Raw genomic sequence first — 56,700 nt, forward strand, 5'->3', positions numbered from 1 at the left:
CTGTTGCTGGTGGTCATATTTCTTCGGTACTTGGAACGATCATCGCGTATGCGCCGCTGGTGATGTTGGCGGCCTTGTTTCGTGCCGGAGTGCGTGAATGAGTGTGATCCATTTCGCGACCGAGCGATCTCCACGATGTCTATTAGGATTTCTCCTTCCATCGTTTTCTTGGCGAGCAACCGTTGCAGTTCTAACATCTGCTAGAGCGTCTTGTTCAGTTCGGAGGCCGGCATCACAGTCGTACCAGCATTTTCGCCAGGCCGCTTATCCCAAATCAGCTTGCGCCACAGAAGAGTTGGTTGGCATTGAAGCCGTCGCGCCGAGCGGCTACCAACACAATATGTCTTTGCTTAAGACTCTTGGGAGCCATGACCAGTTTTACTCCAGGAACCAGCGGTGCCGCGTTTAAAGCAAAAGCACCCACTCTTGCATTGAGTCATAAGCATAACCGTCTTCCTGTCCCGCAACGTAGTCGGATACGGTGCTCTGTCTTTGATGAGGCTCGTTCATTAAACTTCAACCGAGGACGCCAGTGGCTGGCTCCTATGCGCGGGGCAGGCGCATAGGGTGTTTGACGGTTGGGTCTAGCTTTCACGACCAAGCTGTAAGGTTTAGGAAAATCATACGCTCTGCGGCGTTGTTGCCGATCGGCAGGCACCTTTCTCGACGTAGGATCAGGTTCGTGCAGAAACTCTCAAGATAGCTGATGGCTTACCCCAGGGCCTGAAGCAGGAACTGAGGTCTTGCCAATCCAATTAGTGACTGCGCAGCACTGGCAGTGCTTTGCTCCAGACGACCTATTTTCCGTTGTCCGTCGCAAACCACCTTAAGGCCCGACACCCTATGACGTATTGATTATGTTTGACTTAAAATTAACTATGAGGGTTATGGCATGTAAAGAAGGTCTCTTCCAATTTTGACGTATGGTTGGCGAAAAACAACGTCAAGGAGCGCAATTTTATGCCCATCGTGCTATTTTTTGCCTTGAGTGAGCCTTTGATAACAAAAGTATTACAATAACAAAGCTAATGCGGAGCTAGAATGGATAATAGATCAGAAATTTTAGAAGCTGAGTATCAGGCACGATTTGAAGTAAATGAAAAGTACAGAGATTCAGTCTGGAAACTTATTTGCTCTGAAATTTTATCTAAATATATTAAACCAAATCACACAGTACTCGATCTTGGTGCTGGGTGGGGCGAATTCACCAGAAACATAAAAGCCCATAAAAAATATTCGATGGATCTTAACCCAGAGTGTGGTAAGCGAGTTGAGGGTGTCTCGCAGTTTCTTCAACAGGACTGTTCTGCCCCTTGGCCCATTGATGCAGATTCTTTAGATATTGTATTTACAAGCAATTTTTTAGAGCATTTACCCGACAAAAACTTAATAGATAAAACTTTAAGTGAAGCTTATCGATCATTGAAAAAAGGCGGACTCATAATCTGCATAGGGCCGAACATTCAATACCTTCCTGGTCTTTACTGGGATTATTGGGATCATTACACACCCATAACGGGCGCTTCTATGGCAGAAGCCCTAAGTTTACAGAAGTTTATCGTAACTCGAAGAACCGATCGATTCCTTCCATATACGATGTCTGGTGGCGGAAATCCGCCGCTTTTATTTGTTTCTGCATATCTAAGGATGCCGTTCTTTTGGCGATTTTTTGGAAAACAATTTTTTGTAATTGGAAAGAAGCAGTAAATGAGCGAAGTGATAAAGTTCCTTCTTGTTGGCGGCATCTCAGCTTTCTTGAACTGGTCATCCCGTTTTATATTTTCAATATGGGCTAGTTATGAAATCGCTGTGGTATTAGCATTTTTTGTTGGGCTCTTGGCTGGCTTTGTTTTAATGCGAGCATTTGTATTCCAAACAAGTCAGAAGTCAGTTTTTCGTCAAACCGCATACTATATTGTTGTTAATATGTTCGCGCTTGCTATTACTTGGGCGGTTAGCGTGTATTTGGCGAAAGTTATATTTCCAGCGATAGGCTTTTATAACGGAGCAGAGGGAACTGCTCATCTTATTGGTATTTCTGCTCCAATGGTGACGAGCTATTTTGGGCACAAGTATCTGACATTTAAGTAGCTGGCAGCCAGGATGAATGTACTGCTTTTGTGAGGGGTATCTAAGAAAAGGACGGGAAGATGCTTTCTCTATGATCAAGCAATTGACTTTCGTTCCTTTGTAGAAAAAAAGCCCGACTTTTGACGGGCTTTTTTAAATTTCTATTTTGATAGATTCGTATTTGATGCAGCCAAAATTCTAGGTGTTTTTATGTGTATTATTTAAATGACCATCTGCTGTGTCCAATATAGCTGGCAAAAACCGGAAATATTACCCCGGTAGCGTGTGATATTTCTTTAACATAAAAAGTTATCCCGAGTGTTGGCAGGGCGTAGTAAGCCAGTCCCATGGTAACTAACCACGTTTGCAAAGCTGCAGCTAAATTTACAACAATAAAATAACCGATTGAATGATGTATCGGTTGTTCTGATTCCGTAAATACAAATAATTTAGCCAGAATGAAGGCAGTTATCATTCCTGTAATATAAGCAAGAATTACCGCAAGCGAAAAATCGGTCCACTGATTATAAAAAATCCGTGAGCCAAAATTTACGGTTGCAGCCACACCCCCAGTTATGAGAAAGATGAAAAACTGTTTAGTTAGAAAACGGTGCATCAACGAGTCGCATCCTTGGCCAGCTTTCTTCCAAAATCAATACTTTCGGAAATACCTCTATCCTCAGGATAATAATAAGATGTATCTGCCGCCCAAAGCCCTTCTATTGGAAGTTTTGCGGGAGGGAGATCGTCTAGATATCCTGGTTGACAAATTGGTTGAGCATAGCGATAGCGGCTCGCGCGTATGTCGATAAAGTCTTCTTCAGACAATTGAGGATTTATTTTCTGCAAATACGAACGGACTTTATTAATAAAATTTTCGTCTGGTTCTGAGAATTTAGGGTGCTCACCTGGTATGTAAAACGGCACGTAGACAATATGATGGTCAAGTGGCCGGAGATTAGTGTATTCAACCAGGCCGGGAATATCCATTTCGGGGTCGTTAGTGTTTAACCAAAAATTCTCAGTGACGGCTTTCCTAAGTTTGACTATGACACATACAACTGCAATATTTTTTACGGATCTAAATTTTTCCAGTATGTGCACGGGAAGATCAGGCATAATCGATGCGACGTACGGCAACGGTATGGTGCTAATGATTTTATTGAAGTGCACAGTGGCACCATCGACTTCTAACCCGCGGACTTCCCCGTTTTCGATAATAACTTTTTTGACAGGCGATTTGAGTTGGATTTCACCGCCGTTAGCTAAAATGTGATCGCGCATGGCATTTAGAAGGGTATCCGAACCACCTTCCAGATAACCCAATTTTTCTCTGAATAAGCTATAGCGAGATCGGCCAATACGTCTGATACGACTCCAGATCCATGCAGCGGAAAGGTTATCTGTATAGTCATAAAATTTGTAATCGAAAAGCCTGCGCCATAGCACTTCATAGGCCTCGCTACCAACCCAGCGTCGAATCCAACCAGTTGCCTCTACGTGGTCTAAGGGTTTCCAGTTGTTTCGTTTTGTTGATAAAAATGCGTGTAATCCATACCGAAACTTCGCTACGAGGCTCAGTCCGCGAAATTTGAGCAATGCGAAAGGGTTTCCCCATGGTTGTAACTCATTTTGGTACCAGTAACCCATTTTGGTTTCGACCCAACGCATCTGGTCTGCCAAATCTAGCTCGTCTAATACATTCAGAAACGCATGATCAGAAATACAGTGAAAATGATAGTAGCGCTCGATACTTAATCCCGAGAAATCGAATGCTGCGGTCATACCGCCAACTCGATCGTCAGCCTCAAATACAATAGGGTTATATCCATCCCGTGATAGTTGATAAGCTACAGCCAAACCCATTGGCCCCGCACCTAATATAGCTATGCGCTTGTCCATGCTTAGAACTCCAATACTATCTTGCTGTACGTCGGATCATTAAATGTTTCGTTAATGGCGTCTGAAAATTTAGTGTAATTAACGCCAAATATTTTTGGCCAGTCAATCACCTCAAATTCGTCTTTAGCACTTAGTGCAGCAAGCTGCTGTGTTGTAAAAGGAGGGTTTTTATCGAATAACGACCACGCCCAAATTAATAAATAAAACAAGCTATATGGGATTTTAGCGATAAATGTCTTGGATTTCGTTGCTCGTTTTATTTCTCGAATAATATCTATGTAGTCAATTTTTTCGTGCCCGGAAATGTTGTAAATTCCGCCTTGTACTCTATTTTGTATGCAGCTAATAATCACGTTGCAAAAGTCGCCAACGTACAAGGGTTGACGCATGTATCGACCGTTCCCTGGTATGGGAAAAACTGGAACTCTTTTCATGAAACGAGAAAGCCAACCCAAATGCTTTCGGTCAAACCAACCGAACATTAAAGTCGGGCGCAGGATAGGGCACATGATTCCACTATCAACTACCATTTTTTCCTGTATTTTTTTTGTATCAGTATAATAGTCTTCGGCAACCGATTCGACGACTGAAGAGCTAATATGCACCAAATAAGGATTGTTAGATGATTTGATTGTTTCGAGAATATGACGCGTTGAGTCGACGTTGTTTTGTACAAACTCTTGATAATCGTTACCACCAATTTGCGCCTGTAACATTACGACGATATCGGCGTCCGAAAAATGCCTTTGCCATTCGCCAGTGTTAGCGAGGTCTGCAAATTCGACTGTGATGTCTGGGTGAACGGTTTTAAGGATTTTTATGTTGGCTTTGTGTTTGTCGAGTACAACAATATTCTTATAACCTTTGCCCTTGAGCCTTGCGACTAAGTTCTGACCCACCAAGCCAGCGCCACCTGGAAGAATAATTTTATGTTTCATAATGCAATCCGCTGTTTCTTTTGTTGAGGTCATCAGGCAGTACTCGAAAATACTTAATGGACTGATCTGATATCAATCGTTAATCAGAGAGAAAGGCGTTTGAAAATTAAACTAGGTATCATTTTTATGATAAACATTACGATCGCCCAAGCTCCGGGAGTGTAAAGGGTATCAACATTCTTCTGAATACCTCTAGTGATTTGCAATGCTACCTTGTCTGGGCTCGCTACTAGGCGAGGGGGCAATGATAGTTCTCTGGTCATCGGGGTATCGACGAAGCCTGGCTTAATCGTCATCACATGCACCCCCACCTTAAAGAGACGTGCCCTTAACCCTTCGCAAAATGTAGAGACAGCCGCCTTAGCCGTGCCGTACAGGTAATTTGACTGTCTGCCTCGGTCTCCCGCGACGGAGGAGATTACAGCCAAGGCGCCACAACGTTGTATCTCAAAATGATTTGCCAATACAGTCAGAAGTGCGATGACGGACGTACCGTTATTAGTAAACTCCTGTAAGGCGACGTCTACCCTCTGCTCACACGTTTTTTGATCAGGAAGGGTCCCGTGTGCTATTAACGCAATATCAATCTGTCGAAAAGATAACAAACAAGTTTCAAGCATTTTACTGTGTGCCGAAAAATCAGCAGCATCCATAATGTATGTAACTACGTTTTTAGCTCCGCGTGTTTCCAAATCGGCAGCTGTCTGCTTCAGTTTCTCATTATTGCGGCCTACCAAAAAAAAATTTGCACCTTGCTCGGCCCATAAACGCGAACAAGCAATCGCAATTGTTGAATTAGCGCCTATGATAAGAACATTTTTCATTTTGTAACTCTCTGCCAGAAACGGGAAACTAGTGTGGGGTCGCGCATTGATTCAAGGCGTTCCCACTCAGGGTATGCTTTTCGGAAATCAGCGCCTTTCATATGTGCGTCTTTTGCCGGGTATAGACGTCCACCCGACAAACGCACTATTTCATCTAGTTGATTGAATAATTTATTTAGTTTTAGGTTCTGCGGAAAGTCTAATGCTAGTGAGGTTCCGGGTAATGGGAAAGACATTAGGCCAGGAGATTGAATATCACCACAGCGTTTTAGCACTGCCAGAAAAGATCCTTGCCCGTGATTGGCAATAGATCTAAGTAAATCTGCAATAGCCATTTCTGAGTTTTCATCAGGAATCACACATTGGTACTGCTGAAAACCTCTTCGGCCGTATATTCGATTCCAATTATTAATACGATCGAGGGGGTAGAAGAAAGACTCGTAGCTATTACGTTGTTGTTTAGTGTTTCGTGGGTGTGCGCGCCAATATAATTCGTTAAAAGCACGCAGGGAGTAGTTATTTACCACAGAAATAGGCGGTGTGAGTGGGATGTTCACTTTGTTCGAGGGATTTACTGATAGTGAGCCGTACTGGGCATGATCACCTACTATATAAACTCCCCGCCCCATATTGCTTCCGGATGCAAGACAGTCGATCCAAGCAACACTATACTCGTGCTTATGATCAAGCCCCGCAGATAAATCAAAAAACTCCTTAAGTTTACCAAAACGCACAACGTGGCTATCGATAAAGCTTGAGTTAATTGGCGTTAGCTGAATTTCCGCAACAGTGATAAGTCCGGTAAGCCCAAGTCCACCAATGGTTGCTGAAAACATCTCGACGTTTTCGGAGGGGGAACAATGCATATAGCCATTGTCGCTTCGTATGAGGTCGAAACTAAGGAGGTGATTACCAAATGTTCCTTTTTTATGGTGGTTTTTTCCATGCACATCGTTAGCTATCGCGCCTCCAACTGTTGCAAATTGGGTTCCAGGAGTCACAGAAAGAAACCATCCCTTCGGTATTGCAACGCAGAGTATCTCCGCCAAGGTAACCCCCGCCTCAGCTACAATAACTCCTGTTACCCAATCGAACCGTAAAAACTTGTTCATACTACGTGTAGCTATTACTTGGTCAGTTAACGCCATGCAACTGTCGCCGTAGCTACGACCGTTTCCATACGGTAATGTTGTTTGATACTGAGCGACCACGTTTGCTAATAAACCAGGTGCATCATTACGCCAGTAACATGGATTAGACGCCTGGGGGAAATTTGGATAGCGCCCCCATGATTTTAGTAAGTCCGTCATGCTGCTATCCAAAAAACCAAGCAAAATAAAGTGCCTACAGCAACACTTACCCGATCACGCACTGCGAAAACCACAGGATCATCATGCATTTCGCCCCTATGGGTCAGCATCCAGATGCGTGTTGTCCAGAAAAGCAGCAACGGACATGCAAGCCAAATGATCTGTGGGTGGGCATACAATTCACCCGTTGCTTGGTCATGAATATAAAGAGCTAATACCATAACGGCCAGGTAGCCTGATGATGCACCCAAAGATGAGATCATCTCTAAATCGCTGGGATAGTAACCCCTGCCACGAGTCTTTTCACTATTTCCTTTTTTTCTTGCTTCTTTTAACTCGGCATAGCGTTTTACTAATGCCAAGCTTAAAAACATAAACATTGAAAATGCAAGCATCCAGAATGTCAGGGCGATGCTAAATGCCGCAGCGCCGGCAATAATCCTGATGGTATAAAGTAAAGCAAGGACAATTACATCTATTGCTAATTGTCTTTTTAGAACCAGTGAGTATGCGAGAGTTAATATATAGTAGGCCCCAAGCACTAATACAAACTCTTTAGGTAATAGTAACAAGGAGCCCGCGAAAGAAATGAGTAAGAGCGAGGGGAAGGCAATGAGGCCGGAAGTTATGGACAATCGTCCAGAGGCAAATGGACGCTTACGTTTGCTTGTGTGGTGCCTGTCGTCTGAGAGGTCCAGTAAGTCGTTCAGAAGATATACACTTGATGCGCAAAGTCCAAATAGAACGAAAGCGATCATTCCCTCTAATAATAAATGGAGATCAGACAATCGATGTGCCGCGATCAGCGGCACGAATATTAATATATTTTTCAACCATTGATGGACGCGTAACGCTTTCACCCAGTCTTTCGGGGAAGAAGTATTAGACTTTATTATTCGTTTGACGTTCCCAGCCGCTCGGGCTTTGCGCTCAACGCCGCGCTCGGGATTCACGACATAGGCGTCTCTAGCAGCAGCCCAAACGACTATATCGTCCTTTGAGTTACCGGCATAATCGAAACCTTTATTCCCATAGTTTTTAACCAACAAGTCGCGCTTTCGATGAGCTGATAAATTGCAGTCTGCGTCGCTAGCTAACACATGGTCAAACAACTCGAGATGGGCAGCTATTTTCTCGGCAAGTGATCGGTGGCTGGCCGTCGCCAATACGACCGTCCGACCTTTTCGTTTTTCTTCTTCGATAAATTCTATAACTATCGGATCATAGGGTAAGACGGCAACGTCAATGTCTGTAGAGGTAGCAAGATTTTCTTTTAGAGTTGCCTTGCCGGTGATTAGCCAAGAAAAAGGTTTCAACATCCCAAGTGGTTTGTGCCTGACAAAGGATAGAGCGGTCTCCAGAAGCAAATCGGATCGTAGCAGCGTTCCATCGAGATCAATAACGAGAGGGATTGTAGTTGTGCTCAAAATAACGTCCCTAAAAACTTGCCAGGTGAAAGCAAACCGGCGACATGAATGCAGAAAATTAGGGGATATTTTATACGGGTTTGCGGTTACGAAGCCATAGCCAACGGGCTTGGTTTTCGAATTCAATGCTGGATAGGGAAAGGTCATGCTGCGTTAGAAAAGCGTTACTTTCTAGATCTACTAGGATCCAGCTAGCGGGACTGCAAAATATCCTTTGCAGGGAGGGCTTATAAACCTAGCTAAGGTCGCCCCCCCCGTGTTGAAGAAGATTCTTATTGTCGGGGTATTCAATCGGATATTAGAAATCGGCGATAGAAATACATTACCGTCATAGTTATATTTATTAATACCTGCAACCAGCAAAGGGCGAGAGCGATTTTTGAATTGTTCGCCCAATAAACTCCCAATAGTAGGACTAAAGCGGCAAGAGGTTGCCAGCCATGAACAACGGCGACTGCTGGATAGCTAAAGACACATGCAAGCAGCAGGCTGGCAAGGCCGAAGATCCATACACATTGTTTGATATCAGTCGGGGGGGGAAGACTAAGATTTTTTGACTGTATTGTATTTCCAAAAAACATTGTGAAGCCTGTCATGCTCACAAAAATTACAAACAACAAAAGTCCAACCGCCCCAGCAAGATTTAAAGAACTGCTCGTATAAATCGACGTCAAATGCGCATCGAACGATAGCAAGTGAGTTGGAAAAGTTGCATTCATAAGGTTGACTGCGCGAGGCCAAAAAAACTGAAAGGCCGATACCTCGGAAGAACTAAAGTTTTGTGCTATTAGGTCGGATGAACCACCAACAAAAAATCTTATCCAAATAAACCAAGGAGACACAAATAACACAAATGAAAGAGCTATTACAGCAACGGTAGAAAGCCGGTTGTAGAGACTTTCAGTATTGCCCCATATGAAAAAAATACATGACGCTACGATAAAGTAACCAATGGCGTAGGGATGAGAGAGGTATGCAAGCGCTAATAACATTCCGGTCAAAAAAGGATTTTTATATTTTTGAAAGATGAATATGGAAGTGATGATGAAAAAGCCAGCTAAGGATTTTGGCCAAGTGAACATTGTTTGGAAAATGAAGTAAGGGCTTGTTGCAAAAAGAGAAAATAGTAACGCACCGCTACGCCAACTAAAACGTTCGATTCTGGTGGCCATTAGCCCCGCGCCCAAGAACAGGCAGGCGTTGAGGAAGACACCTACACCCAAAAATACTGAGAAAGCAGCCTCATCGCGCATGAGCACGCGAAAGTCTGGCCACTGAGTTGAAACGTATTCATATGTTGGAAGATTCCCCATTTCTTTTGGGGACCGTAAAGCCACTCGTATTGGGAGGGTTACTAAACTAACAAGTATCGGTCGATTTGCGACGTGCTGCCCTGGCAAGATAGGGCTGTTCTCTTTGAAAGAAATACCTTTTGCTAAGTATTCTTCGACGACAAATGGCACCGCGTTATCTGCAGGAAAGTTACCGGTTATCGCCTGTATCTTTACAGAGGATACATGCTCTTTATTTACATAAGCACCATCTGGCAGATTATCTTTTAATGGGTATTTTATGCTGGTTAGGATCAAAACAAAAACACCGAATAAAAGGAATCCTCCGATTGTTATGAGTTCTAGCGGTTTGGCTTTTACCTGATCCTTATTTTTCGATGATAGGATGGTCTTGAAGCCTCCAAGTAATAAAGTCAAAATTATAAAAATAAGTGATACTGTATGCTTTAGTTGTGAGGGGACAAGCGAAACAATGAAACCCGTAACGGCTAAAAAAATCACAGTGGCAACAACAGAAAAGCAACTTTCTTCGATTAAGTTGAAAGGAGCGTCTGATGTTTTTCTCCATGCCCTAATCCAAGGCAGGAAACCAATAAAAACCATCAGTGACATGATGGTGAATGCGCTAAGTGCGCATTTTAGTTGGTAAAGCTCAATCATCATTTGTCAGCCGTATGGTTATTTTATATTTAAAAGTATAGCTTTTGCCCGATTGGCGTATGTGTGGTCTTTTAAAGTTCTTGCTTGGGATTTTTCAGCAATCATTTTTCTTTTAGCCGGATCGTCGAGCAACTCTTCAACAATTCTTTTGAGCTCATTTGGAGAGTCGAATAACAAAATTTCATCGCCGGGTTTATAGTATTCGGTAATTTCTAAGCCTTCAACAAAATAACATTGAACCGTACCTGCCATGGCTGCTTCAAACGTCCGTGGTCCCGGTGTTGATGCGTCTAGATTATATTTTTCGTTCGCTAAATTATGACGACGGCCGAGATTGAGCGTTACAAGCGAGGTGTTGTATAAACCAGACATTTTTTCATTAGGGACACGCCTGTTTGTAGCGAATCGGAGCGTGGCAGGCCATTCTGCACCTAGTACTTCAGTATTAAGAGATGAGAGTTGATCCTGACTGTCGATTAATAATTGCACGCGATTTGGGAACCCCACACCGCAGAAAAAAACATCACGAACCATCATTTCACTTACATTCAGGAAGTGTGATTTCTGGTCTGCTGCTAACGGCAAGTGATGCACATTTTTGTGGTTGATATGTTCAACAGCCCATCTGTCGTTGGAAAATATATAGTCTGCGTATTTATATATCTTGAAGTTTAGGTCGAATTCATATGGGTCATCATGTAGCCAGAATGCTAAGGCAGCGCCAGTACTCGAGCAGTAGTTCCTAACTCCGGTATAGTCACAGCTTTCTGGCATGCACGAACCAAAAACCAGCACCAGATCTGGTCGCGTTAACTTTGCTACTTCGTTAGCGATATCCAGTGAGCAACAAGCGACCAGATCGTCACCGAGCACTTGGCGGAACCCTTGTGCGACATAGTTTCGCAATATCGCGTTATTATTTATTCGGTCTGGAGATGCACCGCAAATTAATACTTTCAATTTATAAACGCCTGGCTATATATCTAATGCTAACACGTACCGCGGATTTGAAACCGTGACGCTTCCAGTAGTCAAGGAAGTGTACACTTAAACCAACAGCTTTATGGCGAACTCTTCTAAAAAGACTTAACCGTCCGGGAGCACTGTTAGTCTCAGAAATAGCCCAATTTACTGCCACAGGGCGCGATAAGTGAGCAATATTGAAAGGCTCTACCTGTCGCGATTGTGAACTTGTGTGCAGATTCAAGTTTTCTAGGCTTTTATAAAGAGCCTCTAGATCCGTGATGTGTTGTTCCGGTCTGGAAATCGGGAAAGTGTTTTCACTTTTCCGCATAGAGTGCAATATTTCAGGTGCATCTAAAATTCGGTGCAGTACGGAGAATAGTTGTCCCTCCGAGTTTGCAGCTATTTTGAAACCATTAACCCCGTCTGTTACGCGTTCCCCTAATGCGCCGATGTCGCTGACGATTGGGACCAGTCCGCAATCCCATGCTTCTGATAGCGTGAGGCAGTAGGTTTCTGGCCATATAGATACATGCAAGGATACGTTGCAGGTGTATACCGTCTCGGGTATTTCACCCGGCACGAATTCGCCATGAATGAATACCTGCGGATAGGCCTTATGGTCGTTCAGTCCAAAGTAATCTCCGTCGACTCTGCCGAAGATATGAAACTCAATAGGAGAGTTCTCAAACAAGGGGATTACCCTGCTGATGACATCCCCCCCTTTGTGCCGGGAAAAATTACCTAAAATAGCTACTCTTAAAGTCGATTTTTGCTGACTAAACGTTGTTGTGATTTCCCTTGTTGGAGCAGTAGGGACCGGAATAACTTTAATATCTTTATGTGATGCAACTGCAGGGTAAATTTTGGCGGTTAGCTCGTGACTACCGTTCGTGTTGAAAATTAAAGAATCTGTGGACGCAATTAATTGATCCCACGCAGCTCTACGCGTTGATTGACTACCAGGCACAATCTGATGCGTGGACCACAGACATACGTCACACTGGGCGTGAGATATTTTATCTGGTTCGCAATAACTACCTTTGAATGATAGAAGTGTGAACCTATGGCACACAGCGTAATAGTCATGAAAGGTCATCACAGATGGGACACCTAAAGCTTTGCAGGCTTTGACTAAGCTAGGGGAGTGACCAATCAAATGGTGAAAATGAACAGTGGATACGTTGTATTGCTCTAAGATGGAAATGAAGGCTTTGTCTCTTTCAGGACAGCTTATTTGCCACGGGGAAAGTGCTTCTGAAAAATTATAACGTTCAACAACTTCGCCGGCGACGTTGGTTAATATCGTATCCGGTACGCGTCTCAAGCAAGGGGAATAGAAAAGTATTTCGTACTGCTCTTGCAATACTTTACTGATATTTTGTAAATAGACTTCTACGCCGCCGAAGTTTCCATTGGCTACAACGTTGTGTACCACAAAAAGTAAACAAGGTTTTATATTTTCTTGTGCTATTTCTGCTGATGATTTTTTGTCAATTAAGTACAGTTCCGATAGCACATATGCAGCCCTGTGCTCGTAACAATGATTGAGTAGCGCTTTCTTTTGCGCCGCAGCGGCAATACTGTTTCGGAGATCGGGGTCTGCCCGTAGAGATTTTATAGATTCAATGAGGCCATCGGCATCGTCGAAGTATATAAATTCCTTTCCGGGTTCGAAGTAAACAGATGCCTCTTCTATTTTTCGCTGAACCAGTTGCACTGTCCCCGCCAAGGCTGCTTCAAAAAGACGCGGTGGAGGTGTTTCAGCAAATTCATTATCACCTGAGGCTGAAAATACCCTGGGAAGCACTAGGGTGGCGACGCTTGCATTTGCGAAGCGCGCAAAGTCAGCAGGAGATGTGCGCCAGTTTAGCTGGCTTGGCGGTAAAGTAAGCGAAACTTTGGGTAGATGCTCGTTCGTGGGTAAAGCAATTTTCGCCTTGATTCCATTGCTAGACCAATTGGAGCCTAGCATCTCTTTTATCAACTCGACTCTATTTGGCCATGCCGTGCCCGCAAAAAAAACGTCATATAGAAGCGCGGTTGGGTCTGTCTGCACTGGTATATAATGAAAAGGAACCGCGCCCGCCAAAGGCAAATGCCGTCCTTTTACGCCATATGCCGAAACAGACGCTGAATCATTTGTGAAGACAATATCAAACAAGTCCGCATTTGCGACGTTAATAGTTAGTTCATAAGGATCTTCCGTGACCCACAAGACTGACTTGCCACATATACGGGCCAATTTTGAACAAATTGATCGATTAAGTTCTTCGCCGTCAAACGCGAAAAATAAATCACACTTGTTTTCTGCCGCCAAGGATACGGCTTCGTGAAGTTCGGCCTTTATTACCAACTCTACGTTCGTGCATTTTATTAACGCACGGTGCAGAGCAAGGCAAATATAATGATTAGGGTTGCTACTTTTGGTATCAACCAAAATTATTCTGTACTTTGTCACTGAGCAATTCCTTGGCTTGCCGGGGATGTCAACGTTTCAACAAATCTATAAGTTTTCGAAGTGGAGCGGTTAGTTTCCACGACGTCGAATTTCTTATTGATTGAATCCGCGTATCTTCTTCGTGCCTGATGCGATTGACTTCGTTCATGGTCACCTCCTTGAGGTGAACAGTTTCGGCTGTCAATTGGCTTATTTGGGACTCCAGGTGGTAGATCCGTTCTGCGGCCTGCGACAACTGGTAGCGTAATGAGGGTACTTCGCCAAGTTTTGAATACAGACTTCTGATGAAATGGCTCTGATCTTCTGAGCTGTTGCAAAGAGCTTGCATAGCCTCATTTTGTTTTGGGCCCACAAGTAAAACGCCGAGGCCATGATAATGGTCAAACTGAAAGTTTGGGTACTGTTGAGTTATCTCATCCCAGAAGCGCCAAACGCCAAACCCTGCATCCCTTACATTAATATCATGAAAAATAACGACTGCTCGATCCGATAACTTGTGCTTCCAAGTATTAAAATCATGACTTACCGCTTCATATGTATGAAACCCATCAATATGAAGCAGGTCAATCGTACCGTCAGAAAATTCATTTGCTGCGTCATCGAACCGTTGGCGTATTAATCTCGAAAAACCAGCGAAGTGCTGTTCGTTGTAAGAAGAGATATCAAGGAAGACTCTATCGTTATAGAAGCCGGCGTGGTCATCACCTTCCCACGTGTCTACTGCGTAGCATCGGGTATTTATTTTCCCCTCAACTGCAGACTGGCAAAAGGCAAAATAGGACATCCCCAGATGTGTACCTAGCTCGACGAAGATGCGAGGCTTTTGCATTTGCATTAGCCATGCTGCAAATGGTACATGCCCTGTCCATGCGCTGAGCACATTATGGTTCGGAGCAATGAGCATTGAGTTGTTGATTAGCATAGCGTTTTCGGACGGTTTCATTGGGGGGACCAGTATTTTAGATACGTATTCGTAAAATTCACAGTGCGGAATGGTTGAGTTCGACGGCTCGCATTGGCAAACCTATAAGCCCCCCAACATCGGATATACCCTGTGCTTTGATGATTAGAGCGTCGTGTATCCACTGCAGTTGGGTGTGCTCCTGCTGGGTTCCGTCGGCGATTGCTATCGAGACTGTATAATCTCCATCCGGCAAGGCAGGGAATACAAATTCGAAAGTTGCATCCAGTTGTCCGCCAGCTTGGCAGGCTTTGGCTACAGATTCCGAGGCGACGAAAGTATTAGTGCCGAACAACGTCTGGCCGAGACGATCTCTGATGAAGAAACCTACTATAGGAGATAGCACATCGATTTCTGCATTCGCGCTAATTTTCAGTATTACAACCGAATGATGTTTGGCTCGGGTTATAATTTTTCCTTCTTCATTCAGAAAAATTGCTTCGGTTACCTTCGCCCCTCCTGTTCCAAAACCTTGTTCCGTGTTTCTGAATGGCAAGAACCATAGGGTATCACCGTCTGCATCATCGCTATAATCGTACGACTCTTCCTCAACCTCTTTTAACATTTCGTCAGTCGGCAGTGCTTGGCCACCGCCTTGACCGGATTCTATTATTTCCGCCAGATAGGCGTCGCAAATATTTTTCGCTGGGCCAGTGGCAACATGTTTGCCGTTTCTAAGCCAAATAGCTCGTGTACATAGCGCCTTCACCGCTGCGGTATCATGGCTTACGAATAGTACGGTCCCGTTAACCATGAAATCTCGGAGAAATCTCATGCATTTTTGAGTAAAGAAAGCGTCTCCAACCGCTAGTGCCTCGTCGATAATAAGTATCTCCGCATCGACGTGGGCGATCACCGCAAAGGCGAGCCTGACAAACATGCCGCTGGAATAGGATTTCACTGGTTGTTCAATGAAATTGCCGATATCTGCAAATGCTGTTATTGCGTCAAATCGCTCGTCAATCTGGGTCGGAGTAAGTCCGTATAACGAGGCTGCTAAATAAACGTTTTCTCGACCGGAGAATTCGGGGTTAAAGCCTGCGCCTAGTTCTAATAACGCAGCTATTTTTGCGTGCGTTTGTACCGCCCCAGCAGATGGATTCAACGTCCCACAGATTATTTGCAGTAATGTCGATTTCCCGCTTCCATTGCGTCCAACGATGCCAACGGTTTCACCTCTTTTAATTTCAAAGGAAATGTCTCTAAGTGCCCAGAAGTCGGTAGAGTACTTTTTCCTTCCAAAAGAGAGCATCTGGAGGAGCCGATCACGAGGCTTCTCATAAATTTGATAGCATTTATCAACGTTCTCGAGTTTTATCACTACTTCAGAGCACATCTGCAAAACCTTTCCTGGTTTTCTGGAACCACATGAAGCCTAGGCAAGCGAAGACTCCGGATATCAGAAGATTGATGAGGAACCAGCCGATATTTGGCACAGTTTCGGATATCAATATTTCGCGGACTTGTTCAATCACGGAGGTCAGCGGATTAAGATGCATAACGAGCTGAAATTTTTCTGGTAAAGCGCTGACAGGGTAGAAGATGGGGGAGAGGAACATCAGCATAGTAATGAACACACCGATCACCTGCCCAACGTCTCTTAAATAGACACCCAAGGAAGCTAGAAACCATGAAATGCCGAGAGACATTAGTACCAAGGGAAGAATGATAACCGGGAAAAGCAGTAGGGTGAAATGCGGCTCGCCCAGAAATAATAGATAAAATATGAGCCACACTAAGAAGCTAACAAAGGTGTGAAATAGGGCTGCACCTATGCTGACAAAAGGTAATATCTCCAGCGGAAATATAACTTTTTTAACGTAGTTTCCGTTGGCAATAATGAGGTTTGGTGCTCGACCAATACACTCTGAAAAAAAGTTGAATACTAGCAAGCCTGCAAATAAAATAAGGGCGAATTCTGCTTTCGAGCCAGTCCCGCCCCCCCATTTGGTTTTAAATACCACGCTAAATATAAACGTATAAACGATTAGCATCATTACTGGTGTCAGAAAGGACCAAAGTAAACCCAGTGCGGAGCCTCGATATCTACCTATAACCTCTCGCTTGATTAGAGCCAATCCTAAGTTGCGATTTCGCCATAGACTGGAAATCATTTCTACGGGTGAGATACTAAACTCTTTCATTTCTAATTCAGTTCCACGCTTGTATTGCGTTGAGCATATAGTTTTTTCGGGTACATGCTTTGCGATCAATATCAGAGTGAATCAATTCACGACTCTTTTCGTTTCGTGAGTTGACCCATTCATGAACTAATGCAAGATGCTCAAGAGCTTTGATCATGGGATTCATCAAATTTGAAGTACAAAGGCTTCCCGAAAAACGTTCTGCAGGAGTCATACCTACAAAGGTGTGAGCCGTGATTTTCGCCTTGGTTCGGTCAATTTGAGCAGGGCTCGGATGAGATTCGTTCTCATGTGGGTATTTTGAACGACTCCTGTCGTAGCTTTTAGGTTCGGCTACTGGCGTGCCATCTGGACGTCGCAGTGGCACTAATCTGCCAATGCCAGGCATTTTCGGTTCGAACGGGATAAGGCCAACGGTCCCCAGACGTGCCGTTTTCATTTTTTTGGTAGTCTCCGTCTACGTTTCTTGAGATGCCAGATGCTTATTGTAGGGATTTTGGCGCTGAAGCCGTTGCTGTGCTGGCCCCGCGATGCAGCACGGATCGCTTAAATATACACAGCGCTTGGGCTGGTTGCCCAGGAGTCGAATGATGCACTTTCGCATCTCCAGTCCCTACCAGCACACCTTATTTTCGGGATCGCGGAGGATTTTTAGCGGCGGATATTCTGTCGCTAATTGCGCCAGCTTACAAGCCATTGGTGGGAATCTGTTGGCGGATGATGGCTAGGTAAAGGCGCATCATGAGCGCTGAAATTTCGCTGATGCTAACTGTTGTAGGATTACTATCTGATGTCACCTGTCCAATCAGCGTAGCAAGGTGGCTGGCGTAACGATCATTGTTTGTACCTTTTTTGATCTGACGTCTCATACCCTGCTTACTTTTCTAATTGAGCTTCACTGTTCAAATTTTTCCGAAAAGTATTGCGAGGTACAACGCGATATTGCCAGTAAATGTCTGCCTATGAATGCCAAGTCTAAATAGTCGGGATATCCTTTTCATAAATTTATCCTTTCTGGCGGTTTTGAAAATATCCAAAATGGTTTTGTTTTCGTTGCTCAGACAATCACGCGTTAGTTCTAGTGCATGAATATTTTTGTCGTTCCATTCCAAATGAAGGCCTTCGAAGACCTTGGTTATGTGGCGCGCCTTGTTGAGCCAGTTTCTTTTATCTCCAATAATGTTTTTTGAGTGTTGCCGATAGAGGACTCTTGCGATGTTGTCGTAAAGAACTTTTCCTCCTGCCCCAGATATAAGTTGATACGCCCACCAGTCATGGGAAACGACGTCCAGGCCATTGCTTGCTCGATTAAGCAATTCTAAAGATGAGCGATTGAAAACCATTGTGTTTCCGCCGCCTATGCTTTGAACTAACGCATTAAGAAATTGTGGTTCTCGGCTGAATTTAATTGAATGGCCAATGGATGTTCCTGACTCATTTATGAGTTGAGTGCGACCGCAATAAAGCGCTGGTACTTTGCTCTCGTAGCACTTCAACATACCCAGTGCGGCTTCGACTTTGTTCTCGATCCATATATCATCCTGGTCGGCCCATGCGTAAAAATCCGCTGTCGATTCTACGCGTCGCGTAATATCTAAGAAGTTTTTTACATAACCTTTCTTGGGTCCGTATATAACGCGAAGTTGTCCGGGATTCAAGCGCTTAGAAAATTCATCCAATATTTCTATTGTACTGTCTGTTGATCCATCATCTGATACTATAAGTACCCAGTTTTTATGCGTTTGATTATAAAATGAATCCAGCTGTTGTCTTAGAAATTGCTCTCCGTTATAAGTGCACATCAGTATTGCTACGCTGGCATGGTTGCAGCTTGGTTCTGCAGAGCAGGATATTTTTGATTTTTTATCTGTAGGCAATCCGATGATTTCCATATTGTTTCATCTATGTGTGAATCTAAAGATAGGTCCGACATTCAATATTGCATGTGTTAGAACGCATAAAATATCACAAACTGTTCATGAAACCATTCTGCTGACCTGTATGGAGGAACCTAGGCAGCCGACAGCCGTATGTCCGGGAGCAACGTGTTCGATCCTAGGTCGTTCGGCCCCAAGCTGGCCCGGGAGTATCGGTTGAGAGAGTTTGGGCGTGCGGCGCCCTCGGGGGGGAGGTTCGGTGGTACGTGCAGCGAAGCCAGCAGGATTTGTAGCTTGCGACAACTCTGTAGCCGCTATTTTTTCCATTGCGTACAATAACTGAGCATAAATGAAAGCGTGTGCAAACCTAGTGACGGAGCGGAATTCAGTGGCTGACGATGTTATGGATAAAATCAGGTCTTCTCTGCTCGACCTCCCGCGTCGAAAAAAGCGCCTCTTGCAGGTCGCCACTGACGTTATTCTCGTATGGGTTGCGCTCTGGCTAGCGTTTATCGTGCGACTTGGGATTGACGATATGTACAATCCCATCAGGGTCCATTTTTGGCTCTTTGTGTGTGCTCCCGTTGTTGCGATCCCTTTGTTCATTCGTTTTGGTATGTATCGCGCCGTCTTGCGTTATTTCGGTAACGACGCGCTGATCGCGATTATCAAGGCAGTTAGCCTTTCGTCTCTTATTTTGGCTTTAGTGGTTTACTGGTATAGCAACCACCAAGCGATCGTCCCGCGCTCCATCATCTTCAACTACTGGTGGCTGAGCCTCGTCATCATCGGTGGCCTGCGCCTGTGCATGCGCCAATATTTCATGGGCGACTGGTTCAATGGCGGGCAACATTTGCCATTTACAAGCCGTGACGACGGACTGACCAAAGTCGCTATCTACGGCGCCGGTGTCGCGGGTAACCAGCTGGTAGCCGCGTTGCGGATGGGCCGGGTGATGCGCCCGGTAGCGTTTATGGATGATGATCCAGGTATTGCGGACCGATCGATTGCCGGCCTGCAGGTCTATAAACCCAAGCACATCCAACAAATGATCGACGAAACCGGCGCCCAGGAAATCCTCCTGGCCCTCCCGTCATCGACCCGCTCCCGCCGCAGGGAAATTCTCACGATGCTGGAGCGTTTTCCGCTTCACATCCGCAGCGTTCCGAACTTTACCGACCTGGCCAGCGGCCGGGTGAAGGTCGAAGACATTCAGGAAGTGGACATTGCCGACTTGCTGGGGCGCGATTCGGTGCCCGCGCAGCCGGACCTGCTTGAGCACTGCATCAAAGGCAAGACCGTGATGGTCACCGGTGCAGGCGGTTCGATCGGCTCGGAGCTATGCCGACAGATCTTTGCACTTGGCCCAACCACGCTGTTGCTGTTCGACCACAGTGAATTCAACCTCTACAGCATTTTGTCGGAACTGGAGCAGCGCGCCAGTCGGAAGTCGACGCCTGTGCGATTGCTGCCGATCCTCGGGTCCGTTCGTCACCAGGGCAAGCTTCTGGATGTCATGAAGACCTGGGGCGTCGAAACTGTCTACCACGCCGCCGCGTATAAACACGTCCCCATGGTTGAGCACAACATTGCCGAAGGCGTGCTGAACAACGTCATTGGTACGCTCAACACCGCTCAGGCAGCGTTGCAGTCGGGTGTTGCCAACTTTGTGCTGATTTCCACCGATAAGGCCGTACGGCCGACCAATGTCATGGGCAGCACCAAGCGTTTGGCCGAGTTGACCCTTCAGGCCCTCAGTCGTGAAATCGCTCCGGTGTTGTTTGGCGACAAGGGCAATGTCTCCCGGGTCAACAAGACCCGTTTCACCATGGTTCGCTTTGGCAATGTGTTGGGGTCCTCTGGTTCAGTGATTCCACTTTTCCACAGCCAGATCAAATCGGGTGGACCGTTGACGGTCACTCACCCGAAAATCACCCGTTATTTCATGACCATCCCTGAAGCCGCGCAATTGGTGATCCAGGCCGGTTCCATGGGGCAGGGCGGTGATGTGTTTGTGCTGGACATGGGCGAACCGGTAAAAATTGTCGAGCTGGCCGAGAAGATGATTCACCTGTCCGGATTGAGCGTTCGCTCGGACAAGAATCTGCAAGGCGACATTTCTATCGAATTTACCGGTTTGCGTCCCGGCGAAAAGCTTTACGAAGAGTTGCTGATTGGCGATAACGTGTCGGCGACCCCGCACCCGATGATCATGAGCGCCAACGAGGATCACCTGCCTTGGGATGTGCTCAAGGTCCGTCTGACGGAGTTGCTGAAGGCCGTCGACGAGGATGATTACGCTCGCGTTCGGCAGATCCTGCGCGAAACCGTCAGCGGATATACCCCCGACGGCGATATCGTCGACTGGATCTACCAGCAGCGCCGCCTCGAACCCTGATTGTTTCACATCCGGTAACGGACACATTTTTGACAGGCTCCAGACATCGCCTAAGTTTGGAAGGCAGCTTCGGAAAAGCTGCTTTCTCAATCGATTTCATGGAGCTTCATTTATGCGTACTGGCTTTTTCAACTCTCTGGTTTTTGCCCTGCTCACCAGCGTATCAATAGGTGCTGTTGCTGCGCCGACGGTCAAGCCTGAGGCGGGCAATCCCCCCATCGTCCTGGAAACATCCGCCAAGGCACAACCCGGCAAGGTCGACCTGAACGGGGCCGATGCGCCGACCCTGCAGCGCGAGTTGTCGGGTGTGGGTGAGGCCAAGGCGAAGGCGATTGTTGCGTATCGTGACAGTAATGGGCCGTTTGCGTCGGTGGACGAATTGCTGGAAGTGAAAGGGATCGGCAAAGCGATTCTGGATAAAAATCGCGAGATAATCGAGGTGAACTAAGCTGTAGGTTCAGCGCCAGGGGCCGGTCATTGACCGGCCTTTCTGCATTCTGGCGATTGCTGTGAAGTTGCGCCTTCTGTCGGCGGAAGAAAAATTACGGCTATCATATAGCGTCCAGATTATGCCTATAATAATTTCAGTTTCCGCCGAAGCGTTCTGAAGTCCCAGGCGCTTGTTCTCTCCCAAGTCTCTCTCAGGAGCACAGTCATGACTTCCACCCAGTCCCAAGGTACGGCCCTCGTCACCGGTGCCTCTTCCGGTATCGGCGCGGTTTACGCTGAGCGGTTGGCGGCGCGTGGTTTTGATTTGTTGTTGGTCGCTCGCGACGAACAGCGGTTGCAAGCGGCGGCGAGCACGTTGCGCGCCGAGCACGGGGTTCAGGTCGAGGTGATCAAGGCCGACCTCACGCAGAAGGACGATGTGCTAAAGCTGGAGCAGCGTCTGCGCAGTGATTCGAGTATCAGCCTGTTGCTGAACAATGCCGGGGTGGCCGCTGATGGTTTGCTGGCCAATTCCGACATGGATCAACTGGAGCGCATGATTCAGTTGAATGTAACGACAGTGACGCGATTGGCATCGGCAGCGGCGGCCAGTTTCGCCAGGGCCGGTCGCGGTACGATCATCAACATCGCTTCGGTGGTGGCACTGTTTCCGGAACGTTTCAACGCCACCTACAGCGCAAGCAAGGCGTATGTGCTAAGTCTTACCCAGTCGTTGAATGCCGAACTGGATGGCACGGGGGTCAAGGTCCAGGCGGTGTTGCCAGGCGTAACACGCACTGAAATCTGGGAACGCTCCGGTATCGATGCTTCCCAGATTCCGGCCGACATGGTCATGGAAGCGGGGGAGATGGTCGACGCGGCGTTGTCGGGTCTGGACCAGGGTGAGTTGGTCACCATTCCTTCGTTGCCGAATGCGGCCGATTGGGATGCCTTTGTTGCGGCGCGTCATGTGATGGCGCCGAATCTGTCTAAAAGTACAGCCGCCGCGCGATACAAGTGAGGCGCCATGAATCGACCCGAGGTGTTTGCGGTATGAGTGCTCGTCGAATAGTTGTCACAGGCATGGGCCTGGTGTCGCCGCTGGGTAGTGGTGTCGAAGCGGTTTGGGCGCGTCTGTTGGCGGGGCGTTCCGGTTTGCGCAATTTGCCGGACGAGGTAGTTGCCGATCTGCCGGCCAAGGTCGGTGGCGCAGTGCCGACGCTGGCGGAGGATGCGCAAGCCGGTTTTGATCCGGACCGGGCCATTCCGCCCAAAGAGCAGAAGAAGATGGACCGCTTCATCATGTTCGCCATGGAAGCGGCGCGTCAGGCATTGGAGCAAGCCGGATGGCAGGCGCTGGACGCCAATGCCCAGGAGCGCACCGCGACCATTATCGGTTCCGGCGTGGGTGGTTTCGGCGCGATTGCCGATGCGGTGCGCACCACGGACAGTCGTGGCCCGCGACGTTTATCGCCGTTTACCATTCCGTCGTTCTTGGTCAATCTCGCGGCGGGTCATGTCTCGATCCAGCATGGTTTCAAGGGGCCGTTGGGTGCGCCGGTGACGGCATGCGCTGCCGGGGTTCAGGCGATTGGTGATGCCGCGCGATTGATTCGCAGTGGCGAGGCGGACATTGCGGTGTGCGGTGGCGCGGAGGCGGCAATCGATCGCGTCAGCCTTGCGGGGTTTGCGGCGGCTCGTGCCTTGTCCAACGGTTTCAACGAAACGCCTGAGCGCGCCTCGCGTCCATTCGACAGTGATCGCGACGGTTTTGTCATGGGCGAGGGCGCCGGCGTTCTGGTGATCGAATCCCTGGAGCATGCCTTGGCTCGCGGCGCGCAACCGCTGGCTGAGCTGGTCGGTTACGGCACCAGCGCCGATGCCTATCACCTGACGGCTGGGCCGGAGGATGGCAGCGGTGCGCGTCGGGCGATGTCACTCGCGCTGGCTCAGGCCGGCGTTTCTGCGGCGCAGGTGCAGCACCTGAATGCTCACGCGACCTCGACGCCGGTCGGCGATCTGGGGGAGCTGGCGGCGATCAAGGCGTTGTTCGGTGCCGATAACAAGATTGCGGTCACGTCGACCAAGTCAGCGACGGGGCATTTGCTGGGCGCCGCCGGCGGGATAGAGGCGATCTTCACGCTGTTGGCGATTCGCGATCAGATTGTGCCGGCCACCCTCAACTTCGAGAAACCTGACCCTGCGGCTCAAGGCGTGGACATCGTCCATGGCAAGGCGCGGCCGATGGCCATCGAGTACGCGCTGTCCAACGGCTTCGGATTCGGCGGGGTGAATGCCAGCGTGCTGTTCAAGCGCTGGGAGGGTTAATCCTGCGTTTGTTTGAGGTGCTCGCGAGTGACGTCGAGAATCCGCTGGGCCAGCTCTGGATTCTCGACGCTGCGCGATAGCAGCAGCGCGCCGATCAGCGTGGACATAATGACGATGCTGCGATCAGCGGCGTCATCGCCCTCGAGCGTATTTTCAATTTGTTCAAGCCGGGCGTTGAGCACCACGTCGGTGGTCGGGCTCGGCTGTCCGCGCATCCCCAGTTCCGATGACATGGTCAGCAACGGGCAGCCTTCGTGAGGCGAAGTCTGGTGCCATTCGGACAGATAGGTGTCGATGAACACGTCCAGCGGACGTTCCTGCGCGAAAATTTCGGCGCACAGGCCATCGACCTGATCGCCAGCGGCTTGCAGGGCCTTTTCCACCAGTTCGTCCTTGGATTTGAAGTGCGAATAAAACCCGCCATGCGTCAGCCCCAGCGCTTTCATCAGCGGTTGCAGACCCGTCGCGCCAATGCCATCGCGCCGAAAGCGTTCTGAGGCCTCCTTGATAATGCGTTGATGTGTCTGGGCTTTGTGGTCCTGCGAGTAACGCATGTCGAATCTCCGCAACAATGCGCCATATTAACCAATGGAAATGGGATGGTGATTGTACTTCTACTTCTAAAAAGCATGCAGATGCGTCGATCTTGATCGAAGACGGTCGTAATCAGTGGCACGAATCGTGGTTACTCCTTACTCAGTGATTGTTGAACAATCTTGAGGCAATGAGTATGAACAGCGGACTGTCACTGGCCGATCACATCACATTGGAGCTGCGCGCCGACATCATCGGTGGTCGTTTGCTGCCCGGCATGGCGCTGGTGGAAAATGATCTGGTGTCGGCCTACAACGCCTCTCGCAACACCATTCGTGAAGCGTTGCATCGCCTTGGGCAGGAAGGCCTGACCCGTTATGTGCGCAATAAAGGCGTGATGGTGCGCCGACTGGGTGTCGAGGACGTGCGGGATCTGTTTAACGTCCGTAGGACCCTGGAGTTGCAAGCCATCAGTACCAGTCGTCCGCTGCGCGACTATCAATCCGACCGAATGCTCGAAGCACTGGAGGCCACCGAGCTGGCCCGCGAGCGCGAGGATTGGCGCGCCGTCGGTACTCACAGTCTGGCCTTTCATCAGCACATCGTCGGCTTGCTGCGCAGCCCGCTGTTCGATGAGTTCTTCACCAATGTCGTCGCACAGCTGCGCCTGGTGTTTTGCACTGCGCCTGATGAATCGCGTTTTCAGGCGCCCTGGCTGGCGCGCGACCGACAGATCCATGAATTGCTGGCCGAGGGCGAGAAGCGCGCGGCCGAAGATGCCATGAGCCTTTATCTCGACGATTCAGAACACCTCCTGGTGCAGATGCTTGCACCTTCGTCCCCTCACTGATCGAGGAAGCGTGCCATGTACAAAGACTATCCGGCGGCCTATCAAGTCAGCAAAGGCTCGGCCTTGCAGGTGGATAAACCCTTTTATGAGCGAGTTCGAGACGCGAAGGAGGGGCGCACGCTGATCGAGTCGTTCGAAGTGCCGATCCGCACCGGCCGTGCCTGGAAAGTGCCGGCCGGGCATGTGTTTCGCGTGACCACACCGGTCGGGCCGCAAGTCGGAGACTTCAACGTCTGGAACGCCAACGACCCGCGTGAACGCCTATGGGCGGCGCGGACCCGGCAGTTGCAGGGCGCTCACGTCAGCACCCACGACCGGCTCTGGTCGAACCTGCCCTTTCTGCGGCCGCTGGTAACCATCACCGATGACAGCCTGGCCGGTTACGGCATCGACGAACATGGCGGGCGTCTGCATGATTTGCTCGGCACCCGTTGCGACCCTTATGTGAACAAAATGCTCACCGGTGAGGATTTCCATCATCACTGCCACTCGAACCTGACCCGCGCCGTTCTGCCTCACGGGCTGACCGAGTTCGATGTGCATGACGTGCTCAACATTTTCCAGTGCACCGGTCTGAATCACGATGACATGTACTTCATGAAGGCCTGCCCGGCGCAGAAGGGCGACTACCTGGAGTTCTTTGCCGAGATTGATCTGCTGTGTGCACTGTCGACCTGTCCCGGCGGCGATCTGTCGTTGGCCATGTGGGGGCCGGATGCGCAGGACCCGCTGAGCGTCTGCCGTCCGTTGGGTGTGGAGATTTATCGTTTGGACGATTCGTTGTTGCAAGGCTGGAGCCAACCGGAGCGCGCCGCGTACAAGGGCCTGCACGGTTTGCACATCGCCAAGGCGGACTGGGAAAAGTAAACGCAATAAAGTGACGGCCCTTTCAAGGCAGGGTTTCCAGCGCGGCCGCTCAAGGTCCGGCGCTTTTAAAGCGCTGACGCATGTCCTTGAAGCGGCTCATATTTTTTAATCCGTCCGAACGGTTGTAACTTCGTCTCAGATAGGTACAATGGCGCGGCTCGCCGTCAGGTGAGCGTCGTTATGGTGACCCCATCGGTCCCCCCGCAACGATTACCCGTGAACCTGGTCAGATCCGGAAGGAAGCAGCCACAGCGGGAACATTGTGTGCCGGGGTGTGGCTGGTGGGGTTGCCTCCATAACGCACCGCGAGTCTCTCTCGCGTTATCTGATTTCAAACTCTTGATTTTGCACTGCCATGGACCTCGTCCAAGGGCGGTTTTTTGTCGTCCCCGATTCCTCAAACACAACACATTTTGTAGCAGCTGGCGAAGCCTGCGTTCGGCTGCGCAGCAGTCGTAAAACCTGAGCGCGAGATATTACTGAAACACCGCGTCGCCTGATTTTGCGACTGCTGCGCAGCCGAACGCAGGCTTCGCCAGCTGCTACAGGATGTTCGTTCGTGAGCGATATTGTGCTTCGTTCGTGAGCGGTGGGATGTTCGTTCGTGAGCGATATTGTGTTTCGTTCGTGAGCGGTGGGATGTTCGTTCGTGAGCGATATTGTGTTTCATTCGTGAGCGGTGGGGTGTTCGTTCGTGAGCGGTATTGTGGTCGTCAACGAGCGGTGTTAATCGCCCCCGATATACAACCGGATAATGTCATCGATCTCCCCCGACATTTTCATCCGCAACAAGGTGCGCAGAATCCGCTGCACCGGCACTTTCGGGTCGTTGCGTACGTAGCAACCGACATGCTGTTCCTGCAGCACCGTCACCGCTTGCAGCTGGCGACCGGGCAACAGGCGCTGATTGAACCAGTCCAGCGTCCATTGGTTGCTCACGGCGTAGCGATAGCGACCGGCCTGGAGTTTTTCCAGTACCTGCTCCTGATTGCGCGCGTCATCGCGGTGCAAGCGGTCGCTGTCGAACAAGGGTTGCAGGGTGGGGTAGCTGTAGCCGAGCACCGTGCCGATCGGTTGTCGCGACAGGCTGGCCGGTATTATCGAGTTGAGCGGGTCTTGCCGGCTGATCAGCAGATCATTTTGCGTCCACAGTGGAACGCTCCAGATATAGTCCCCCGACTGATTCGGCAGCCAGGACTGCGCGGCGTAGCAGCGGACATCGACCTCGCCATGTTCCATGGCGTTCTGTACCCGCGCCCGGGGCAGTACATGAAATTCGGCCGGCACGCCGACCTGGGTCGCGAGACTGAGCATCACGTCATACAGGATGCCCTGAGTCGGACGGCCGCGCTCCAGTTGCACCATCGGCATGGCCCAACTGTCTGGCACCACAAAGCGCAACGGCACGTCAGCCGCTGCAACATTCAGGCTTATTAACAGCAACGCCCCCAAGGCCAGCCGCATAAACACTCCGTTACGGTTAAACCTTCGGGCCGATAGAAGCCCCCAAAGTGCATCTTAGCCAGATTAGACGAGCGCGCCGGATGCAATTTTGGCCTTGCTCCGCTAGCATTAGCCGCTTCTGTTCCTTCGTTGCGACGGTTTTCGATGAGTTATCAGGTTCTTGCACGTAAATGGCGTCCGCGCTCGTTCCGCGAAATGGTCGGCCAGACCCATGTGCTCAAGGCTCTGATCAACGCCTTGGACAGCCAGCGGCTGCACCACGCGTACCTCTTCACGGGGACGCGGGGGGTGGGCAAGACCACCATCGCGCGGATCATCGCCAAATGCCTGAACTGTGAAACAGGTATCACTTCGACGCCTTGCGGCGAGTGCTCGGTGTGCCGCGAAATCGATGAAGGCCGTTTCGTCGACCTGATCGAGATCGACGCTGCGAGCCGCACCAAGGTCGAGGACACCCGCGAGCTGCTCGACAACGTGCAGTACGCGCCAAGCCGTGGGCGCTTCAAGGTCTACCTGATCGACGAAGTGCACATGCTCTCCAGCCATTCCTTCAATGCGCTGTTGAAAACCCTCGAAGAGCCGCCGCCCTACGTCAAGTTCATCCTGGCCACCACCGACCCGCAGAAACTTCCAGCAACCATTCTGTCGCGGTGCCTGCAGTTCTCCCTGAAAAACATGACACCGGAACGGGTGGTCGAGCATTTGACCCACGTTTTGGGTGTGGAGAACGTGCCGTTCGAAGACGACGCACTGTGGCTGCTCGGTCGTGCGGCCGACGGTTCGATGCGCGATGCCATGAGCCTGACCGACCAGGCCATCGCGTTCGGTGAAGGCAAGGTCATGGCCGCCGACGTACGGGCGATGCTTGGCACGCTTGATCACGGCCAGGTCTACGACGTCCTGCATGCGCTGATCGAAGGCGACGCCAAGGCGTTGCTCGAAGCGGTCCGTCATCTGGCCGAACAGGGCCCGGACTGGAACGGTGTGCTCTCGGAAATTCTCAACGTGTTGCACCGCGTTGCCATCGCCCAAGCCTTGCCTGAAGGTGTCGACAACGGCCAGGGCGATCGCGACCGGGTGTTGGCGCTGGCACAGGCGCTGCCGGCCGAAGATGTGCAGTTCTACTACCAAATGGGCCTGATTGGCCGCCGCGATCTGCCGCTGGCGCCAGACCCCCGTGGTGGTTTCGAAATGGTCCTGTTGCGGATGCTCGCCTTCCGCCCGGCTGACACCGCGGACGCCCCGAGGCAACCGCTAAAGCCAGTGGGGATCAGCCAGGCCACAGTTGATTCCGCAAATTCAGTGGCTGCCGCGCCGAAAGTTGCGCCGGTAGTCGCTGCGGCAGTTGCACCTGCTCCGATTGCTCCCGTTCCTGCTCCAGCGCCCGAGCCAGAACCGGTTGCGCCGATTGTCGTGCCAGAGCCTGTGGTCGAACCCGTTGCGGTCGAAGCCGTGGTCGACCTGCCATGGAATGACCCGGTCGAACCTGAGCCCGTCCAGCAACCTGCCGTCGAGCCGGTGCTGGAAACCGCCAGCGAACAGCCCGAGCTGGCGCCCATGCCGTTGCCGACGCCGGACAGCGTGGTGCCGGATGCGCCAGAGTGGGCCGCCGCGCCGATCCCGGAACCCTCCGTGGCCGACGTCGATGCCGCCACGCCGGGCATGGACCTGGACGACGAGCCGCCGCTGGACGAAGACTACATCGAGCCGGACATGGATTCGGCCTACAGTTACCTGGATGAACTGGCCAGCGAGCACGCTGCCGAGCCGGTGCCTGAGCCCGAGCCTGAACCGGCCGCGATGCCGGCCACCGGGCTGGCGCTGCAATGGCTGGAATTGTTTCCGAAATTGCCGATCTCCGGTATGACTGGCAGCATCGCCGCCAACTGCACGCTGATCGCCGTCGATGGCGACAACTGGCTGATGCACCTCGATCCGGCTCACAGCGCCTTGTTCAATCCGACCCAGCAGCGTCGTCTCAACGATGCGCTGAATCAGTATCACGGGCGTACGCTGACCCTCAGCATGGAGCTGATCAAGCCCGAGCAGGAAACCCCGGCCCAGGCCGCGTCCCGGCGCCGGGCGAACCGTCAGCGCGAGGCCGAAGAGTCGATCCATGGCGATCCGTTCATCCAGCAGATGATGCAGCAGTTCGGTGCAGTGGTCCGTAACGATACTATTGAACCTGTCGAAGCCCTGGTCAGTCAGGGCTAATAACTGAAGGCGTTCGGCCACAAGCCGGGCGCTGTTTTAATCCAAGTACGTTTGAGGTGATTCCCATGATGAAAGGTGGCATGGCCGGCCTGATGAAGCAGGCGCAGCAGATGCAGGAAAAAATGGCCAAGATGCAGGAAGAACTGGCCAACGCCGAAGTCACCGGTAAAGCCGGCGGCGATATGGTCACCGTGGTGATGACCGGTCGTCACGACGTCAAGCGTGTGACCATCGATCCAAGCCTGGTCGAAGGCTTGAGCGAAGACGACAAGGAGATGCTGGAGGCTGTTTTCGCCGCCGCCGTCAACGATGCCGTGCGCAAGATCGAAGCCAACAGCCAGGACAAAATGTCCGGCGTGACCGCTGGCATGCAATTGCCACCGGGCATGAAGCTGCCGTTCTGATTCGCTAAAGCGCGTCGGATGAGCTACAAAAAAATGCCAGGCATTGCGCCTGGCATTTTTGTTTCTGTCAGTTGGATTTATTGTGTCTGTCAGGCCGCCATCGCGAGCAGGCTCGCTCCCACAGGGATTTTGTGAACACCAAAGATCCGATGTGGAAGCGAGCCTGCTCGCGATGAGGTCAACCCGGTCCCACAGGGATTTTATGAACACCAAAGATCCAATGTGGGAGCGAGCCTGCTCGCGATGAGGTCGACTCGGTCCCACACACGAAACATCGAACACCCCACCCCAAAAACGGTCTTCTCCCTACACCACCGCCACATTCAAAAGGAGACGCTCACATGTCAGACGCATTGACTCTCAACCAACGAATCGTCCTGGCGTCCCGCCCCACAGGCGCGCCGACCCCGGAAAATTTCCGCCTGGAACGGGAAGCGCTGCCAGAACTCGCCGACGGGCAGGTGCTGCTCAAAACCCTCTTCCTGTCCCTGGACCCGTACATGCGCGGGCGCATGAGTGACGCGCCGTCCTACGCCGCGCCGGTCGAAATCGGCGGTGTGATGACCGGGGGCGCTGTCAGCCGCGTCGAGCGTTCGCTGAATCCGAAGTTTCAGGAAGGGGGCGTGGTGGTCGGCTCCACCGGTTGGCAGAGCCACAGCATCAGCGACGGCCGCAACATCATTCCGGTGCCGTCCGGGCTGCCGAGCCCGTCGATGGCGCTGGGTGTGCTGGGCATGCCGGGCATGACCGCTTACATGGGCCTGATGGACATCGGCCAGCCCAAGGCCGGTGAGACCCTGGTGGTGGCGGCGGCCTCGGGCGCGGTGGGATCGGTGGTCGGGCAAGTGGCGAAGATCAAGGGCCTGCGTGTCGTCGGCGTAGCCGGTGGCGCGGAAAAATGCCGCTATGTGATCGACGAGTTGGGATTTGACGCCTGCGTCGACCACAAGAGCCCGAACTTCGCTGCCGAGTTGGCCCAGGCGTGTCCCAACGGCATCGACATTTACTTCGAGAACGTTGGCGGAAAAGTCTTCGAGGCCGTGTTGCCGCTACTTAACCCCAAGGCGCGAATTCCTTTGTGTGGCCTCATTGCGTCCTACAACGCTACCCAAGCCCCCGCCGGCCCGGATCGCTTGCCGCAATTGCAGCGCACGTTGCTGACCAAGCGCGTGCGCATCCAGGGCTTTATCGTGTTCGATGACTACGGCGATCGTCAGCCGGAATTCGTCAGTGCGATGGCGCCGTGGGTGCGTGATGGCAAAGTGAAGTTCCGCGAAGACGTGGTCGATGGCCTGGAACAGGCGCCCGAGGCGTTCATCGGTCTGCTGGAAGGACGCAACTTCGGCAAACTGGTGGTGCGGGTCGCGCAAGACTGAGTATTTGACGCTAAAGAGAGGCGCGGGTATAAACCGCGTCTCGTTGTTTTGTCGGACGTTTCCCCATGAGCTTCAGCCCTTTGATTCGCCAACTGATCGATGCCCTGCGTACGCTGCCGGGTGTGGGTCAGAAAACCGCCCAGCGCATGGCGCTGCAACTGCTCGAGCGTGATCGCAGCGGTGGTTCGCGCCTGGCGCTGGCGCTGAGCCAGGCCATGGAAGGGGTAGGCCATTGCCGCTTGTGCCGCACGCTGACGGAAGACGATCTGTGCCCGCAATGCGCGGACACGCGCCGCGATGACACCTTGTTGTGTGTGGTCGAAGGGCCGATGGATGTCTACGCGGTGGAGCAGACCGGTTTCCGGGGTCGCTACTTCGTGCTCAAGGGGCATTTGTCGCCGCTTGACGGTCTGGGGCCAGAGGCGATTGGCATCCCGCAATTGATGGCGCGAATCGAAGACGCCGGGACCTTTACTGAAGTCATCCTGGCGACCAACCCGACGGTGGAAGGTGAGGCGACGGCGCATTACATCGCGCAGTTGCTCAGCAACAAAGGCCTGATCGCTTCGCGGATCGCCCATGGCGTGCCGCTGGGTGGGGAGCTGGAACTGGTGGATGGCGGGACATTGGCACATTCGTTCGCTGGGCGTAAGCCGATTGCCTTGTAGTGCCTGAACCGGCCCCATCGTCGGAACGCCGCCCGGAGCCGGCTCGCTCCCACATGGGGTTGTGGCATTCACAAAATCCTGTTGTCTGGGCTGACGCCTTCGCGGGCAAGCCTCGGTCCACCTGATTCACACAATTGCGGCGTTCATAAATCCCCTGTAGGAGTGAGCCTGCTCGCGATAGCCGCACCTCGGTCTCCCGGATTCACACAATCCAGTTGAAAACCAAGCAAGCGCTCGGTTAACGTCGCGAAACCCCTCAGTGGAGTTCGCCGATGCCTGCCTTTCAGGAATACTTCGATCCCAGCCACCAATTGGTCCGCAACAGCGTCAGACGTTTCGTCGAACGCGAGATTCTTCCGGACATTGATCAGTGGGAAGAAGCCGAAAGCTTCCCACGTGAGCTTTACCTCAAGGCCGGCGTCGCGGGGATTTTGGGGATCGGTTATCCCGAAGCGTTCGGCGGCAGCCACGAAGGTGATCTGTTCGCCAAAATTGCCGCCAGCGAAGAGCTGATGCGATGCGGCTCCGGCGGCCTGGTGGCGGGCCTCGGATCGCTGGACATCGGCCTGCCGCCGATCCTCAAGTGGGCCCGGCCTGAAGTGCGCGACCGCGTGGTGCCGCAGGTGCTGACTGGCGAGAAGATCAGCGCCCTGGCCGTGACCGAGCCCAGCGGCGGTTCCGACGTGGCCAATCTGCAAACCCGTGCCGTGCGCGACGGCGATGTCTACCGGGTCAGCGGCAGCAAAACCTTTATCACCAGCGGCATCCGTGCGGACTTCTACACCGTCGCGGTGCGCACGGGCGCGCCGGGATTTGGCGGCATCAGTCTGCTGCTGATCGAGAAGGGCACCCCCGGTTTCACCGTCGGCCGTCAGTTGAAGAAAATGGGCTGGTGGGCGTCAGATACGGCCGAGCTGTTCTTCGATGATTGCCGCGTTCCGGCTGGCAACCTGATCGGTGCCGAGAACATGGGGTTCGCTTGCATCATGGGCAACTTCCAGAGCGAACGCCTGGCGCTGGCGCTGATGGCCAACATGACCGCGCAGCTGGCGCTGGAGGAAAGCCTGAAATGGGCCCGTCAGCGTGAAGCCTTCGGCAAGCCGATCGGCAAGTTTCAGGTGCTCAAGCACCGCCTCGCGGAAATGGCCACGGCGCTGGAAGTTTCGCGTGAGTTCACCTATCGCCAGGCCGCAAAAATGGCGGCGGGACAGAGTGTGATCAAGGAGATTTCCATGGCCAAAAACTTCGCGACCGACACCGCGGATCGCATCACCACGGACGCGGTGCAGATACTGGGCGGGTTGGGTTATATGCGCGAAAGCCTGGTGGAGCGGTTGTATCGGGACAACCGGATTCTGTCGATCGGTGGCGGGACCCGGGAAGTGATGAACGAGATCATCAGCAAGCAGATGGGGCTTTGAGTATTGCGGTGTAGCGGCTGACGCCATCGCCGGAACGCCGCCCGGAGCAAGCTCGCTCCCACATGGATTTTTGGTGTTCACAAAACCCCTGTGGGAGCGAGCCTGCTCGCGATGGCGTCCTTACAAACGCCGCTTACTTATCGGACAGCGCAAACTGCGTCAGGCAGAACGTAGGAATTCCCATATCTTCCAAGCGCTGCGAACCACCCAACTCCGGCAGATCAATAATCGCCGCCGCTTCATGAACCCGCGCGCCCATTCGACGAATCAGGTTGGCCGCCGCAATCAGCGTCCCGCCGGTAGCGATCAGGTCATCGAACATCACCACCGAATCGCCTTCACACAAACTGTCGGCATGCACTTCAAGGAAGGCTTCGCCGTATTCGGTCGCATAACCCTCGGCCAGAACATCGGCCGGCAATTTGCCCTGCTTGCGGAACAGCACCAGCGGCTTGTTCAACTGATAGGCCAGCACTGAGCCAATCAGGAAACCACGGGCGTCCATCGCGCCGATGTGGGTGAAATCGGCTTCGACGTAACGTTGGGCAAAGCTGTCCATCACCAGGCGCAGGGCCCGGGGCGACTGGAACAGCGGGGTGATGTCGCGAAAGATCACACCCGGCTTGGGGAAGTCGATCACTGGGCGGATCAGGGATTTGATGTCGAAGGAGTCGAAGGCCATCGTCGAGTTGTCCTGGCAGGCTGCAAACGTCGCAGTATAACGGCGGCTGAACCGTTTCGCTCAGCCGCGTTCGTCGGGATCAGCCCTCGATCGAGCCACCGGCCAGGGCGCAGAGTTGGATCGGATCAAGGATATGGATTTCTTTGCCTTCGGCGGCGATCAGTTCGTTCTGCTGGAAGCGCGTGAACACCCGGGACACGGTTTCCACCGCGAGGCCCAGGTAATTGCCGATTTCGTTGCGCGACATACTCAGGCGGAACTGATTGGCCGAGAATCCCCGGGCGCGGAAACGGGCCGACAGGTTGACCAGGAAGGTGGCGATGCGCTCGTCCGCGGTTTTCTTCGACAGCAGCAACATCATTTGCTGGTCGTCACGGATCTCGCGACTCATCACCCGCATCAACTGACGGCGCAGTTGCGGCAACTGCAGGGCCAGTTCGTCGAGGCGTTCGAAGGGGATTTCACAGACTGAGGTGGTTTCCAGCGCCTGCGCCGACACCGGGTGTTTTTCGGTGTCCATGCCCGACAGGCCCACCAGCTCGCTCGGCAGATGGAAACCCGTGAGCTGCTCTTCACCGACATCGCTCAGGCTGAACGTCTTGAGTGCGCCTGAGCGAACGGCGTAGACGGAATCGAACGTGTCGCCCTGGCGGAACAGAAATTCGCCTTTTTTCAGCGGGCGACCACGTTTGACGATCTCGTCCAGCGCATCCATGTCTTCCAGATTCAGAGAAAGTGGCAAACAGAGGGGGGCCAGGCTGCAATCCTTGCAATGGGCCTGGTTATGAGCGCGCAGCTTTACTGGCTCGGACATTTCTTCAATCCTTGTGGGAAATCACACATAAGACGTAAGGGTAACCCACGAAAGGACATTCAGGCCAGCAGGCGGCGACTTTGCCGTAGGACTTAGATCACCCGCGAAAACCGTTGGCGATTCTGTTGTTCCAGATACGCGTCGAACACCATGCACACCGAGCGCACCAGCAATCGCCCGGCCGGCAGTATGGTGATTCTGTCGTTGTCGAGCTCGATCAGCCCGTCCTCGGCCATGCCTTGCAACTGCGGCCAGAGCTCAGTGAAATAACCCTGAAAATCGATGTTGAAGGCCTGTTCGATCTCGGCGAATTCCAGGCTGAAATGGCAGATCAATTGCTGGATCACGGCGCGACGCAAACGGTCGTCGGCGTTGCACAACAGGCCACGGCTGGTCGCCAGTTGGGCAGAGGCCAGGCTGTTTTGGTACTGATTCAAATCGCTGCTGTTCTGACAGTAAAGATCGCCGATCTGACTGATGGCGGACACGCCCAGGCCGATCAGGTCGCAATGGCCGTGAGTGGTGTAGCCCTGGAAGTTGCGTTGCAGCGTCGACTCTTCCTGGGCGATTGCCAGTTCATCGTCGGGCAATGCGAAGTGATCCATACCGATGTAGCGGTAGCCGGCGGCGGTCAGTTGTTCGATGGTGCGCTGCAGCATTTCCAGTTTCTGCGCCGGCGTCGGCAGCTCGTTGACGTTGATTCGCCGCTGCGGCATGAAGCGTTCCGGCAGGTGCGCGTAATTGAACACCGAGAGGCGGTCGGGTTGCAGGTTGATGACCTCATCGACCGTGCGGGCGAAGTTCTCGGGCGTTTGCCGTGGCAGGCCGTAGATCAGATCTATGTTGATCGAGCGAAATTGCAGGGTCCGCGCGGCGTCGATCACTGCGCGGGTTTCTTCCAGACTTTGCAGGCGATTGACCGCCCGCTGTACCGCTGGATCAAGGTCCTGCAGGCCGATACTGACCCGGTTGAAGCCCAGTTCGCGAAGCAGGCCCATGGTCGACCAATCGGCTTCACGCGGGTCGATTTCGATGCCGTAGTCGCCCGAATCGTCGTCCAGCAAATTGAAGTGTTTGCGCAGTTGGGCCATCAACTGGCGCAGTTCATCGTGGCTGAGGAAGGTGGGCGTGCCGCCGCCGAAATGCAGTTGCTCGACCTTTTGCGTCGGGTCGAGGTGGCAGGCGATCAGCTGGATTTCCTGCTCGAGGCGCTGCAAGTAGGGCAGGGCGCGGCCGCGGTCCTTGGTGATGACTTTGTTGCAGGCGCAGTAGTAGCAAATGTTCGCGCAGAACGGCACGTGCACATACAGCGACAACGGACGCAGGGCCTTGCGGCTTTCGCGCAGGGCGTGGAACAGGTCGAACGTGCCAACACGCCCGTCGAATTGCACGGCGGTCGGGTACGAGGTGTAACGCGGGCCCGCCAGATCGTAACGGCGGATCAGGTCGGTGTCCCAACGAATGGCGTCGAGCATCATGCGGGCATTCCCCCGGATAGGCTGGCTGTGTCGGCGAGTCTATGGGGTGCGGCGTTGGGGCATCTTGATTTGCATCAACAGCGACCGTTTGCAGTGATCAGTTTTTGTGGCGAGGGAGCTTGCTCCCGCTGGGCCGCGAAGTGGCCCCAAAAGCTGGGACTGCTGCGCAGTCCAGCGGGAGCAAGCTCCCTCGCCACAGAATCAGTGTCCCATGGGCCAAACAGGGTCTAATGCCCCATGAGCCAATGCTGATGCGGCCCCGGCAGTGTCCAGATCCCGAACACAATCACCAGCAAACCACCCGCCATGCGCACGCTGCGTTTACGCAACAATGCCGTCACCCGCTCGGCCGCCAGCCCCGTGGCGAGCAGCACCGGCCAGGTGCCCAGCCCGAACGCCAGCATCAACAACGCACTGTCCAGCGCATTGCCCTGGCTCGCCGACCACAGCAGCGTGCTGTAAACCAGCCCGCATGGCAGCCAGCCCCAGAGCGCGCCCAGCAGTAAAGCGCGAGGCAGGCTCGACACCGGCAGCAGTCTGTTGGCAACCGGCTGGATATGTCGCCACAAACCGCGACCGAGGCTTTCAATACGCGTCAGGCCGCTCCACCAACCGGCCAGATACAGGCCCATCGCAATCAACAGCAACCCGGCGATGACCCGCATGAACATCGCCGCCGGGCTGTTGGCCACCGCCCAGCCGGCCAGCCCGATCAGCAATCCGGCCGTCGCGTAGCTGAGAATTCGCCCCAGGTTGTAGGCCAGCAGCAATCGAAAGCGTCGGCTGCGCTGTTCCTTGGGAATCGCCAGGGTCAGCGCGCCCATCAAGCCGCCGCACATCCCCAGGCAATGGCCGCCACCGAGCACGCCGAGGATCACCGCAGACACCAGCAGTGGCGCCAGTTCAAGCATGGGGTGGCGCCTTGTCGTCCGGTTCGGCCGGATGGCCGCTGGCTTCGTCGACCGCGGCCTTGTGGTTCGGGTCCTGATCGTCGAACAGAATGCTGTGGGCCGGACCGTCGAGGTCGTCGTACTGACCGCTGTCGACCGCCCAGAAAAAAATGTAGACGGCGATGGCCACGATCAGCAGCGCGGCCGGGATCATCACATAGAGAGCTGGCATCTGGACTCCATGCCCGCGCGGCTCAAGCCGGCTGCGGGCGGGTTTCTGGCGTGGTGATGGCGGCAGGCGCGCTCGGCAGGCGAGTCAGGCGCAGGGCGTTCAACACCACGGTCAACGAACTGATGGACATGCCCACCGCGGCCCACACTGGCGTGATCCAGCCGAGGGCGGCGAACGGCAACATGAGGCCATTGTACAACCCGGCCCACAGCAGGTTCTCGATGATTACCCGTCGGGTGCGCCGGGCCAGGCTGAAGGCCTGCACCAGCGCATCGAGACGGTTCGAGAGCAGGACCGCGTCTGCGCTGGTTTTCGCCAGGTCGGTGGCCGAGCCCATGGCCACGCTGATGTCGGCAGCCGCCAGCACCGGCACGTCGTTGACCCCGTCACCGAGCATCAACACCTTGCGACCTTCCCTGTGCAGCTGCTGCAGCACGCGCAATTTATCGTCCGGGCGCAAGCCGCCACGGGCCTCGTCGATGCCCAGCTCCGCAGCAACGCTGGCGACCATCGGCGAGCTGTCTCCCGACAGCAACAGCGTGCGCCAGCCGCGAGCCTTGCACGCTTGCACCAGCGCGGGCGCATCGGCGCGCAAACGGTCGTCGAGGACAAACCAGGCCAGCGGTCCCTGGCTGTCACCGAGCAATAGCCATTGGCCGGCTTCATCTGGAATGGTCGGTACGGGTGCGCCACTGAGATTGCAGACAAACGCCGGCTGCCCAATGCGCAAGCGTTGTTCGCCGACCAATCCTTCAAGGCCCAGGCCGGGGGTGCTGTGGACTTCTTCGGCCGCCAGCGGTGCTCGCCCGAACGCGCGGGCGATCGGGTGTTCGGAACGGTTTTCCAGGGCGGCGGCGAGGCTCAGGCATTGGTCGCGGTCGAGGGTGCCGAGCGGGCGGATCGAGCGCAGCGCCAGGCGTCCTTCAGTCAGGGTGCCGGTCTTGTCGAAAATCACCGTGTCGATCTGATTCAGGCCTTCCAGCACATGCCCCCGGGTCAACAGCAAACCCAGCTTGTGCAGTGTGCCGGTGGCGGCGGTGAGGGCGGTCGGCGTGGCGAGGGACAGGGCGCAGGGGCAGGTTGCAACCAGCATCGCCAGGACGATCCAGAACGCGCGGGACGCGTCCAGCTGCCACCAGACCAGGCCGATGACCGCGGCGGCAATCAGCGACAGCAGCAGGAACCATTGCGCGGCGCGGTCGGCGATTTCCGCCAGCCGTGGTTTTTCCGCCTGGGCTCGGTCCAGCAGGCGGACGATGGCGGACAGTCGTGTGTCCTGGCCGAGCGCGAGGACTTCCACGGTCAGCGCGCCTTCGACGTTGAGGGTGCCGGCAGTCACCGCATCGCCCCGGGCTCGGGGTTGCGGCAGGTATTCGCCGGTCAGCAGGGATTCGTCGACACTCGATTGGCCGTCGAGGATCTTGCCGTCTGCCGGGAGGATCGCGCCGGGATGCACCAGCACCTGATCGCCGACGCGAAGCTCGCTGAGCAGGATCCGCTCGCTCTGGCCGTCGGCACTCAGGCGCAAGCATGAAGCGGGCAACAGGTTTACAAGCTGTGCGGTGGCGGCGGCGGTGCGTTCCCGGGCGCGGCGTTCCAGATAACGCCCGGCCAGCAGGAACAATGCAAACATGCCGACGGCATCAAAATACAGCTCGCCGACGCCGGTGATCGAGGTCCAGATCCCTGCGACATAGGCGCTGCCAATGGCCAGCGAGACCGACACGTCCATGGTCAGGTGGCGGGTGCGCAGGTCGCGCATGACGCCCTTGAAGAACGGCGCGCAGCTGTAGAACACGATCGGGGTGGTGAGGAACAGCGCGACCCAGCGCAGGATGGTGTGCAGCTCGGGGCTGAGGTCGATGTTGAATTCCGGCCAGGTGGCCATGGTTGCCATCATCGCCTGGAACCACAGCAGCCCTGCCACGCCGAGTTGGCGCAGGGCCAGGCGATTTTCGCTGGCCAGTTGTTCGCTGGCGCGGTCGGCCTGATACGGGTGGGCGGCGTACCCGATGTGCCGCAACTCGCTGAGCACTTGGCTCAACGGCAATTGAGCGTCGGCCCAGCGCACGTGCAGGCGATGGTTGGACAGGTTCAGGCGTGCTTCCGCCACGGCGGGCAAGGTGCGCAGGTGTTTCTCGATGAGCCAGCCGCACGCGGCGCAACTGATGCCTTCGATCAACAGCGTGGTTTCCGATAGGTCGCCGTCGTGGCGCACGAACGGGGCTTGGACGTCGGCGCGGTCGTAGAGCGCCAGTTCATCCACCAACTGCACGGGCAACGCTTGCGGGTTGGCCGATGACTCGCTGCGGTGCTGGTAATAACTTTCCAGCCCACCGGCGACGATGGCCTCGGCCACGGCCTGGCAGCCCGGACAGCAGAACTCGCGGGTTTCCCCGAGGACGGCCGCGGTGAAGCGGCTGCCGGCCGGAACGGGCAGGGCGCAGTGGTAGCAGGGGAGTTGGGTGGTCATGTGTGTTGCCATGGAAACCATTGTGGCGAGGGAGCTTGCTCCCGCTCGGCTGCGAAGCAGTCGCAATTTTGCGAACGCGCTATCCCTGAAGGAATTTGTCTGCAGGTTTTGGGGCCGCTTCGCGCCCCAGCGGGAGCAAGCTCCCTCGCCACATTTGATCGCATTTGCAGGCGTTTTACTTCTTCAAGTCTTCAGCGCCTTGCAGCGGTTCGTCACCCAGCAGCAAATCCTTGTCATGGCCGACCTGTTCCTCTTCGAACAGACGCCAGGTCTTTTCATCCTGCACGCCCAGCAATTCTACAAAACGACGGCCTTCAATCTTGTCGCTCAACTGGCCGATGTAACGGCCCTGCTCGGTTTCGCTGCGGGTGAGGGTGATCTTGCGATCCTTCTCCGGTTGCGTCGGCGAAATCAGGTTCAGCTCCAGGGTTTTCGGCTGACTGTTGCCGGTCAGGCGCAGGTCGACTTCGCCGGTGACCTCATCCAGATGAACGCTGGCGCGCAGCAGCAGCGTCTGCCCCAGCAGTTCACGGTCGAGCGACCGGTTGATGCCCTTGCCGGCCTCGTAGTAGTTGTCGTTGACCAGGTTGTCCGGGTTGTTCACCGCAATGGTCACCATGGACAGGGTCAGGGTCACCGAGCAGGCCAGAATCCCGATGATGATCCACGGCCAAAGGTGCTTGTACCAAGGGCTTGCGGCGTTTGCTGCGGTCATGGTCACTTCTCTCAACGAACTTGTGGGCCGATGAATCGGCTCTTGGCTTCAATGTGGACGGATTCGTCATCGGCATCCTTGAGGATGAACTTCACCTCGTTGGTGCTCGATGGCAGTTTTTCCGGGGCGATGGACAATTCGACCGGCTGGCTGAAAATCTCGCCGGCGGCGACTTTGATCTCGCGCCGGCCTTGCAGCTTGAGGTCCGGCAGGCCGGCCGCTTCCAGCACGTAAGTGTGGTCGCGTTGGTCCTTGTTCATGATCTTCAGGCTGTAGACGTTTTCGATCCGGCCTTCGGCGTTCTCGCGGTACAGCACGCGGTCTTTGCTGACGTCGAAACCGACCAGCGAACGCATGAAGAAAGCCCCCGCCAGCAGTCCCATCATCGTCAGCAACACCACGGCATAGCCGATCAGCCGTGGGCGCAGTTTATGGGTTTTCTGCCCGGACAGGTTGTGCTCGGTGGTGTAGCTGATCAGGCCGCGCGGGTACTCCATTTTGTCCATGATGGCGTCGCAGGCATCGATGCACGCGGCGCAACCGATGCACTCGATTTGCAGGCCGTCGCGGATGTCGATGCCGGTCGGACACACTTGGACGCACATGGTGCAGTCGATGCAGTCGCCGAGCCCCTGGGCCTTATAGTCGATGCCTTTCTTGCGCGGGCCACGGCTCTCGCCACGGCGCGGGTCGTAGGAAACGATCAGCGTGTCCTTGTCGAACATCACGCTCTGGAAGCGCGCATACGGGCACATGTAGATGCACACTTGTTCGCGCAGCCAACCGGCGTTGCCATAGGTGGCGAGGGTGAAGAAACCGACCCAGAAATACGACCAGCCATCGGCTTCACCTGTGAAGAAGTCGATCACCAGTTCGCGGATGGGCGAGAAGTAACCGACAAAGGTCATGCCCGTTACGAAGCCAATCAGCAGCCACATCGTGTGCTTGCTGAATTTGCGCAGGAATTTATTGGCGCTCATCGGCGCTTTGTCGAGCTTGATGCGCTGGTTGCGGTCGCCTTCAGTGACCTTTTCGCACCACATGAAAATCCAGGTCCAGACGCTTTGCGGGCAGGTGTAGCCGCACCAGATGCGACCGGCATACACGGTGATGAAGAACAAGCCGAAGGCACTGACGATGAGAATGCCCGAGAGCAGGATGAAGTCCTGAGGCCAGAAGGTCGCGCCGAAAATGAAGAATTTACGCTCCGGCAGGTTCCACCAGACTGCCTGATGACCGCCCCAGTTCAGCCAAACCGTGCCGAAATACAACAGGAACAACCCGGCACCGCCGAACATCCGCAGGTTGCGGAACAGCCCGGTGAAAGCGCGGGTGTAGATTTTTTCTCGCGAGGCATACAGGTCGACGCTTTTGTTCGCGTCCTTGGCGGGCGGGGTGACGTCGTGTACCGGAATCTGGTTGCTCATCGTTGCATCCCACGGCAGTGGAAAAATGCCTCGGTCAGTACATGCCGACCGCGGTCAAAAAGAGGTGTTGCAGTGGCGCAATGATACGCCTGTCGCTCTAGCTCAAGGGTGCGACCTTTGGTCACGTTGGTGGAAATCAAACGACGGTGTAATGACTTGAATCAATTGACTTGTAAATTATGGACGGTTTTGCCGGGGCGGCGAACTCATTCCTCCCATGGGTTGATCAGAGCCACGCCGCTGGATTGAAAATCACCGGTGTTACGGGTCACCACTGTCAGGCCATGAACCAGCGCAGTCGCGGCGATCAGTGCGTCGCTTTCATTGGCTTGGTCCGGCACATGCAAACTGGCACAGCGTAGCGACACGGCCGCATCGACCGGCAGGATTCTGGCATCGAAGGCGGGTATGACGTGGCGCTTCAGCCAAGTGCGCAATACCTTCCCTTGCGCTGGATCGCGGCGCTCCATTCGCAGCACTCCCGTCTCGAGTTCCTTCAGGGTGATAGCCGAAATAAACAGGCGTGGAGCGATGACGCTTTTGGCCCAGGCGACGACGTTGGCGTCCGCCTGGGGTTTGCGCAGTTCAGAAATGACGTTGGTGTCGAGTAGAAACATCAGGACAGGTCCACGGGGCGGTGAATGATCACGGCGCGCTCGGTCTTGAACTCGATGTCTGCCGCTTCCGGCATCACCAACAGATCGACAATGCTAGCGCCCATGCCAGTTAGTTTTTGGTACTCCTCAATGCTTAGCAGCACATGAGCGGGCTTGCCACGATCAGTGATGATAACCGGGCCTTCGCGGGTGGCTTTTTTGGCACCACTTGTGTCCTGGTTGAATGCTCGGCTCGAAATGGTGGTGATGGCCATCATGGGTGACCTCCTGAATATCCTGATGTAGAAACGTTACTACGTCGTCGATGGGCCAGCAACCTCGATGGCTGGAAAGGAGCCGCCGTTTGTCGCGTCATCAATGTATCTGATGAGAAAACAGAATTTTCCAGTGGGTATAAGTGGGTGTGAAATATATTAGTGAAAATAACCGTAGTTGTGTATTTGCGTTAATTAGTTTTCTGAAATAGGTTGTTCTTACAGGCAGTGGAGTGCTGTGTGAGTATCTAATATCAGTGGAAATGGAATTCTATGAGCATAATAAATTTTAAATCGTTACTTGTGTTTGTATGGGGGCTATCGCTGGCGTCGATCGCCCATTCAATTGAAAGTAAGCCAAGCCATATTGTCTTTGCTTCCGATCCGCAGTATCCGTGGTCGGATAAAACAGACCGTAGGGAATCCGAATCACATACAGAGTTGGAGCAGCGCGCCAAATGGCTGCTGGATGCTCAATACGACAGCATTGCCGACTTCAGGCGGCGCAATGGCGGGAGCGCAATGGTGCCCGTGATGATCAATGGCGATATAACCGCCTTCGGTCATGCGGATCAGCGTTCCTACGTTCAGCAAATGCTGGAGACGAAACTTCAAGGGCTTTATGACTACGGCTTGGGTAATCACGACTATCAAAACAACGTGGATGATTGTTTTTTGAATAACTGCGCTGCAGGAAGTATTGAAGATCTGAAAAAGCGCTATTGGGGCAAGGTCGGTAATATGGACTTGGCGGCGCGGGCTTCGGGGTCGACCACCCTGTATTACGGAAGCCTCGCGTACTCCAGGGATTATGGCGATGTGCACCTGGTGCAGTTACATAACGAGCCAACTTACTCGGTGGCCTTTTCTTCGGGCACTATTTTCAACCCGAAGAAATTTGAAATTACCCCGGCACTCGATTGGCTTGAGCGTGACCTTCAGCAAGCACGCGCGCAGGGGAAAATCATTCTACTGAACATGCATAAACCCAATGAGTTTATGGGCGACTGGAGCCAGGAAAAACGGTTCAGGGATATGATCGACAAGTACGAGGTGACGGCAATATTCGCCGGTCACCTTCATGGAAGTGGCGGCTCCACGTGGTACACGAGCAGCGTGCCCGGTTTCATCAGCGGCAGCGCCTCCCAGCAGACCTACCTGATCGCCAGTTTTTCCGAGGATCGTAAAAACCTGCTCGTGTATGGGGTCGAGAATAACCAATGGCAAAAACGTGAGCTGATCGCGACGTTGCCGGTGGAATCGACTCTGGCCAGTCGCCCATGAAAAAGGCCCCGTCAGTTCGCACTGGCGGGGCCTTTTTTGCGTCAGGCGTTTGCCTTACTGGGCATCCGCTACCGGCGCTTTCTCACCGTGAGAAAGGCTGTAGACGTAAGCGGCCAGCAGGTGGACCTTGTCGTTGCCTTGCAGCTGTTCTTGCGCAGGCATCTGGCCCTGACGGCCGTAACGGATGGTCTGCTGCAGTTGAGCGAAGCTCGAACCGTAGATGAACGCTGCCGGGTGAGTCAGGTTTGGCGCGCCCATCGCTGGCGTGCCTTTGCCTTCCGGACCGTGGCACGCCACGCAGTTGGCGGCGAACAGTTTCTGGCCGGCCACCGGGTCAGCCTTGGTGTCTTCCGGCAGCTTGCGGCCATCGAGGTTGGTCACCACGAACGCGGCAACGTCCGCAACGCCTTGCTCGCCGATCACTTCGGCCCACGCCGGCATCACCGCGTGGCGACCGCCCATGATGGTGGTCTTGATGGTTTCCGGTTCGCCGCCCCAGCGCCAGTCGGCGTCGGTCAGGTTAGGGAAGCCGTAAGCACCCTTGGCGTCGGAACCGTGGCAGACCGAGCAGTTGGAGGCGAACAGGCGGCCACCCATCTTCAGGGCTTGCGGGTCCTTGGCCACTTCTTCGATAGGCATGGAAGCGAACTTGGCGAAGATCGGGCCGAACTTGGCGTCCGACTTGGCCATTTCCTTTTCCCACTCGTGAACGCCGGTCCAGCCAGTCTGGCCGTTGGCGAACGCGGTCTGCTTGTCGTTATCGAGGTAGTTGTAACCCGGCAACAGGCCTTTCCAGTTACCCAGGCCCGGGTACAGCACCAGGTAGCCCAGAGCGAAAATGATGGTGCCCACGAACAGCATGAACCACCATTTTGGCAGCGGGTTGTCGTACTCCTCGATCCCGTCGAAGGAGTGGCCAACCGTTTCTTCCGTCTGCTCGGCGCGCTGCCCCTTGCGGGTGGACAGCAGCAGCCAGGTCAGGGAGAAGATGGTGCCGAGGCTGAGGACTGTGACGTACAGACTCCAGAACGTAGTCATTCTTTGTTACTCCTAGAAGCTTGCTCGACGTGCTTGATGGCTTCGGGATCATCCGCGAAAGGCAGCAAGGTCGCGTCTTCAAACTCCGACTTGCGCTTGGGGCTGAACACCCACAACGCCAGACCGATGAAGGCCACCATCACGACAACGGTGCCCAGGCCACGAATCATCCCGATATCCATCTAAATCACCGTTTGCTTTTGATGATGGTGCCCAGGCCTTGCAGATAGGCCACCAGCGCGTCCATTTCGGTTTTGCCCTTCACAGCATCCTTGGCGCCGGCGATGTCTTCGTCGGTGTAAGGGACGCCGAGCGTGCGCAAGACTTCCATTTTCTTGGCGGTGTCTTTGCCGTCGAGCTTGTTTTCCACGAGGAACGGGTAGGCCGGCATTTTCGACTCAGGCACCACGTTGCGCGGGTTGTACAAATGCGCACGCTGCCAGTCATCGGAGTAACGACCGCCGACACGGGCCAGGTCCGGGCCGGTACGCTTGGAACCCCACAGGAACGGGTGGTCCCAGACGCTTTCACCGGCGACCGAGTAATGGCCGTAGCGTTCGGTTTCAGCACGGAACGGGCGGATCATCTGCGAGTGGCAGCCGACACAACCGTTGGCGATAAACACGTCGCGGCCTTCCAGTTCAAGGGCAGGGCGAGGCTTCATGCCTTCGACCGGCTTGTTGGTGACGTCCTGGAAAAACAGCGGAACGATCTGGGTCAGGCCGCCGATGCTGACGGCGATAACCATGAAGAAGGCCAGCAGGCCAATGTTCTTCTCGACTGCTTCATGCTTCATCAGTGAGCTCCAACTACAGCAATCTGAGCGGCGGCTTCAGCTTCAGCCGGGTTCGAGGCGCGAACGGTGCGGAACACGTTGTAGGCCATGAACAGCATGCCGCTGGCAAAGAACGCACCGCCCAGGGCGCGAACGATGAAACCAGGGTGGCTGGCTTGCAGCGCTTCCACGAACGAGTAGGTGAGGGTGCCGTCATCGTTGATTGCACGCCACATCAGGCCCTGGGTGATGCCGTTGACCCACATCGAAGCGATGTACAGCACGGTACCGATGGTCGCGAGCCAGAAGTGGGCGTTGATCAGGCCGACGCTGTGCATCTGCGCGCGACCGAACAGTTTCGGGATCATGTGGTAGATCGCGCCGATCGAAATCATCGCTACCCAGCCCAAGGCGCCGGCGTGTACGTGGCCGATGGTCCAGTCAGTGTAGTGAGAGAGCGAGTTGACGGTCTTGATCGCCATCATCGGGCCTTCGAAGGTCGACATGCCGTAGAAGGCCAGGGACACGACGAGGAAGCGCAGGATCGGGTCGGTGCGCAGCTTATGCCAGGCGCCCGACAGGGTCATCATGCCGTTGATCATGCCGCCCCAGCTTGGCGCCAGCAGGATGATCGACATTGCCATGCCCAGGGACTGCGCCCAGTCCGGCAGTGCGGTGTAGTGCAGGTGGTGCGGACCGGCCCAGATGTACAGGGTGATCAGCGCCCAGAAGTGCACGATCGACAGGCGATAGGAGTAGATCGGACGCTCGGCCTGCTTCGGAACGAAGTAATACATCATCCCCAGGAAGCCGGTGGTCAGGAAGAAACCGACCGCGTTGTGGCCGTACCACCACTGGATCATCGCGTCCGTCGCACCCGAATAAGCGGAGTAGGACTTGAACAGGCTGACCGGCAGCGACATGTGGTTGACGATGTGCAGCATCGCCGTCACGACGATGAACGCGCCGTAGAACCAGTTACCCACATAGATGTGCTTGGTCTTGCGCTTGACGATGGTGCCGAAGAACACCAGACCGTAGGTGACCCAGACGATGGCCAGCAAAATAGCCAGCGGCCATTCCAGCTCGGCGTATTCCTTGGTGGTGGTGTAACCCAGTGGCAAGGTAACGATGGCGCCGATGATCACCGCTTGCCAACCCCAGAAGTGGAAGGCCGCGAGGCTGTCGGAAATCAGTCGCGTTTGGCAGGTTCGCTGCACGACGTAATAAGAAGTGGCAAACAGTGCACAACCACCGAAGGCGAAAATCACCAGGTTGGTGTGCAACGGGCGTAGGCGTCCAAAAGTCGTCCACGGCAGACCGAAGTTCAATTCCGGCCATACGAGCTGTGAGGCGATGAAGACACCAAGCCCCATGCCAAGGATCCCCCAGACCACCGTCATGATGGCGAACTGGCGGACTACCTTATAGTTATAAGCAGTCGGACTGATTGCTGTGCTCATTCTAAGGTTCCACGGTTTGGGTGTTTTATTAGGAGTAAAAATCGGCCGCAAGTATGGAGAAAGCAGGGGGTCATTGCAACGCGCCATGACCTGGGTCAATGCTTTCAAAAGCTGATTCTGCGGCCTTTCCATGCGCCGCGTAAGGACAAAATTGCCCCTGCTCAAAATGTCGCAACGGATGAAAGAGGCGAGGGGGTCAGGTCAGTTGTAACGGGGTGTGTTCAAACGCAACGATAAGGTGACCGATGGCAATTGGCGCGACAGCCGGTATCTACCAGCCTTTGTGGCCTGTCATCGAGCAGAATCGTCGAACACATCGCATCAGGTCGACCTGGAACCGGCTCATTGCCAGCCCGCATCGCAGGAAGCTTAGACCCGAATCTGGTGAACCGAAAGGAGGACTGGCAGAGGGTGCGACAATGAGTCGCAAAGGGACAGGGAACTGCCGCATCCGCTTGAATGCGGCAGTAGAGTGCTCGGGATTTATTCGCCTTTGCCTTCAGCCTGCAAACGGGCGGTGCTGGCCCCGTGAGACAAGCTGTAAATGTAAGCCGCGAGCAGTTGCACCTTGTCGTTGCCGAGCAGTTCGTTCTGCGCCGGCATATGGCCCTGGCGGCCATGACGTATCGTTTGCTCAAGCTGCGTCAGGCCTAGTCCATAAATAAAACCGGCCGGGTGCGTCAGGTTCGGCGCACCCATGGCTTCAGTGCCTTGGCCGTTTGCCCCATGACAGGCTACGCACGTGGTGCTGAACACTTGCTGTCCGGCCAGCAGGTCGGCACTGCTGTCGGCGGGCAGCGGCAGGCCGGCCAGGTCGTGACGCACATACGCCGCCACGTTTTTCACCCCCGCTTCACCGAGGATTTCCCCCCACGCCGGCATCGCCGCCACGCGACCGCCCATGATGGTGGTCTTGATCGTCTCGGCTGCGCCGCCCCAGCGCCAGTCGTTGTCGGCCAGGTTGGGGAAGCCGAAGGCGCCCTTGGCATCCGAGCCGTGGCAGACCGAGCAGTTGGAGGCAAACAGGCGACCGCCCATTTTCAACGCCTGCGGGTCCTTGGCCACTTCTTCCACGGGCATGGCGGCGAATTTGGCGAAGATCGGGCCGAATCTGGCGTCGGCCTTGTCCATTTCCTTTTCCCATTCGTGGACGCCGGTCCAGCCGTTCTCGTACCCCGGCAGGAGGCCTTTCCAGTTGCCCAGGCCCGGGTAAAGAATCAGGTAGCCCACGGCAAACACCAGCGTGCCGGCGAACAGCACGAACCACCACTGCGGCAGCGGGTTGTCGTACTCCTCGATGCCGTCGAAGCTGTGGCCCATGGTCTGGTCGATGCTGCCCTTGGTTTCACCTTTGCGGGTGCCGATCAGCAGCCAGGTCAGGCCGATCAGGCTGCCGATGGTCAGAACGCAGATCCATGTACTCCAGAAGGTGGTCATGGCCGGGTGCTCCTTGTTGTTGCTGATTCCGGGGTCGTGTCGGGTTGTGCTTCATCGGCGAACGGCAGCAGGCGCGCTTCGGCGAACTCCGGGTTGCGCTTGCCGTTGAACACCCACAGCGTCAGGCCGACGAAGGCGATGAACACCACCACGGTGCCGAGGCCGCGGATCATTCCACTGTCCATTTCAAACATGACTCACCTCTTGCTCTTGATGGCAGTGCCGAGCACTTGCAGGTAGGCAACCAGTGCGTCCATTTCGGTCTTGCCCTTGAGCGAGGCCGTTGCGCCGGCGATGTCGTCGTCGGTGTACGGCACGCCGAGGGTGCGCATGGCGCGCAGCTTGGTTTCGGTGTGGCTGCTGTCGAGTTGATTGGCCACCAGCCAGGGGTAGGCGGGCATCTTCGATTCCGGCACCACGTTGCGCGGGTTGTACAAGTGCGCGCGGTGCCAGTCTTCGGAGTAACGGCCGCCGACCCGCGCCAGGTCCGGCCCGGTCCGTTTCGAACCCCACAGGAACGGGTGATCCCAGACGCTTTCCCCGGCCACCGAGTAGTGCCCGTAACGTTCGGTTTCGGCGCGGAACGGACGGATCATCTGCGAATGGCAGCCGACACAGCCCTCGCGGATGTAGATGTCGCGACCTTCCAGTTGCAGCGCGGTGTAGGGCTTCATGCCTTCCACCGGTTTATTGGTCACGTCCTGGAAGAACAGCGGGACGATCTGGGTCAGGCCGCCGATGCTCACGGCCAGGACCATCAGCAACAGCAGCAGGCCTACGTTTTTCTCGATTGTTTCGTGTTTCATGGCGGACTCCTCAGGCCATCTGCGCGGCAGCGGCGACGTCGACAGGCTGCGAGGCCCGCACGGTGCGCCAGGTGTTGTAAGCCATCAGGAACATGCCGCTGAGGAAGATCGCACCGCCGACCAGCCGCACGACGAAGCCTGGGTGGCTGGCCACCAGGGTTTCGACGAAGGAGTAAGTCAGCGTGCCGTCTTCGTTCACTGCGCGCCACATCAGGCCCTGGGCGATGCCGTTGACCCACATCGACGCGATGTAGAGCACGGTGCCGATGGTTGCGAGCCAGAAGTGCGCGTTGATCAGGCCAACGCTGTGCATTTGCGGGCGGCCGAAGATTTTCGGGATCATGTGGTACAGCGCGCCGATGGAAATCATCGCCACCCAGCCGAGCGCCCCGGCGTGAACGTGGCCGATGGTCCAGTCGGTGTAGTGGGAGAGGGCGTTGACGGTCTTGATCGCCATCATCGGACCTTCGAAGGTCGACATGCCGTAGAAGGCCAGCGAGACCACGAGGAAGCGCAGGATCGGGTCGCTGCGCAACTTATGCCAGGCGCCCGAGAGCGTCATCATGCCGTTGATCATCCCGCCCCAGCTCGGTGCCAGCAGGATCAGCGACATCACCATGCCCAGCGACTGCGCCCAGTCCGGCAGCGCGGTGTAGTGCAAGTGGTGCGGGCCGGCCCAGATGTACAGGGTGATCAGGGCCCAGAAGTGCACGATCGACAAGCGATAGGAATACACCGGGCGCTCGGCCTGTTTCGGCACGAAGTAGTACATCATCCCGAGAAAGCCGGCGGTGAGGAAAAAGCCCACGGCGTTGTGGCCGTACCACCACTGCACCATGGCGTCAGTCGCGCCGCCGTACAGCGAGTAGGACTTGGTCAGGCTGACCGGGATTTCCATATTGTTGACGAGGTGCAGGATCGCCACGGTGATGATGAACGCACCGAAAAACCAATTACCGACGTAAATGTGCTTGGTCTTGCGCTTGGCCAGGGTGCCGAAGAACACGATGGCGTAGGCGATCCAGACGATGGTGATGAGGATGTCGATCGGCCATTCCAGCTCGGCGTATTCCTTGGAACTGGTGTAACCCAGTGGCAGGCTGATCGCCGCCAGCAGGATCACCAGCTGCCAGCCCCAGAAGCAGAACGCGGCGATTTTTGGTGCAAACAGTTGGGTCTGGCAGGTGCGCTGCACCGAATAGAACGAACTGGCAAACAGCGCGCAGCCGCCGAAGGCGAAGATCACCGCGTTGGTGTGCAGCGGGCGCAAGCGACCAAAACTGGTCCACGGCAAATTGAAGTTGAGTTCGGGCCAGACCAACTGGGCCGCGAGAAAAACCCCGAGCCCCATGCCGACGATGCCCCACACCACCGTCATAATGGCGAATTGGCGGACCACCTTGTAGTTGTAGGCGGTACTGATAGAAGTGTTCATGGTTCCCCATCCACGGTTCAGCCGAAGTGAAGGCCTGTCTTTGCGAGTAAGCCGCACGGCAGACACTCCCTTCGCCTGGAGTTATAGGCAGACTAAAAGCGAGGCAAGCATGGACAAACAGCACAAGGCCAGTATTGACGGGGATCAATGGGCGAAGTGTGTGAAGGATCATGGATGGCTGTGGAGTGCGGCTTCCGGGCCGGCATCGGCCACGCTGATCCTCGCTCACGGTGCCGGTGCGCCGATGGACAGCGACTGGATGAATGACATGGCTGCACGCCTCGCCGCACACGGCGTCAACGTGCTGCGCTTCGAGTTTCCCTACATGGCGCAACGGCGTCTGGACGGCGGCAAACGCCCGCCGAACCCGGCGCCGAAACTGCTCGAATGCTGGCGCAAGGTCTACGCCGAGGTGCGACGCCATGTCACTGGGCGCCTGGCCATCGGCGGCAAGTCCATGGGCGGGCGGATGGCCAGTCTGTTGGCCGATGAATTGGGCGCCGATGCGTTGGTGTGCCTGGGGTATCCGTTTTATGCGGTGGGCAAACCGGAGAAACCACGGGTCGAGCATCTGGCCGGACTGAAGACGGCGACGTTGATTGTGCAGGGTGAACGGGATGCGCTGGGTAATCGCGAGGCGGTCGAGGCCTACACGCTGTCACCGAGTATCGAGGTTTTATGGCTGGCGGCGGGCGATCATGATTTGAAGCCGTTGAAGGTGTCGGGGTTTACCCATGAGCAGCATTTGGCGGCTGCGGCGGAGAAGGTTGCCTCAATCCTGCAGTGATTCTGCAGCGTTCCTCATCGCCGGCACCCCTGGCTCACTCCCACAGTTGATCTTTGGTGCCCCCAACTTTGCGTTCAACGCAGATCCCCTGTAGGAGCGAGCTTGCTCGCGATGGACTCAATAGCACCGCGTTTATCCAGTAAACACGCGTTATCGTTAACGACCATCGCGAGCAAGCTCGCTCCTACAGCTGGGTTTTAGTGTTAGCGATTAAACCGCTCCACCAACGAATACTGGGTATTCGCCGTCTTGGTCAGTTCTTCACTCAACAGCGCCGAGTGTTGCGCCTGGTCCGAGGTCTGGTCAGCCAGTTGCGAGATGTTGCTGATGTTTCGGCTGATCTCTTCGGCGACCGCGCTTTGCTCTTCGGTTGCCGCCGCAATCTGGGTGGTCATGTCGGTGATGTTGGCCACCGCTTCGCTGATCCCCACCAGCGCCTGGTCCGCTTCCAGTACCCGCGCCACACCTTCTTCGGCCTGACGATGCCCGGCTTCCATGGTTTGCACCGCGGTGCCGGCCGTTTGCTGGAGCTTGGCGATCAGGGCGTGGATCTGCCCGGTGGACTCGCTGGTGCGCTGCGCCAGTTGACGGACTTCGTCAGCCACCACCGCAAAGCCACGGCCCATCTCACCGGCACGGGCCGCTTCGATGGCCGCGTTCAACGCCAGCAGGTTGGTCTGGTCGGCGATGCCTTTGATCACATCGACCACGCCGCCGATTTCGTCGCTGTCCTTGGCCAGCTGCGTCACGGTCAGGCCGGTTTCGCCGACCACCACCGACAGGCGCTGGATGGCTTCGCGGGTTTCCCCGGCAATGTCGCGACCGCGACCGGTCAGGCGATTGGCTTCCTGAGTCGCGTCCGCCGTGCGCTGCACGTGGCTGGCAACTTCCTGAGTGGTGGCGGCCATCTGGTTGACGGCGGTGGCCACTTGTTCGGTTTCGACCCGTTGACGTTCCAGGCCGGTGGAGCTGCTGTGGGCCAGCGTGTCGGACTGTTTCGCTTGTTCGGTCAGGTGCTCGGCGGTGTCCTGCAAACGGGTCAGGCAGGTTTTCAGGCGGGCTTCCTGGCTGAGGATCGACATTTCCAGACGAGCCTGGGCACCGCGGCTGTCGGTGTACATCTGCGCGATCAGCGGGTCGGACGTGGTCTGCTCGGCCAGGCGCAGCAAACGCTTGAGGCCGCGCTGCTGCCAGCTCAGGCCCATCAGGCCCAGCGGCACCGAGAGGCCGGCGGCAAGTGCGAAACCCCATTGGGAGTTGAGCGTGGCGCCGATCATGAAGCTTAATTGGCTGACCAGAATGAACGGCAGCCAGTCCTGCAGCACCGGCAGCCATTTGTCTGTCGAGGGGATGGCGGGCTTGCCCTGGTTGATGCGCTGGTAAAGCGCTTCGGCGCGCTGGATCTGTTCAGCGGTCGGTTTGATCCGCACCGACTCATAACCAATGACCTGATTGCCCTCGAACACCGGCGTTACATAAGCGTTGACCCAGTAATGGTCACCGTTCTGGCAGCGGTTCTTGACGATGCCCATCCATGGCAAGCCTTGTTTCAGTGTGCCCCACATGTGCGCGAACACCGCAGATGGCACGTCGGGATGACGAACCAGGTTATGCGGCGCGCGGATCAACTCGTCACGAGAAAACCCGCTGATCTCGACGAACGCGTCGTTGCAGTAGGTGATCACGCCCTTGGCATCGGTGGTGGAAATCAACCGTTGCTGAGCTGGGAAGGTCCGTTCGCGCTGTGTAATGGGCTGGTTGTTACGCATGGCATTTTCAATCCGTGAGGCTTTGACAGGTTGTCGGCGGCGTCATGATTTAGTTGAAATTATTTTTCAATTATCAGAAACGTGTCGCAAAATAACGATTGCGTAAATCCGCATCTGTCCGACGCCAAACACACCCCCCTGTGGGAGCGAGCCTGCTCGCGATGCGGTTTAACATTCGACATTTCTGTTGTCTGGCACGCCGCTATCGCGAGCAGGCTCGCTCCCACAGGGGAGTTGTGTTGGGTTCAAAAAAAAACACCGCCCGAAGGCGGTGTTTTTGTCAGCAGTCAGTTACGACGCGATCAACTGCCGCAACACGTAATGCAAAATTCCCCCCGACTTGAAGTATTCGACTTCGTTAAGCGTATCGATCCGGCACAGTACCTCGACCTTCTCGCGGCTGCCGTCTTCACGGGTGATCACCAGGGACAGGTTCATCCTTGGTGTCAGCTCGACGCCGGTCAGACCCAGGATATCCAGGGTTTCCTTGCCGTTCAGGTTCAGGCTTTTGCGGTTCTGATCCAGCTTGAACTGCAGCGGCAGTACGCCCATTCCGACCAGGTTGGAGCGGTGAATCCGCTCGAAGCTTTCGGCGATGACGGCCTTGACCCCCAGCAGATTGGTACCCTTCGCCGCCCAGTCGCGGCTCGAGCCGGTGCCGTATTCCTGACCGGCAATCACCACCAAGGGTGTGCCCGAAGCCTGATAACGCATCGCTGCGTCGTAGATCGGCATTTTCTCCCCGGTCGGAATGTAGATCGTGTTGCCGCCTTCTTCACCGCTGAGCATCTCGTTACGGATGCGGATGTTGGCGAAGGTGCCGCGCATCATCACTTCATGGTTGCCACGACGGGAGCCGTAGGAGTTGAAATCCCGCGATTCCACCCCTTTGTCGCGCAGGTATTGGCCGGCGGGGCTGTCGGCCTTGATGTTGCCGGCCGGGGAGATGTGGTCGGTGGTCACCGAATCGCCCAGTAGTGCGAGAACCCGGGCGCCGGCGACATCCTTGACCACCGGCGGCGGCCCGCCGATATCGTCGAAGAAGGGCGGATGCTGGATGTAGGTCGAATCGTCCTGCCAGACATATGTCGCCGCTTGCGGCACTTCAATCGCTTGCCATTGCTCGTCACCGGCAAACACTTCGGCGTATTCCTTGTGGAACATCGAGGTGTTGACCTGGTTGACCGCGTCGGCGATCTCTTTGGTACTTGGCCAGATGTCGCGCAGATACACCAGGTTGCCATCCTTGTCGTTCCCCAGCGGCTCGCTGCTGATGTCGATGCGCACCGTGCCGGCCAACGCATAGGCGACGACCAGCGGCGGCGAGGCGAGCCAGTTGGTTTTCACCAGCGGGTGCACGCGGCCTTCGAAGTTGCGGTTGCCCGAGAGCACCGAGGCGACGGTCAGGTCAGCGTTCTGGATGGCTTTTTCGATCGGTTCCTGCAACGGCCCGGAGTTGCCGATGCAAGTGGTGCAGCCATAACCGACCAAATCGAAGCCGAGTTCATCCAGGTAGCGAGTCAACCCCGCAGCCTTGTAATAGTCAGTGACCACTTTCGAGCCGGGCGCCAGCGAACTCTTGACCCACGGTTTGCGCTTGAGGCCTTTTTCCACGGCTTTTTTCGCCACCAGCCCGGCAGCCATCATCACGCTCGGGTTGGAGGTGTTGGTGCAGGAGGTGATCGCGGCAATCACCACGGCGCCGTTTTTCAGGCGATAGGTCTGGCCTTCGTAGTCGTAATCGGCTTCACCGGCCAGGTCGGCGTTGCCCACCGCGACGCCACCGCCGCCTTCGCTTTCGAGGCGACCGACTTCCTTGCTGGTGGGTTTGAATTGCAGGTCGATGAAGTCACTGAAGGCTTGCGCGACATTCGGCAGCGATACCCGGTCCTGTGGCCGTTTCGGCCCGGCGAGGCTGGCTTCGACGCTGCCCATGTCCAATGCCAGGCTGTCGGTGAACACCGGTTCCTTGCCCGGCAGGCGCCACAAGCCCTGGGCCTTGGTGTAAGCCTCGACCAGTTTCACGGTCTCGACCGGGCGACCGGACAGCCGCAGGTAGTCCAGCGTGATGTCGTCCACCGGGAAGAAGCCGCAGGTGGCGCCATATTCCGGGGCCATGTTGGCGATGGTCGCCCGGTCGGCCAGCGGCAGATCGGCCAGGCCGTCACCGTAGAATTCGACAAATTTGCCGACCACGCCTTTCTTGCGCAACATCTGGGTCACGGTCAGCACCAGGTCGGTGGCGGTGATGCCTTCCTTGAGCTTGCCGGTCAATTTGAAGCCGATCACTTCCGGAATCAACATCGACACCGGTTGGCCGAGCATCGCGGCTTCCGCTTCGATCCCGCCAACGCCCCAGCCGAGCACGCCGAGGCCATTGATCATGGTGGTGTGGGAGTCGGTGCCGACCAACGTGTCGGGGAAGGCGTACGTGCGGCCGTCCTCGTCCTTGGTCCAGACCGTGCGCCCGAGGTATTCCAGGTTCACCTGGTGGCAGATGCCGGTGCCCGGTGGCACCACGCTGAAGTTGTCGAAGGCGCTT

The 56,700-nt window shown here is 54.8% G+C and carries 53 protein-coding genes and 1 other RNA gene (2 of these 54 cut by a window edge); 17 read left to right on the plus strand and 37 right to left on the minus strand.

Translation table 11 applies throughout. The features are described from left to right. The 3 genes from EJA72_RS07610 to EJA72_RS07620 all read left to right on the plus strand — a co-directional run. On the plus strand, positions 1 to 101 hold the final stretch of the coding sequence (locus EJA72_RS07610; RefSeq protein WP_157710883.1) for a glycosyltransferase family 4 protein. 910 nt of this gene lie to the left of the window's left edge; the window shows 101 of its 1,011 coding nt (coding positions 911–1,011); the start codon falls outside the window, past its left edge; it ends in the stop codon at positions 99 to 101. 940 nt (positions 102 to 1,041) lie between these two features. Next, the gene (locus EJA72_RS07615) at positions 1,042 to 1,707 is read left to right on the plus strand and encodes a class I SAM-dependent methyltransferase (protein ID WP_157710884.1); all 666 of its coding nucleotides are present in this window, start codon (positions 1,042 to 1,044) and stop codon (positions 1,705 to 1,707) included. After that, the gene (locus tag EJA72_RS07620) at positions 1,708 to 2,091 is read left to right on the plus strand and encodes a GtrA family protein (RefSeq protein ID WP_157710885.1); all 384 of its coding nucleotides are present in this window, start codon (positions 1,708 to 1,710) and stop codon (positions 2,089 to 2,091) included. Between the two features lie 196 nt (positions 2,092 to 2,287). Here the strand turns inward: EJA72_RS07620 and EJA72_RS07625 are convergent, their stop codons facing one another. The 15 genes from EJA72_RS07625 to EJA72_RS07695 all read right to left on the minus strand — a co-directional run bounded on the left by EJA72_RS07625 (position 2,288) and on the right by EJA72_RS07695 (position 18,844). Further along, positions 2,288 to 2,686, minus strand: coding sequence for a GtrA family protein (locus tag EJA72_RS07625; protein ID WP_157710886.1), 399 nt, complete (start codon positions 2,684 to 2,686; stop codon positions 2,288 to 2,290). Beyond that, positions 2,686 to 3,972, minus strand: coding sequence for an NAD(P)/FAD-dependent oxidoreductase (locus tag EJA72_RS07630; protein WP_157710887.1), 1,287 nt, complete (start codon positions 3,970 to 3,972; stop codon positions 2,686 to 2,688). Before EJA72_RS07630 ends, EJA72_RS07625 begins: the two co-directional genes overlap by 1 nt. A gap of 2 nt (positions 3,973 to 3,974) precedes the next feature. Then, positions 3,975 to 4,910, minus strand: a complete 936-nt coding sequence (locus EJA72_RS07635) for an NAD(P)-dependent oxidoreductase (protein WP_157710888.1) — start codon at positions 4,908 to 4,910, stop codon at positions 3,975 to 3,977. An 83-nt stretch (positions 4,911 to 4,993) separates the two neighbouring features. Continuing rightward, complete coding sequence (locus EJA72_RS07640; RefSeq protein ID WP_157710889.1) at positions 4,994 to 5,734, minus strand: SDR family oxidoreductase; 741 nt, start codon at positions 5,732 to 5,734, stop codon at positions 4,994 to 4,996. After that, a complete protein-coding gene (locus EJA72_RS07645) occupies positions 5,731 to 7,044 on the minus strand; it encodes an FAD-binding oxidoreductase (protein ID WP_157710890.1) in 1,314 nt (437 codons plus the stop codon). The genes EJA72_RS07640 and EJA72_RS07645 overlap by 4 nt, the downstream gene beginning before the upstream one ends. Continuing rightward, on the minus strand, positions 7,041 to 8,618 hold the full coding sequence (locus tag EJA72_RS07650) for a UbiA family prenyltransferase (protein ID WP_157710891.1): 1,578 nt from the start codon (positions 8,616 to 8,618) through the stop codon (positions 7,041 to 7,043). Before EJA72_RS07650 ends, EJA72_RS07645 begins: the two co-directional genes overlap by 4 nt. A 140-nt stretch (positions 8,619 to 8,758) precedes the next feature. Further along, positions 8,759 to 10,426 (minus strand): hypothetical protein, encoded by a 1,668-nt coding sequence (locus EJA72_RS07655; protein ID WP_157710892.1) that lies wholly within the window; start codon positions 10,424 to 10,426, stop codon positions 8,759 to 8,761. Between the two features lie 15 nt (positions 10,427 to 10,441). After that, complete coding sequence (locus EJA72_RS07660; RefSeq protein ID WP_157710893.1) at positions 10,442 to 11,383, minus strand: glycosyltransferase; 942 nt, start codon at positions 11,381 to 11,383, stop codon at positions 10,442 to 10,444. Position 11,384: 1 nt separating this feature from the next. Next, a complete protein-coding gene (locus tag EJA72_RS07665) occupies positions 11,385 to 13,847 on the minus strand; it encodes a glycosyltransferase (protein ID WP_157710894.1) in 2,463 nt (820 codons plus the stop codon). 28 nt (positions 13,848 to 13,875) lie between these two features. Beyond that, positions 13,876 to 14,790, minus strand: coding sequence for a class I SAM-dependent methyltransferase (locus EJA72_RS07670; protein ID WP_157710895.1), 915 nt, complete (start codon positions 14,788 to 14,790; stop codon positions 13,876 to 13,878). A 37-nt stretch (positions 14,791 to 14,827) separates the two neighbouring features. After that, on the minus strand, positions 14,828 to 16,144 hold the full coding sequence (locus EJA72_RS07675) for an ABC transporter ATP-binding protein (RefSeq protein WP_157710896.1): 1,317 nt from the start codon (positions 16,142 to 16,144) through the stop codon (positions 14,828 to 14,830). Continuing rightward, entirely contained in the window at positions 16,134 to 16,952 is an 819-nt protein-coding gene (locus EJA72_RS07680) for an ABC transporter permease (RefSeq protein ID WP_157710897.1), read from the minus strand. Before EJA72_RS07680 ends, EJA72_RS07675 begins: the two co-directional genes overlap by 11 nt. 7 nt (positions 16,953 to 16,959) lie before the next feature. After that, positions 16,960 to 17,391, minus strand: coding sequence for a hypothetical protein (locus EJA72_RS07685; protein WP_157710898.1), 432 nt, complete (start codon positions 17,389 to 17,391; stop codon positions 16,960 to 16,962). A gap of 247 nt (positions 17,392 to 17,638) precedes the next feature. After that, on the minus strand, positions 17,639 to 17,821 hold the full coding sequence (locus EJA72_RS07690) for a hypothetical protein (RefSeq protein WP_157710899.1): 183 nt from the start codon (positions 17,819 to 17,821) through the stop codon (positions 17,639 to 17,641). A 33-nt stretch (positions 17,822 to 17,854) separates the two neighbouring features. Then, positions 17,855 to 18,844 carry a glycosyltransferase family 2 protein gene (locus tag EJA72_RS07695; protein ID WP_256679650.1) on the minus strand — a complete coding sequence of 330 codons (990 nt, stop codon included), beginning with the start codon at positions 18,842 to 18,844 and terminating at the stop codon, positions 17,855 to 17,857. A gap of 388 nt (positions 18,845 to 19,232) precedes the next feature. Here EJA72_RS07695 and EJA72_RS07700 point away from each other — a divergent pair, with 388 nt between their 5' ends. From EJA72_RS07700 to fabF, 4 genes are all read left to right on the plus strand, one after another. After that, positions 19,233 to 21,227, plus strand: coding sequence for a nucleoside-diphosphate sugar epimerase/dehydratase (locus EJA72_RS07700; RefSeq protein ID WP_157710967.1), 1,995 nt, complete (start codon positions 19,233 to 19,235; stop codon positions 21,225 to 21,227). 112 nt (positions 21,228 to 21,339) lie between these two features. Continuing rightward, complete coding sequence (locus EJA72_RS07705) at positions 21,340 to 21,675, plus strand: helix-hairpin-helix domain-containing protein (RefSeq protein WP_157710900.1); 336 nt, start codon at positions 21,340 to 21,342, stop codon at positions 21,673 to 21,675. Positions 21,676 to 21,882: 207 nt separating this feature from the next. Beyond that, a complete protein-coding gene (locus EJA72_RS07710) occupies positions 21,883 to 22,677 on the plus strand; it encodes an SDR family oxidoreductase (protein WP_157710901.1) in 795 nt (264 codons plus the stop codon). A gap of 32 nt (positions 22,678 to 22,709) precedes the next feature. Further along, positions 22,710 to 23,984 carry a beta-ketoacyl-ACP synthase II gene (gene fabF, locus EJA72_RS07715; RefSeq protein ID WP_157710902.1) on the plus strand — a complete coding sequence of 425 codons (1,275 nt, stop codon included), beginning with the start codon at positions 22,710 to 22,712 and terminating at the stop codon, positions 23,982 to 23,984. Here fabF and EJA72_RS07720 read toward each other — a convergent pair. Beyond that, a complete protein-coding gene (locus tag EJA72_RS07720; protein ID WP_157710903.1) occupies positions 23,981 to 24,538 on the minus strand; it encodes a TetR/AcrR family transcriptional regulator in 558 nt (185 codons plus the stop codon). The two genes, fabF and EJA72_RS07720, sit on opposite strands and share 4 nt — an antisense overlap. 176 nt (positions 24,539 to 24,714) lie before the next feature. Between EJA72_RS07720 and EJA72_RS07725 the strand changes: the two genes are divergently transcribed. The 3 genes from EJA72_RS07725 (at position 24,715) to ffs (ending at position 26,522) form a co-directional block, all read left to right on the plus strand. Then, a complete protein-coding gene (locus EJA72_RS07725) occupies positions 24,715 to 25,368 on the plus strand; it encodes a GntR family transcriptional regulator (protein WP_157710904.1) in 654 nt (217 codons plus the stop codon). Positions 25,369 to 25,383: 15 nt separating this feature from the next. Then, complete coding sequence (locus EJA72_RS07730) at positions 25,384 to 26,235, plus strand: DUF1989 domain-containing protein (RefSeq protein WP_157710905.1); 852 nt, start codon at positions 25,384 to 25,386, stop codon at positions 26,233 to 26,235. A 190-nt stretch (positions 26,236 to 26,425) separates the two neighbouring features. Then, positions 26,426 to 26,522: signal recognition particle sRNA small type (gene ffs, locus EJA72_RS07735), an RNA gene on the plus strand. 439 nt (positions 26,523 to 26,961) lie between these two features. On the opposite strand, the gene EJA72_RS07740 is transcribed toward ffs, so the two are convergent. Next, on the minus strand, positions 26,962 to 27,699 hold the full coding sequence (locus tag EJA72_RS07740; protein WP_157710906.1) for an ABC transporter substrate-binding protein: 738 nt from the start codon (positions 27,697 to 27,699) through the stop codon (positions 26,962 to 26,964). 144 nt (positions 27,700 to 27,843) lie between these two features. Between EJA72_RS07740 and dnaX the strand changes: the two genes are divergently transcribed. The 5 genes from dnaX to EJA72_RS07765 all read left to right on the plus strand — a co-directional run bounded on the left by dnaX (position 27,844) and on the right by EJA72_RS07765 (position 33,782). Continuing rightward, complete coding sequence (gene dnaX / locus EJA72_RS07745; protein WP_157710907.1) at positions 27,844 to 29,913, plus strand: DNA polymerase III subunit gamma/tau; 2,070 nt, start codon at positions 27,844 to 27,846, stop codon at positions 29,911 to 29,913. A gap of 65 nt (positions 29,914 to 29,978) precedes the next feature. Further along, positions 29,979 to 30,317 carry a YbaB/EbfC family nucleoid-associated protein gene (locus EJA72_RS07750; protein WP_007905413.1) on the plus strand — a complete coding sequence of 113 codons (339 nt, stop codon included), beginning with the start codon at positions 29,979 to 29,981 and terminating at the stop codon, positions 30,315 to 30,317. 341 nt (positions 30,318 to 30,658) lie between these two features. After that, a complete protein-coding gene (locus EJA72_RS07755) occupies positions 30,659 to 31,693 on the plus strand; it encodes an NADP-dependent oxidoreductase (protein WP_157710908.1) in 1,035 nt (344 codons plus the stop codon). A 65-nt stretch (positions 31,694 to 31,758) separates the two neighbouring features. Next, a complete protein-coding gene (recR, locus tag EJA72_RS07760) occupies positions 31,759 to 32,361 on the plus strand; it encodes a recombination mediator RecR (RefSeq protein WP_157710909.1) in 603 nt (200 codons plus the stop codon). A gap of 272 nt (positions 32,362 to 32,633) precedes the next feature. Then, positions 32,634 to 33,782, plus strand: a complete 1,149-nt coding sequence (locus EJA72_RS07765; RefSeq protein WP_157710910.1) for an acyl-CoA dehydrogenase family protein — start codon at positions 32,634 to 32,636, stop codon at positions 33,780 to 33,782. Between the two features lie 133 nt (positions 33,783 to 33,915). On the opposite strand, the gene EJA72_RS07770 is transcribed toward EJA72_RS07765, so the two are convergent. The 10 genes from EJA72_RS07770 to EJA72_RS07815 all read right to left on the minus strand — a co-directional run bounded on the left by EJA72_RS07770 (position 33,916) and on the right by EJA72_RS07815 (position 43,364). Then, positions 33,916 to 34,464, minus strand: coding sequence for an adenine phosphoribosyltransferase (locus EJA72_RS07770; protein WP_157710911.1), 549 nt, complete (start codon positions 34,462 to 34,464; stop codon positions 33,916 to 33,918). Positions 34,465 to 34,543: 79 nt separating this feature from the next. Then, entirely contained in the window at positions 34,544 to 35,278 is a 735-nt protein-coding gene (fnr, locus tag EJA72_RS07775; RefSeq protein WP_157710912.1) for a fumarate/nitrate reduction transcriptional regulator Fnr, read from the minus strand. A 92-nt stretch (positions 35,279 to 35,370) separates the two neighbouring features. Continuing rightward, the gene (gene hemN / locus EJA72_RS07780) at positions 35,371 to 36,753 is read right to left on the minus strand and encodes an oxygen-independent coproporphyrinogen III oxidase (protein ID WP_157710968.1); all 1,383 of its coding nucleotides are present in this window, start codon (positions 36,751 to 36,753) and stop codon (positions 35,371 to 35,373) included. A 230-nt stretch (positions 36,754 to 36,983) separates the two neighbouring features. Continuing rightward, complete coding sequence (locus tag EJA72_RS07785; RefSeq protein WP_157710913.1) at positions 36,984 to 37,667, minus strand: sulfite exporter TauE/SafE family protein; 684 nt, start codon at positions 37,665 to 37,667, stop codon at positions 36,984 to 36,986. Continuing rightward, positions 37,660 to 37,878: a cbb3-type cytochrome oxidase assembly protein CcoS gene (gene ccoS / locus EJA72_RS07790; RefSeq protein WP_157710914.1), complete on the minus strand. Its 219-nt coding sequence runs from the start codon at positions 37,876 to 37,878 to the stop codon at positions 37,660 to 37,662. Before ccoS ends, EJA72_RS07785 begins: the two co-directional genes overlap by 8 nt. A gap of 22 nt (positions 37,879 to 37,900) precedes the next feature. Next, the gene (locus EJA72_RS07795) at positions 37,901 to 40,351 is read right to left on the minus strand and encodes a heavy metal translocating P-type ATPase (RefSeq protein ID WP_157710915.1); all 2,451 of its coding nucleotides are present in this window, start codon (positions 40,349 to 40,351) and stop codon (positions 37,901 to 37,903) included. 175 nt (positions 40,352 to 40,526) lie between these two features. After that, entirely contained in the window at positions 40,527 to 41,066 is a 540-nt protein-coding gene (locus EJA72_RS07800) for a FixH family protein (RefSeq protein ID WP_157710916.1), read from the minus strand. An 11-nt stretch (positions 41,067 to 41,077) separates the two neighbouring features. Continuing rightward, positions 41,078 to 42,493 (minus strand): cytochrome c oxidase accessory protein CcoG, encoded by a 1,416-nt coding sequence (gene ccoG / locus EJA72_RS07805; protein ID WP_157710917.1) that lies wholly within the window; start codon positions 42,491 to 42,493, stop codon positions 41,078 to 41,080. 206 nt (positions 42,494 to 42,699) lie between these two features. Next, positions 42,700 to 43,110: a type II toxin-antitoxin system VapC family toxin gene (locus tag EJA72_RS07810; protein ID WP_157710918.1), complete on the minus strand. Its 411-nt coding sequence runs from the start codon at positions 43,108 to 43,110 to the stop codon at positions 42,700 to 42,702. Continuing rightward, complete coding sequence (locus tag EJA72_RS07815; RefSeq protein ID WP_178129174.1) at positions 43,110 to 43,364, minus strand: type II toxin-antitoxin system Phd/YefM family antitoxin; 255 nt, start codon at positions 43,362 to 43,364, stop codon at positions 43,110 to 43,112. Before EJA72_RS07815 ends, EJA72_RS07810 begins: the two co-directional genes overlap by 1 nt. Before the next feature lie 273 nt (positions 43,365 to 43,637). Here EJA72_RS07815 and EJA72_RS07820 point away from each other — a divergent pair, with 273 nt between their 5' ends. Beyond that, positions 43,638 to 44,648 carry a metallophosphoesterase gene (locus tag EJA72_RS07820; RefSeq protein ID WP_157710920.1) on the plus strand — a complete coding sequence of 337 codons (1,011 nt, stop codon included), beginning with the start codon at positions 43,638 to 43,640 and terminating at the stop codon, positions 44,646 to 44,648. 54 nt (positions 44,649 to 44,702) lie between these two features. Here EJA72_RS07820 and ccoP (EJA72_RS07825) read toward each other — a convergent pair whose 3' ends face one another. The 8 genes from ccoP (EJA72_RS07825) to ccoN (EJA72_RS07860) form a co-directional block, all read right to left on the minus strand. Next, positions 44,703 to 45,686, minus strand: coding sequence for a cytochrome-c oxidase, cbb3-type subunit III (gene ccoP / locus EJA72_RS07825; protein WP_157710921.1), 984 nt, complete (start codon positions 45,684 to 45,686; stop codon positions 44,703 to 44,705). Further along, positions 45,683 to 45,868: a CcoQ/FixQ family Cbb3-type cytochrome c oxidase assembly chaperone gene (locus EJA72_RS07830; RefSeq protein ID WP_003175465.1), complete on the minus strand. Its 186-nt coding sequence runs from the start codon at positions 45,866 to 45,868 to the stop codon at positions 45,683 to 45,685. The genes ccoP (EJA72_RS07825) and EJA72_RS07830 overlap by 4 nt, the downstream gene beginning before the upstream one ends. A 5-nt stretch (positions 45,869 to 45,873) precedes the next feature. Further along, positions 45,874 to 46,482 (minus strand): cytochrome-c oxidase, cbb3-type subunit II, encoded by a 609-nt coding sequence (gene ccoO, locus EJA72_RS07835; RefSeq protein WP_157710922.1) that lies wholly within the window; start codon positions 46,480 to 46,482, stop codon positions 45,874 to 45,876. Then, on the minus strand, positions 46,482 to 47,924 hold the full coding sequence (gene ccoN / locus EJA72_RS07840; RefSeq protein ID WP_157710923.1) for a cytochrome-c oxidase, cbb3-type subunit I: 1,443 nt from the start codon (positions 47,922 to 47,924) through the stop codon (positions 46,482 to 46,484). Before ccoN (EJA72_RS07840) ends, ccoO (EJA72_RS07835) begins: the two co-directional genes overlap by 1 nt. A gap of 483 nt (positions 47,925 to 48,407) precedes the next feature. Further along, positions 48,408 to 49,361, minus strand: coding sequence for a cytochrome-c oxidase, cbb3-type subunit III (gene ccoP, locus EJA72_RS07845; RefSeq protein ID WP_157710924.1), 954 nt, complete (start codon positions 49,359 to 49,361; stop codon positions 48,408 to 48,410). Beyond that, positions 49,358 to 49,555: a CcoQ/FixQ family Cbb3-type cytochrome c oxidase assembly chaperone gene (locus tag EJA72_RS07850; protein WP_157710925.1), complete on the minus strand. Its 198-nt coding sequence runs from the start codon at positions 49,553 to 49,555 to the stop codon at positions 49,358 to 49,360. The genes ccoP (EJA72_RS07845) and EJA72_RS07850 overlap by 4 nt, the downstream gene beginning before the upstream one ends. Positions 49,556 to 49,558: 3 nt before the next feature. Continuing rightward, positions 49,559 to 50,167 carry a cytochrome-c oxidase, cbb3-type subunit II gene (gene ccoO / locus EJA72_RS07855; protein WP_157710926.1) on the minus strand — a complete coding sequence of 203 codons (609 nt, stop codon included), beginning with the start codon at positions 50,165 to 50,167 and terminating at the stop codon, positions 49,559 to 49,561. Between the two features lie 10 nt (positions 50,168 to 50,177). Next, the gene (ccoN, locus tag EJA72_RS07860) at positions 50,178 to 51,602 is read right to left on the minus strand and encodes a cytochrome-c oxidase, cbb3-type subunit I (RefSeq protein ID WP_157710927.1); all 1,425 of its coding nucleotides are present in this window, start codon (positions 51,600 to 51,602) and stop codon (positions 50,178 to 50,180) included. A 109-nt stretch (positions 51,603 to 51,711) separates the two neighbouring features. Between ccoN (EJA72_RS07860) and EJA72_RS07865 the strand changes: the two genes are divergently transcribed. Further along, positions 51,712 to 52,389 carry an alpha/beta family hydrolase gene (locus tag EJA72_RS07865; RefSeq protein WP_157710928.1) on the plus strand — a complete coding sequence of 226 codons (678 nt, stop codon included), beginning with the start codon at positions 51,712 to 51,714 and terminating at the stop codon, positions 52,387 to 52,389. Between the two features lie 203 nt (positions 52,390 to 52,592). On the opposite strand, the gene EJA72_RS07870 is transcribed toward EJA72_RS07865, so the two are convergent. Beyond that, positions 52,593 to 54,158 carry a PAS domain-containing methyl-accepting chemotaxis protein gene (locus EJA72_RS07870; RefSeq protein WP_157710929.1) on the minus strand — a complete coding sequence of 522 codons (1,566 nt, stop codon included), beginning with the start codon at positions 54,156 to 54,158 and terminating at the stop codon, positions 52,593 to 52,595. A gap of 291 nt (positions 54,159 to 54,449) precedes the next feature. Then, positions 54,450 to 56,700, minus strand: partial view of an aconitate hydratase AcnA gene (gene acnA / locus EJA72_RS07875; RefSeq protein ID WP_157710930.1) — the 3' portion only. Its footprint extends 491 nt past the window's final position; the window shows 2,251 of its 2,742 coding nt (coding positions 492–2,742); its start codon lies off the right edge, out of view; the stop codon is at positions 54,450 to 54,452.

This window comes from Pseudomonas sp. PB120 (assembly GCF_009761815.1).
Lineage (GTDB): Bacteria > Pseudomonadota > Gammaproteobacteria > Pseudomonadales > Pseudomonadaceae > Aquipseudomonas.

What these genes read in the sequence shown, in the direction of transcription:
- EJA72_RS07865 (WP_157710928.1), top strand. Translation starts at nt 51,712, where the DNA reads ATGGACAAACAGCACAAGGCCAGTATTGACGGGGATCAATGGGCGAAG.
- EJA72_RS07765 (WP_157710910.1), top strand. Translation starts at nt 32,634, where the DNA reads ATGCCTGCCTTTCAGGAATACTTCGATCCCAGCCACCAATTGGTCCGC.
- EJA72_RS07820 (WP_157710920.1), top strand. Translation starts at nt 43,638, where the DNA reads ATGAGCATAATAAATTTTAAATCGTTACTTGTGTTTGTATGGGGGCTA.
- ccoS (WP_157710914.1), bottom strand. Translation starts at nt 37,878, where the DNA reads ATGCCAGCTCTCTATGTGATGATCCCGGCCGCGCTGCTGATCGTGGCC.
- ccoO (WP_157710922.1), bottom strand. Translation starts at nt 46,482, where the DNA reads ATGAAGCATGAAGCAGTCGAGAAGAACATTGGCCTGCTGGCCTTCTTC.
- EJA72_RS07720 (WP_157710903.1), bottom strand. Translation starts at nt 24,538, where the DNA reads ATGCGTTACTCGCAGGACCACAAAGCCCAGACACATCAACGCATTATC.
- EJA72_RS07655 (WP_157710892.1), bottom strand. Translation starts at nt 10,426, where the DNA reads ATGATGATTGAGCTTTACCAACTAAAATGCGCACTTAGCGCATTCACC.
- EJA72_RS07705 (WP_157710900.1), top strand. Translation starts at nt 21,340, where the DNA reads ATGCGTACTGGCTTTTTCAACTCTCTGGTTTTTGCCCTGCTCACCAGC.
- EJA72_RS07815 (WP_178129174.1), bottom strand. Translation starts at nt 43,364, where the DNA reads ATGGCCATCACCACCATTTCGAGCCGAGCATTCAACCAGGACACAAGT.
- EJA72_RS07710 (WP_157710901.1), top strand. Translation starts at nt 21,883, where the DNA reads ATGACTTCCACCCAGTCCCAAGGTACGGCCCTCGTCACCGGTGCCTCT.
- EJA72_RS07615 (WP_157710884.1), top strand. Translation starts at nt 1,042, where the DNA reads ATGGATAATAGATCAGAAATTTTAGAAGCTGAGTATCAGGCACGATTT.
- EJA72_RS07700 (WP_157710967.1), top strand. Translation starts at nt 19,233, where the DNA reads ATGGATAAAATCAGGTCTTCTCTGCTCGACCTCCCGCGTCGAAAAAAG.
- EJA72_RS07785 (WP_157710913.1), bottom strand. Translation starts at nt 37,667, where the DNA reads ATGCTTGAACTGGCGCCACTGCTGGTGTCTGCGGTGATCCTCGGCGTG.
- EJA72_RS07635 (WP_157710888.1), bottom strand. Translation starts at nt 4,910, where the DNA reads ATGAAACATAAAATTATTCTTCCAGGTGGCGCTGGCTTGGTGGGTCAG.
- EJA72_RS07755 (WP_157710908.1), top strand. Translation starts at nt 30,659, where the DNA reads ATGTCAGACGCATTGACTCTCAACCAACGAATCGTCCTGGCGTCCCGC.
- EJA72_RS07850 (WP_157710925.1), bottom strand. Translation starts at nt 49,555, where the DNA reads ATGTTTGAAATGGACAGTGGAATGATCCGCGGCCTCGGCACCGTGGTG.
- dnaX (WP_157710907.1), top strand. Translation starts at nt 27,844, where the DNA reads ATGAGTTATCAGGTTCTTGCACGTAAATGGCGTCCGCGCTCGTTCCGC.
- EJA72_RS07620 (WP_157710885.1), top strand. Translation starts at nt 1,708, where the DNA reads ATGAGCGAAGTGATAAAGTTCCTTCTTGTTGGCGGCATCTCAGCTTTC.
- EJA72_RS07645 (WP_157710890.1), bottom strand. Translation starts at nt 7,044, where the DNA reads ATGACGGACTTACTAAAATCATGGGGGCGCTATCCAAATTTCCCCCAG.
- EJA72_RS07770 (WP_157710911.1), bottom strand. Translation starts at nt 34,464, where the DNA reads ATGGCCTTCGACTCCTTCGACATCAAATCCCTGATCCGCCCAGTGATC.
- EJA72_RS07750 (WP_007905413.1), top strand. Translation starts at nt 29,979, where the DNA reads ATGATGAAAGGTGGCATGGCCGGCCTGATGAAGCAGGCGCAGCAGATG.
- EJA72_RS07680 (WP_157710897.1), bottom strand. Translation starts at nt 16,952, where the DNA reads ATGAAAGAGTTTAGTATCTCACCCGTAGAAATGATTTCCAGTCTATGG.
- EJA72_RS07640 (WP_157710889.1), bottom strand. Translation starts at nt 5,734, where the DNA reads ATGAAAAATGTTCTTATCATAGGCGCTAATTCAACAATTGCGATTGCT.
- hemN (WP_157710968.1), bottom strand. Translation starts at nt 36,753, where the DNA reads ATGCTCGACGCCATTCGTTGGGACACCGACCTGATCCGCCGTTACGAT.
- EJA72_RS07695 (WP_256679650.1), bottom strand. Translation starts at nt 18,844, where the DNA reads ATGGAAATCATCGGATTGCCTACAGATAAAAAATCAAAAATATCCTGC.
- EJA72_RS07730 (WP_157710905.1), top strand. Translation starts at nt 25,384, where the DNA reads ATGTACAAAGACTATCCGGCGGCCTATCAAGTCAGCAAAGGCTCGGCC.
- fnr (WP_157710912.1), bottom strand. Translation starts at nt 35,278, where the DNA reads ATGTCCGAGCCAGTAAAGCTGCGCGCTCATAACCAGGCCCATTGCAAG.
- EJA72_RS07795 (WP_157710915.1), bottom strand. Translation starts at nt 40,351, where the DNA reads ATGACCACCCAACTCCCCTGCTACCACTGCGCCCTGCCCGTTCCGGCC.
- EJA72_RS07690 (WP_157710899.1), bottom strand. Translation starts at nt 17,821, where the DNA reads ATGAGACGTCAGATCAAAAAAGGTACAAACAATGATCGTTACGCCAGC.
- ccoN (WP_157710927.1), bottom strand. Translation starts at nt 51,602, where the DNA reads ATGAACACTTCTATCAGTACCGCCTACAACTACAAGGTGGTCCGCCAA.
- EJA72_RS07830 (WP_003175465.1), bottom strand. Translation starts at nt 45,868, where the DNA reads ATGGATATCGGGATGATTCGTGGCCTGGGCACCGTTGTCGTGATGGTG.
- EJA72_RS07685 (WP_157710898.1), bottom strand. Translation starts at nt 17,391, where the DNA reads ATGAAAACGGCACGTCTGGGGACCGTTGGCCTTATCCCGTTCGAACCG.
- fabF (WP_157710902.1), top strand. Translation starts at nt 22,710, where the DNA reads ATGAGTGCTCGTCGAATAGTTGTCACAGGCATGGGCCTGGTGTCGCCG.
- EJA72_RS07630 (WP_157710887.1), bottom strand. Translation starts at nt 3,972, where the DNA reads ATGGACAAGCGCATAGCTATATTAGGTGCGGGGCCAATGGGTTTGGCT.
- EJA72_RS07625 (WP_157710886.1), bottom strand. Translation starts at nt 2,686, where the DNA reads ATGCACCGTTTTCTAACTAAACAGTTTTTCATCTTTCTCATAACTGGG.
- ccoO (WP_157710926.1), bottom strand. Translation starts at nt 50,167, where the DNA reads ATGAAACACGAAACAATCGAGAAAAACGTAGGCCTGCTGCTGTTGCTG.
- EJA72_RS07650 (WP_157710891.1), bottom strand. Translation starts at nt 8,618, where the DNA reads ATGACCTTTCCCTATCCAGCATTGAATTCGAAAACCAAGCCCGTTGGC.
- EJA72_RS07810 (WP_157710918.1), bottom strand. Translation starts at nt 43,110, where the DNA reads ATGTTTCTACTCGACACCAACGTCATTTCTGAACTGCGCAAACCCCAG.
- EJA72_RS07870 (WP_157710929.1), bottom strand. Translation starts at nt 54,158, where the DNA reads ATGCGTAACAACCAGCCCATTACACAGCGCGAACGGACCTTCCCAGCT.
- ccoP (WP_157710924.1), bottom strand. Translation starts at nt 49,361, where the DNA reads ATGACCACCTTCTGGAGTACATGGATCTGCGTTCTGACCATCGGCAGC.
- ccoP (WP_157710921.1), bottom strand. Translation starts at nt 45,686, where the DNA reads ATGACTACGTTCTGGAGTCTGTACGTCACAGTCCTCAGCCTCGGCACC.
- EJA72_RS07740 (WP_157710906.1), bottom strand. Translation starts at nt 27,699, where the DNA reads ATGCGGCTGGCCTTGGGGGCGTTGCTGTTAATAAGCCTGAATGTTGCA.
- ccoG (WP_157710917.1), bottom strand. Translation starts at nt 42,493, where the DNA reads ATGAGCAACCAGATTCCGGTACACGACGTCACCCCGCCCGCCAAGGAC.
- EJA72_RS07675 (WP_157710896.1), bottom strand. Translation starts at nt 16,144, where the DNA reads ATGTGCTCTGAAGTAGTGATAAAACTCGAGAACGTTGATAAATGCTAT.
- recR (WP_157710909.1), top strand. Translation starts at nt 31,759, where the DNA reads ATGAGCTTCAGCCCTTTGATTCGCCAACTGATCGATGCCCTGCGTACG.
- EJA72_RS07670 (WP_157710895.1), bottom strand. Translation starts at nt 14,790, where the DNA reads ATGAAACCGTCCGAAAACGCTATGCTAATCAACAACTCAATGCTCATT.
- EJA72_RS07800 (WP_157710916.1), bottom strand. Translation starts at nt 41,066, where the DNA reads ATGACCGCAGCAAACGCCGCAAGCCCTTGGTACAAGCACCTTTGGCCG.
- ccoN (WP_157710923.1), bottom strand. Translation starts at nt 47,924, where the DNA reads ATGAGCACAGCAATCAGTCCGACTGCTTATAACTATAAGGTAGTCCGC.
- EJA72_RS07725 (WP_157710904.1), top strand. Translation starts at nt 24,715, where the DNA reads ATGAACAGCGGACTGTCACTGGCCGATCACATCACATTGGAGCTGCGC.